The 56,353-nt window shown below is 68.4% G+C and carries 56 protein-coding genes (2 of these 56 only partly in view); 40 read left to right on the top strand and 16 right to left on the bottom strand.

All coding sequences use genetic code 11. From position 1 onward, the window contains the following. Nucleotides 1–997, bottom strand: partial view of a glycerophosphodiester phosphodiesterase gene (locus JOD27_RS25875; protein ID WP_204764853.1) — the 5' portion only. The gene continues 89 nt to the left of window position 1, outside the view; 997 of the gene's 1,086 nt are visible here — the first part of the coding sequence; the start codon lies at nt 995–997; its stop codon lies beyond the left edge, outside the window. A gap of 78 nt (nt 998–1,075) precedes the next feature. Beyond that, nucleotides 1,076–2,623 (bottom strand): Na+/H+ antiporter, encoded by a 1,548-nt coding sequence (locus tag JOD27_RS25870; protein ID WP_204764852.1) that lies wholly within the window; start codon nt 2,621–2,623, stop codon nt 1,076–1,078. A gap of 28 nt (nt 2,624–2,651) precedes the next feature. On the opposite strand from JOD27_RS25870, the gene JOD27_RS25865 reads away from it, so the two are divergent. The 5 genes from JOD27_RS25865 (at nt 2,652) to JOD27_RS25845 (ending at nt 8,059) form a co-directional block, all read left to right on the top strand. Then, entirely contained in the window at nt 2,652–2,912 is a 261-nt protein-coding gene (locus JOD27_RS25865) for a UBP-type zinc finger domain-containing protein (protein ID WP_204764851.1), read from the top strand. 112 nt (nt 2,913–3,024) lie between these two features. Further along, a complete protein-coding gene (locus tag JOD27_RS25860; protein ID WP_204764990.1) occupies nt 3,025–4,914 on the top strand; it encodes a TRAP transporter permease in 1,890 nt (629 codons plus the stop codon). Further along, nucleotides 4,904–5,881, top strand: coding sequence for a TAXI family TRAP transporter solute-binding subunit (locus JOD27_RS25855; protein WP_204764989.1), 978 nt, complete (start codon nt 4,904–4,906; stop codon nt 5,879–5,881). The genes JOD27_RS25860 and JOD27_RS25855 overlap by 11 nt, the downstream gene beginning before the upstream one ends. Before the next feature lie 16 nt (nt 5,882–5,897). Further along, nucleotides 5,898–7,154: a phosphoribosylamine--glycine ligase gene (gene purD / locus JOD27_RS25850; RefSeq protein ID WP_204764850.1), complete on the top strand. Its 1,257-nt coding sequence runs from the start codon at nt 5,898–5,900 to the stop codon at nt 7,152–7,154. Continuing rightward, on the top strand, nt 7,151–8,059 hold the full coding sequence (locus JOD27_RS25845; protein ID WP_204764849.1) for an ADP-ribosylglycohydrolase family protein: 909 nt from the start codon (nt 7,151–7,153) through the stop codon (nt 8,057–8,059). The genes purD and JOD27_RS25845 overlap by 4 nt, the downstream gene beginning before the upstream one ends. Here the strand turns inward: JOD27_RS25845 and JOD27_RS25840 are convergent. Then, the gene (locus JOD27_RS25840) at nt 8,049–8,897 is read right to left on the bottom strand and encodes an AraC family transcriptional regulator (RefSeq protein ID WP_204764848.1); all 849 of its coding nucleotides are present in this window, start codon (nt 8,895–8,897) and stop codon (nt 8,049–8,051) included. The genes JOD27_RS25845 and JOD27_RS25840 overlap by 11 nt on opposite strands. A 315-nt stretch (nt 8,898–9,212) precedes the next feature. On the opposite strand from JOD27_RS25840, the gene JOD27_RS25835 reads away from it, so the two are divergent. The 9 genes from JOD27_RS25835 (at nt 9,213) to JOD27_RS25795 (ending at nt 15,988) form a co-directional block, all read left to right on the top strand. Beyond that, the gene (locus JOD27_RS25835; protein WP_204764847.1) at nt 9,213–9,671 is read left to right on the top strand and encodes a hypothetical protein; all 459 of its coding nucleotides are present in this window, start codon (nt 9,213–9,215) and stop codon (nt 9,669–9,671) included. Further along, entirely contained in the window at nt 9,668–10,255 is a 588-nt protein-coding gene (locus JOD27_RS25830) for a DUF3558 domain-containing protein (RefSeq protein WP_204764846.1), read from the top strand. The genes JOD27_RS25835 and JOD27_RS25830 overlap by 4 nt, the downstream gene beginning before the upstream one ends. A 9-nt stretch (nt 10,256–10,264) precedes the next feature. Then, nucleotides 10,265–11,536 carry a PPE domain-containing protein gene (locus JOD27_RS25825; protein WP_204764845.1) on the top strand — a complete coding sequence of 424 codons (1,272 nt, stop codon included), beginning with the start codon at nt 10,265–10,267 and terminating at the stop codon, nt 11,534–11,536. 22 nt (nt 11,537–11,558) lie between these two features. Further along, entirely contained in the window at nt 11,559–12,296 is a 738-nt protein-coding gene (locus tag JOD27_RS25820) for an ESX secretion-associated protein EspG (protein WP_307830318.1), read from the top strand. A 98-nt stretch (nt 12,297–12,394) separates the two neighbouring features. After that, on the top strand, nt 12,395–12,700 hold the full coding sequence (locus JOD27_RS25815; RefSeq protein ID WP_204764844.1) for a hypothetical protein: 306 nt from the start codon (nt 12,395–12,397) through the stop codon (nt 12,698–12,700). Nucleotide 12,701: 1 nt separating this feature from the next. Beyond that, a complete protein-coding gene (locus JOD27_RS25810) occupies nt 12,702–13,868 on the top strand; it encodes a transglycosylase SLT domain-containing protein (protein WP_372441732.1) in 1,167 nt (388 codons plus the stop codon). Nucleotides 13,869–13,889: 21 nt separating this feature from the next. Then, nucleotides 13,890–15,020 (top strand): pyridoxal phosphate-dependent aminotransferase, encoded by a 1,131-nt coding sequence (locus JOD27_RS25805; protein WP_204764843.1) that lies wholly within the window; start codon nt 13,890–13,892, stop codon nt 15,018–15,020. Between the two features lie 54 nt (nt 15,021–15,074). Next, nucleotides 15,075–15,224, top strand: coding sequence for a hypothetical protein (locus JOD27_RS25800; RefSeq protein WP_166049133.1), 150 nt, complete (start codon nt 15,075–15,077; stop codon nt 15,222–15,224). Between the two features lie 38 nt (nt 15,225–15,262). Next, nucleotides 15,263–15,988, top strand: coding sequence for a potassium channel family protein (locus JOD27_RS25795; protein WP_204764842.1), 726 nt, complete (start codon nt 15,263–15,265; stop codon nt 15,986–15,988). Here the strand turns inward: JOD27_RS25795 and JOD27_RS25790 are convergent. Together JOD27_RS25790 and JOD27_RS25785 are read right to left on the bottom strand one after the other, a co-directional pair. Next, nucleotides 15,932–16,528 (bottom strand): HAD-IA family hydrolase, encoded by a 597-nt coding sequence (locus tag JOD27_RS25790; protein WP_204764841.1) that lies wholly within the window; start codon nt 16,526–16,528, stop codon nt 15,932–15,934. The two genes, JOD27_RS25795 and JOD27_RS25790, sit on opposite strands and share 57 nt — an antisense overlap. Nucleotide 16,529: 1 nt before the next feature. Then, on the bottom strand, nt 16,530–17,471 hold the full coding sequence (locus JOD27_RS25785) for a threonine aldolase family protein (RefSeq protein WP_239568930.1): 942 nt from the start codon (nt 17,469–17,471) through the stop codon (nt 16,530–16,532). A gap of 183 nt (nt 17,472–17,654) precedes the next feature. Between JOD27_RS25785 and JOD27_RS25780 the strand changes: the two genes are divergently transcribed. From JOD27_RS25780 to JOD27_RS25750, 7 genes are read left to right on the top strand one after another with little or no spacing between them, the layout of a single operon-like run. Further along, nucleotides 17,655–18,173, top strand: a complete 519-nt coding sequence (locus tag JOD27_RS25780) for a SigE family RNA polymerase sigma factor (protein WP_204764840.1) — start codon at nt 17,655–17,657, stop codon at nt 18,171–18,173. A 23-nt stretch (nt 18,174–18,196) separates the two neighbouring features. Further along, a complete protein-coding gene (locus JOD27_RS25775; RefSeq protein ID WP_204764839.1) occupies nt 18,197–18,883 on the top strand; it encodes a hypothetical protein in 687 nt (228 codons plus the stop codon). 27 nt (nt 18,884–18,910) lie between these two features. After that, the gene (locus JOD27_RS25770; RefSeq protein ID WP_204764838.1) at nt 18,911–19,495 is read left to right on the top strand and encodes a TetR/AcrR family transcriptional regulator; all 585 of its coding nucleotides are present in this window, start codon (nt 18,911–18,913) and stop codon (nt 19,493–19,495) included. 57 nt (nt 19,496–19,552) lie between these two features. Beyond that, nucleotides 19,553–20,086: an RNA polymerase sigma factor gene (locus JOD27_RS25765; RefSeq protein WP_204764837.1), complete on the top strand. Its 534-nt coding sequence runs from the start codon at nt 19,553–19,555 to the stop codon at nt 20,084–20,086. Beyond that, entirely contained in the window at nt 20,083–20,832 is a 750-nt protein-coding gene (locus JOD27_RS25760) for a hypothetical protein (protein WP_204764836.1), read from the top strand. Before JOD27_RS25765 ends, JOD27_RS25760 begins: the two co-directional genes overlap by 4 nt. Nucleotides 20,833–20,858: 26 nt before the next feature. Then, a complete protein-coding gene (gene purB, locus JOD27_RS25755; protein WP_204764835.1) occupies nt 20,859–22,277 on the top strand; it encodes an adenylosuccinate lyase in 1,419 nt (472 codons plus the stop codon). After that, nucleotides 22,274–23,065 carry an MOSC domain-containing protein gene (locus tag JOD27_RS25750; RefSeq protein ID WP_204764834.1) on the top strand — a complete coding sequence of 264 codons (792 nt, stop codon included), beginning with the start codon at nt 22,274–22,276 and terminating at the stop codon, nt 23,063–23,065. The genes purB and JOD27_RS25750 overlap by 4 nt, the downstream gene beginning before the upstream one ends. On the opposite strand, the gene JOD27_RS25745 is transcribed toward JOD27_RS25750, so the two are convergent. After that, entirely contained in the window at nt 23,062–23,490 is a 429-nt protein-coding gene (locus JOD27_RS25745) for a hypothetical protein (protein ID WP_204764833.1), read from the bottom strand. The two genes, JOD27_RS25750 and JOD27_RS25745, sit on opposite strands and share 4 nt — an antisense overlap. Before the next feature lie 91 nt (nt 23,491–23,581). Between JOD27_RS25745 and JOD27_RS25740 the strand changes: the two genes are divergently transcribed. Both JOD27_RS25740 and JOD27_RS25735 read left to right on the top strand, forming a co-directional pair. Next, entirely contained in the window at nt 23,582–24,457 is an 876-nt protein-coding gene (locus tag JOD27_RS25740; protein WP_204764832.1) for a phosphoribosylaminoimidazolesuccinocarboxamide synthase, read from the top strand. 50 nt (nt 24,458–24,507) lie between these two features. Next, nucleotides 24,508–25,158 carry a polysaccharide deacetylase family protein gene (locus tag JOD27_RS25735; protein ID WP_204764831.1) on the top strand — a complete coding sequence of 217 codons (651 nt, stop codon included), beginning with the start codon at nt 24,508–24,510 and terminating at the stop codon, nt 25,156–25,158. On the opposite strand, the gene JOD27_RS25730 is transcribed toward JOD27_RS25735, so the two are convergent. Continuing rightward, complete coding sequence (locus tag JOD27_RS25730; protein ID WP_204764830.1) at nt 25,121–25,744, bottom strand: MBL fold metallo-hydrolase; 624 nt, start codon at nt 25,742–25,744, stop codon at nt 25,121–25,123. The genes JOD27_RS25735 and JOD27_RS25730 overlap by 38 nt on opposite strands. Nucleotides 25,745–25,810: 66 nt before the next feature. Here JOD27_RS25730 and JOD27_RS25725 point away from each other — a divergent pair, with 66 nt between their 5' ends. Beyond that, nucleotides 25,811–26,944: a trypsin-like serine peptidase gene (locus tag JOD27_RS25725; protein ID WP_204764829.1), complete on the top strand. Its 1,134-nt coding sequence runs from the start codon at nt 25,811–25,813 to the stop codon at nt 26,942–26,944. Here the strand turns inward: JOD27_RS25725 and JOD27_RS25720 are convergent. Then, nucleotides 26,928–27,908 carry an NAD-dependent epimerase/dehydratase family protein gene (locus tag JOD27_RS25720; protein ID WP_204764828.1) on the bottom strand — a complete coding sequence of 327 codons (981 nt, stop codon included), beginning with the start codon at nt 27,906–27,908 and terminating at the stop codon, nt 26,928–26,930. The two genes, JOD27_RS25725 and JOD27_RS25720, sit on opposite strands and share 17 nt — an antisense overlap. A gap of 326 nt (nt 27,909–28,234) precedes the next feature. On the opposite strand from JOD27_RS25720, the gene purS reads away from it, so the two are divergent. From purS to purL, 3 genes are read left to right on the top strand one after another with little or no spacing between them, the layout of a single operon-like run. Next, nucleotides 28,235–28,474, top strand: coding sequence for a phosphoribosylformylglycinamidine synthase subunit PurS (gene purS / locus JOD27_RS25715; protein ID WP_030465889.1), 240 nt, complete (start codon nt 28,235–28,237; stop codon nt 28,472–28,474). Then, nucleotides 28,471–29,142, top strand: coding sequence for a phosphoribosylformylglycinamidine synthase subunit PurQ (gene purQ, locus JOD27_RS25710; RefSeq protein ID WP_204764827.1), 672 nt, complete (start codon nt 28,471–28,473; stop codon nt 29,140–29,142). The genes purS and purQ overlap by 4 nt, the downstream gene beginning before the upstream one ends. Then, nucleotides 29,139–31,391, top strand: coding sequence for a phosphoribosylformylglycinamidine synthase subunit PurL (gene purL / locus JOD27_RS25705; protein ID WP_204764826.1), 2,253 nt, complete (start codon nt 29,139–29,141; stop codon nt 31,389–31,391). Before purQ ends, purL begins: the two co-directional genes overlap by 4 nt. Nucleotides 31,392–31,454: 63 nt before the next feature. Here the strand turns inward: purL and JOD27_RS25700 are convergent, their stop codons facing one another. Together JOD27_RS25700 and JOD27_RS25695 are read right to left on the bottom strand one after the other, a co-directional pair. Then, a complete protein-coding gene (locus JOD27_RS25700; RefSeq protein WP_204764825.1) occupies nt 31,455–32,246 on the bottom strand; it encodes a lysozyme in 792 nt (263 codons plus the stop codon). 42 nt (nt 32,247–32,288) lie between these two features. Continuing rightward, entirely contained in the window at nt 32,289–33,128 is an 840-nt protein-coding gene (locus JOD27_RS25695; RefSeq protein WP_204764824.1) for an aldo/keto reductase, read from the bottom strand. A gap of 78 nt (nt 33,129–33,206) precedes the next feature. Between JOD27_RS25695 and JOD27_RS25690 the strand changes: the two genes are divergently transcribed. Beyond that, nucleotides 33,207–34,100 (top strand): LysR family transcriptional regulator, encoded by an 894-nt coding sequence (locus JOD27_RS25690; protein ID WP_204764823.1) that lies wholly within the window; start codon nt 33,207–33,209, stop codon nt 34,098–34,100. An 890-nt stretch (nt 34,101–34,990) separates the two neighbouring features. On the opposite strand, the gene JOD27_RS25680 is transcribed toward JOD27_RS25690, so the two are convergent. After that, nucleotides 34,991–35,914 carry a hypothetical protein gene (locus JOD27_RS25680; protein WP_307830317.1) on the bottom strand — a complete coding sequence of 308 codons (924 nt, stop codon included), beginning with the start codon at nt 35,912–35,914 and terminating at the stop codon, nt 34,991–34,993. 71 nt (nt 35,915–35,985) lie between these two features. Here JOD27_RS25680 and JOD27_RS25675 point away from each other — a divergent pair, with 71 nt between their 5' ends. Together JOD27_RS25675 and JOD27_RS25670 are read left to right on the top strand one after the other, a co-directional pair. Beyond that, entirely contained in the window at nt 35,986–36,798 is an 813-nt protein-coding gene (locus tag JOD27_RS25675; RefSeq protein ID WP_204764822.1) for an SAM-dependent methyltransferase, read from the top strand. A gap of 60 nt (nt 36,799–36,858) precedes the next feature. Then, a complete protein-coding gene (locus JOD27_RS25670; RefSeq protein WP_204764821.1) occupies nt 36,859–39,024 on the top strand; it encodes a putative bifunctional diguanylate cyclase/phosphodiesterase in 2,166 nt (721 codons plus the stop codon). Here JOD27_RS25670 and JOD27_RS25665 read toward each other — a convergent pair. Beyond that, nucleotides 39,021–41,669: a glycoside hydrolase family 2 protein gene (locus JOD27_RS25665; RefSeq protein ID WP_204764820.1), complete on the bottom strand. Its 2,649-nt coding sequence runs from the start codon at nt 41,667–41,669 to the stop codon at nt 39,021–39,023. The genes JOD27_RS25670 and JOD27_RS25665 overlap by 4 nt on opposite strands. Nucleotides 41,670–41,819: 150 nt before the next feature. Between JOD27_RS25665 and JOD27_RS25660 the strand changes: the two genes are divergently transcribed. The 5 genes from JOD27_RS25660 (at nt 41,820) to JOD27_RS25640 (ending at nt 46,665) form a co-directional block, all read left to right on the top strand. Continuing rightward, entirely contained in the window at nt 41,820–42,419 is a 600-nt protein-coding gene (locus JOD27_RS25660; protein ID WP_204764819.1) for a DUF3558 domain-containing protein, read from the top strand. A gap of 114 nt (nt 42,420–42,533) precedes the next feature. After that, nucleotides 42,534–42,911 (top strand): WXG100 family type VII secretion target, encoded by a 378-nt coding sequence (locus JOD27_RS25655; RefSeq protein WP_204764818.1) that lies wholly within the window; start codon nt 42,534–42,536, stop codon nt 42,909–42,911. Between the two features lie 15 nt (nt 42,912–42,926). Further along, nucleotides 42,927–44,162, top strand: coding sequence for a PPE domain-containing protein (locus JOD27_RS25650; RefSeq protein WP_204764817.1), 1,236 nt, complete (start codon nt 42,927–42,929; stop codon nt 44,160–44,162). Continuing rightward, on the top strand, nt 44,159–44,965 hold the full coding sequence (locus tag JOD27_RS25645) for an ESX secretion-associated protein EspG (protein ID WP_204764816.1): 807 nt from the start codon (nt 44,159–44,161) through the stop codon (nt 44,963–44,965). Before JOD27_RS25650 ends, JOD27_RS25645 begins: the two co-directional genes overlap by 4 nt. A 56-nt stretch (nt 44,966–45,021) precedes the next feature. After that, a complete protein-coding gene (locus tag JOD27_RS25640) occupies nt 45,022–46,665 on the top strand; it encodes a glycosyl hydrolase family 28-related protein (protein ID WP_204764815.1) in 1,644 nt (547 codons plus the stop codon). Here the strand turns inward: JOD27_RS25640 and JOD27_RS25635 are convergent. Both JOD27_RS25635 and JOD27_RS25630 read right to left on the bottom strand, forming a co-directional pair. Then, on the bottom strand, nt 46,660–48,348 hold the full coding sequence (locus tag JOD27_RS25635; RefSeq protein ID WP_204764814.1) for a hypothetical protein: 1,689 nt from the start codon (nt 48,346–48,348) through the stop codon (nt 46,660–46,662). The genes JOD27_RS25640 and JOD27_RS25635 overlap by 6 nt on opposite strands. Then, a complete protein-coding gene (locus JOD27_RS25630) occupies nt 48,345–49,901 on the bottom strand; it encodes a type VII secretion protein EccC (protein WP_204764813.1) in 1,557 nt (518 codons plus the stop codon). The genes JOD27_RS25635 and JOD27_RS25630 overlap by 4 nt, the downstream gene beginning before the upstream one ends. A 91-nt stretch (nt 49,902–49,992) precedes the next feature. Here JOD27_RS25630 and JOD27_RS25625 point away from each other — a divergent pair, with 91 nt between their 5' ends. Then, nucleotides 49,993–50,340 carry a sterol carrier family protein gene (locus tag JOD27_RS25625; RefSeq protein WP_239568911.1) on the top strand — a complete coding sequence of 116 codons (348 nt, stop codon included), beginning with the start codon at nt 49,993–49,995 and terminating at the stop codon, nt 50,338–50,340. Between the two features lie 258 nt (nt 50,341–50,598). Here the strand turns inward: JOD27_RS25625 and JOD27_RS25620 are convergent, their stop codons facing one another. Both JOD27_RS25620 and JOD27_RS25615 read right to left on the bottom strand, forming a co-directional pair. Next, nucleotides 50,599–52,572 (bottom strand): alpha/beta hydrolase, encoded by a 1,974-nt coding sequence (locus JOD27_RS25620; RefSeq protein WP_204764811.1) that lies wholly within the window; start codon nt 52,570–52,572, stop codon nt 50,599–50,601. Next, nucleotides 52,569–52,892 (bottom strand): DUF2563 family protein, encoded by a 324-nt coding sequence (locus JOD27_RS25615; RefSeq protein WP_204764810.1) that lies wholly within the window; start codon nt 52,890–52,892, stop codon nt 52,569–52,571. The genes JOD27_RS25620 and JOD27_RS25615 overlap by 4 nt, the downstream gene beginning before the upstream one ends. Before the next feature lie 94 nt (nt 52,893–52,986). Here JOD27_RS25615 and JOD27_RS25610 point away from each other — a divergent pair, with 94 nt between their 5' ends. From JOD27_RS25610 to purM, 4 genes are all read left to right on the top strand, one after another. Then, complete coding sequence (locus JOD27_RS25610; RefSeq protein WP_239568742.1) at nt 52,987–53,733, top strand: maleylpyruvate isomerase N-terminal domain-containing protein; 747 nt, start codon at nt 52,987–52,989, stop codon at nt 53,731–53,733. Then, nucleotides 53,733–54,071 carry a hypothetical protein gene (locus tag JOD27_RS25605; protein WP_204764809.1) on the top strand — a complete coding sequence of 113 codons (339 nt, stop codon included), beginning with the start codon at nt 53,733–53,735 and terminating at the stop codon, nt 54,069–54,071. The genes JOD27_RS25610 and JOD27_RS25605 overlap by 1 nt, the downstream gene beginning before the upstream one ends. A 189-nt stretch (nt 54,072–54,260) precedes the next feature. Continuing rightward, nucleotides 54,261–55,766, top strand: a complete 1,506-nt coding sequence (gene purF / locus JOD27_RS25600) for an amidophosphoribosyltransferase (RefSeq protein ID WP_204764808.1) — start codon at nt 54,261–54,263, stop codon at nt 55,764–55,766. A gap of 29 nt (nt 55,767–55,795) precedes the next feature. Beyond that, nucleotides 55,796–56,353: the 5' portion of a phosphoribosylformylglycinamidine cyclo-ligase gene (purM, locus tag JOD27_RS25595; RefSeq protein WP_204764807.1), read on the top strand. It continues 504 nt past the right edge of the window; the window shows 558 of its 1,062 coding nt (coding positions 1–558); the start codon lies at nt 55,796–55,798; its stop codon lies beyond the right edge, outside the window.

The raw sequence follows: 56,353 nt of genomic DNA, 5'->3' as shown, positions 1-56,353 counted from the left end.
CGAAGGCCCGGCCGTACGCGGCCGGGTCGGTCGAGGACCGGAAGTCGGCCGGCAGGAACGAGTTCTCGTTGCGGAACGTCCAGGCGTGCACGATCAGGCCGACCTTGTGCGCGTCCTTGACCACTGTCGTCGGCGCCTTGAGGAAGCCGTTGGCGTCGCGCGGGATGATCAGGTCCTTGGTCACGCCGACGCCGTCCGCGTACGACCTGACCTCGCGCAGCCCGGCCGGGGTCACCAGGTCGGCGTAGGTGCGCTTGTCACCGGCCACGACGAAGTCGTACGGCGCGCCGGAACCGTTGACGAGCTGCACCAGCGGCACGCGCAGCGACCTGTTCAGCTCCTTGAGGTTCGCGACCTCGAACGACTGCACGAACACCTTGGCGTTGCGGCGGTTGAGGCCGTTGCGGTTGAGCACGTCGACGAGCTTCGGCTCCAGCGCGAGACCGATCGACGAGAAGTACGTCGGGTGCTTGGTCTCGGGGTAGATGCCGATCTCGCGGTGCAGCTCGCGGGACAGGCGCTTGGTGAGGTCGATGACCTCCTGCAGCGTCGGCACCTCGAAGCGGCCGTCGTAGAGCGTGTTGCGCGGGCGGATCGCCGGGATGCGCTCCTTGGCGCGCAACGTCTTCAGCTCGGCCAGCGTGAAGTCCTCCGTGAACCAGCCGGTGATCGACGTGCCGTCGATGACCTTGGTCTTCTGCCGGTCCTTGAACTGCGTCCTGGTGCTGACGTCGGTCGTGCCGCCGATCTCGTTCTCGTGCCGGGCGACCAGCTGACCATCCTTTGTGGACACCAGATCCGGCTCGACGTAGTCGGCGCCCATGCGCGCGGCGAGCTCGTAGGACGCCAGCGTGTGTTCCGGCCGGTACGCCGACGCACCGCGGTGCCCGATGACGATGGGCCCCTTGTCGTCGTGAGCCGACGCGGAGGGCAGGGATGCCACCACCGCGCCCGCGAAGACGAGGACGGCGGCGGCAAGACCACGGGCCCGGATCATTCTGGGCAACATCGTTCGACCTCCCCATTTCGGTTGAGAGCGCACCCAAGCATCGCAACACGAAATGCAGGTGAACGGTTACTCACGGGAAAGTGCGGCTTCTTCCAAGTCCAGTTCCCGCAGCACGCGGAACAGCACCTCGTCGTCGATCTCGCCGGCGTCCCTGGCCTTGATGAACTCGTCACGCTCCGCGCTCAGCATCATCCTGCGCAGCCTGCGGTATGCGGCGGCCGGGCTCTCCTCCTCCTGACGCCCGAGCCGTTCCCACGCGGCGTTGCCCCGGTGCTCGGCGAGCGCCCGCAGCTGGTCGCGGACGTGGTCGGGCACGTCCGCGATCTCCTCGTCCAGCCTGGTCACCGCCGCCTGCGCGGCCCGGTGCTGGATCTGGGCCTCCGCCAGCGCGTCCTTGCGCGCGTCGTCACCCTCGAAGCCGATCTTGTTGATCACCCACGGCAAGGTCGTGCCCTGCAACAGCAACGTGGCGACGGTGACCACGAACGCGCAGAACAGGATGATGTCCCGGCCCGGCACCTCCGGCGGGATCGCGGCCGCCGCGGCGAGCGTGACGACGCCGCGCATACCCGCCCACGCGATCACCGTGACCTGGCCCAGATGCGGCCACCGCTCTCGTTCACGCAAGCGCTTGGACAGGTACATCGGCACGTAGGAGGCCGGGTACATCCAGACGAACCGCGCGAGGACCGTGGCCAGCAGGACGGCTCCCGCGCCGAGCAGCAGGCCGGCGTTCAGGTCGACGTTGCTGATGATCGCCGACACCTGCAGGCCGATGAGCGCGAAGACGAACGACTCCAGCAGCACGTCCACCGACCGCCACACCGCCGCGTCCTGCAGCCGGGTCGAGTAGGTGCCGCGCGGCGAGTGGTGGCCGACGTAGAGGCCCGCGACGACGACCGCGAGCACACCCGAGACGTGGGCGGCCTCTTCCGCGAGCAGGTAGGCCCCGAACGGCACGAGCAGTCCCAGCGCGCTCTCCAGCACGCCCTCGCAGAGCCGCTTGCGCAGGAACCTCACCACCACGCCCACGACCAGGCCGATCGCGATGCCACCAGCCGTGACGAGCAGGAACAGCCCAACGCCCTTGGCGGGATGCATGGCCGCTCCCGCCGCGGCCGCCACCGCGACCTTGAACGCCGTCAGCGCCGTGGCGTCGTTGATCAGGCTCTCGCCGACGAGCAACGTCATCGCCCGGCGTTGCAGGCCGAGCTTCCGACCGATCGCGACGGCGGCGACGGCGTCCGGCGGAGCCACCACCGCGCCGAGCACGAGCGCGGCGGCGAACGGCAGGTCGGGAAAGACGAGCTTCGCGGTGACGCCGACGACGAACGTCGTGAACAGCACCAGCCCGATCGCGAGCAGGCCGATGGGCCGCAGGTTCGCGCGGATGTTCAGGTACGAGCTGTCGAGCGCGGCGCTGTAGAGCAGCGGCGGCAGGACCAGCACCAGGATCAGGTGCGGATCGAGCTCGAACTCCGGCACACCTGGGATGAACGAGACCACGAGCCCGACCGCGACCAGCACCAGCGGCGCCGACCAGTTCAGCCGGCGGGCGATGGACGTGACGACCAGCGCCCCGAGTAACAGCAGCAGAAGTTCAGGCCCGTGCATGCGCTCATTCTGCGTAAAGATGGATGCCATGACCTGTTCGCACGTGGGAGCGCTGCCCCAGTCGGTGACGCCGGAGTCGACAGAGGGCTGCGTCGACTGTCTCGCTCTGGGTGAGCACAACTGGGCTCACCTGCGGATGTGCCTTTCCTGCGGGCACGTGGCGTGCTGCGACTCGAGCCCCGGCAAGCACGCGACGAAGCACTACGCCGCGTCCCAGCATCCGGTCATGCGCTCGTTCGAGCCGGGCGAGGACTGGCGCTGGTGCTATGTGGATAGTGCCGTCGTCTGAGTCTTTGCAATCCCTTTGGATTGATCGTCTGACGTTGTGATCGGGCCCACAGTACGGTGCGATCGTGGCCAACCCGGACCTCGCCCGCATCGTCGCGGAGCACGACGAGGAGATGCCGTCGCGCGCGCTCTCACCCAGGTGGGAGCGGGCGCTGTGGATCGCCGGCCTGCTGATCGCCCTGTTGGTGCTCAAGCAGGTGTTCTTCCCGTTCGCCAAGGGAAGCCAGTACTACCTGGTGATCTTCCTGGCGGTGACGCTGCCGCTGGTGTTCCTGTCGTACGGCCGCGGGCACTCCCCGAAGATCGTCGACTGGGTGCTGGCGGCGCTGGCCTTCGTGGTCGGCGCGTATCCGCTGTTCGGAGGCTTCGACGAGTTCCTGAACCGGCAGGGGCAGCTCTCGTCGTTGGACGTGGCGGCAGGTGCCGTGCTGCTCGTTCTCATCCTGGAGGCATGTAGGCGCACGACCGGATGGGTGCTGCCGGTGGTGTGCCTGGCGTTCATCGCCTACGCCTACTACGGCGGGTTCCTGCCGCCGTCGTGGTCGATAGCGCACTCCGGTGTCGACTTCTCCCAGATCATCAACGGGTTCTTCAACGACGCCAGCGGGTTCTACGGGACGCCGCTGGACGTCGCGGCGACCTACATCGTGCTGTTCACGATCTACGGCGCCGTCCTGAACGCCTCCGGTGCCGGGAAGTTCTTCGTCGACATCAGCTTCGCGGCCTTCCGCAAGTCACGGACGGCGCCCGGTCGGACCGCGGCGACCGCCGGGTTCCTGCTGGGCACCGTGTCCGGGTCGGGCACCGCGACGACCGTGTCGCTGGGCGCGGTGACGTGGCCGATGCTGAAGAAGGCCGGATACCCCAGGGAGAACGCGGGCGGGTTGCTCGCGGCGTCCGGTATCGGGGCGATCCTGTCGCCGCCGACGCTGGGTGCCGCCGCGTTCATCATCGCGGAGTACCTGCAGGTGTCGTACCTGTCGGTGCTGATCTGGGCGATCATCCCGACGTTGCTCTACTACCTGGGCATCGCGCTCGCCGTGGAGGCCGACGCGCGGCGGTTCGGGGCGAAGCCGGTCGACGTCGACGCGCCGCGGTTCTGGGACGTGCTGAAGCTCGGCTGGTACCACTTCCTGTCGCTCGGGATCATCATCGTCTTCCTGGCGCTCGACATCCCCGTCTACAAGGCCGTCGTGTACGCGACGGGAGTAGCGGCGCTGTTCGCGTTGATCAACCACCGGCGCGACTGGTTCCGGTTGGTGGCCGACGCGCTGTCGACCGGTGTGCGCTCGGCGTTGCCGGTGATCGCCGTGTGCGCGGCGGCGGGCGTGATCACGTCGACGATCACCAAGACCGGTCTGGGGCAAGCGCTTGCGGGGTCGTTGGTGGACCTGGCTTCAGCGCTGTCCTCGTCCGAGACGGTGGTCCTGATGCTGACGGCGGTGTTCGCGGCCGTCGCGGTGTCGGTGCTCGGTCTGGCCGTGCCGGTGACGGCGTCGTTCATCATCTCGTGGGTCGTCATCGGGCCGGCGTTGATCACGCTGGGCGTGGAGCCGGCCGAGACCGCGATGTTCATCTTCTACTACGCGGTGCTGTCCGAGGTGACACCGCCGACGGCGCTGGCGGCGGTCGCCGCCGCGGCGCTGACCGGCGGCGACGTCATGAAGACGATGTGGCAGACGTGGAAGTACACGCTGCCCGCGTTCCTCGTGCCGCTCGCGTTCGTGCTGACTGATTCCGGTGCCGCGCTGTTGTTGCGCGGGCCGTTGCTGAACTCGGTGTGGGCCTTCGGTGCGTCGGCGCTCGGCGTGGCCGCTCTCGCCGTGCTGACGGGCGGCTGGCTGTTCGGTCCTGCCCGCTGGCCGGAGCGCCTGCTGTGCGTTCCGGCCGCGGTGTTCCTGCTCTACCTGCAGCCGTTGACGATCGCCATCGGGGCCGGGTTCCTCGTGGTGGCCGTGGCGGTCCACCTGGTTACTCGTGGGAGGGTTCGTGATGCTGCGTAGGTACGCGATCGGCGCGATCGCTTTGGCGCTCGTGGTTTCCGGGTGTGGCGGCAAGCGCACGCCCACGACGCCGGACGCGTCGGGTGGTGGCGCGTCGTGTGAGGCGTCCGACGGCCGGATCACCATCGCGACCGGCAACTCCGGTGGCGTCTACTTCGTGGTCGGTGGCGGCCTCGCCAAGCTGATCTCCGACAACACGAAGCTGAAGGCGTCCGCCGCCGAGACCGGTGCGTCCGTGCAGAACATCCAGCAGCTCGTCGGCGGCACGTACGACATCGCGTTCTCCCTCGCCGACACGGCGGCGGACGCGGTGAACGGCACCGGGGCGTTCAACGGCAAGAAGGAGAAGATCGCGGCGCTGTCGCGGATCTACCCGAACTACACGCAGGTTCTCGTCCGCGCGGACTCCGGGATCAACTCGATCGCGGACATGAAGGGCAAGCGGATCTCGACCGGCTCGCCGAAGTCCGGCACCGAGGTGATCGCCGGCCGGTTGCTGAAGTCGGCGGGGCTCAACATCGACAGTGATGTGTCTGCCCAGCGGTTGGACCTGACCAAGACCGCGGACGGGATGAAGGACGGCAGCATCGACGGCCTCATCTGGTCGGGCGGCCTGCCGACCCCGCAGATCACCGACATCACGACGTCGATGAAGGACCGGGTGAAGTTCGTCGACATCACTCCGCTGCTGCCGGAGATGAAGAAGATCAGCCCGGTGTACGACACGGGGACGATCCCGGCTGCGACGTACGGAGCCTCCGAGGTCAGGACGATCGTCGTACCGAACCTGCTGCTCGTGCGCGAGGACTTCGCGGCCAACAACGCGTGCGCCGTGACCAAGCTGATCTTCGACAAGAAGGCTGACCTGGAGAAGGTGCACCCGGCCGTGAAGGACATCTCCCGCGACAAGGCCGCGGCGTCCGACCCCGTCCCGCTGCACCCTGGAGCGAAGCAGGCGCTCGGCTGAACTACGCTGGGGCATCGTGCGCGTCCTGGTCATCGGGTCTGGAGCCCGTGAGCATGCCCTTGTCCTCGCGTTGTCACGCGACCCGCAACTGACTGCTTTGGCGTGCGCGCCTGGCAACGCAGGCATCGCGGGACACGCCGAGATCTACGGCGTGGACGTCGCAGACGCTTCGGCGGTCGCCACCCTCGCGAAGGAGTGGAAGGCCGACCTCGTCGTCATCGGCCCCGAACAACCCCTGGTGGTCGGGGCCGCTGACGCCGTCCGAGCTGCGGGAATCCCCTGTTTCGGGCCGTCCCGTGCGGCTGCCCGCATCGAGGGCTCCAAGGCGTTCGCGAAGGACGTCATGAACGCGGCGGGCGTGCCGACCGCGCACAGCGAGGTCGTGGACAACCCGGCCCGCCTGGACGCGGCTCTCGGGCGCTTCGGGCCGACGTGGGTCGTGAAGGACGACGGCCTGGCCGCCGGCAAGGGCGTCGTCGTGACCTCCGACCTGGCTGCCGCTCGGGCGCACGCTATGACGTTGCTCGACGGCGGGCACCCGGTGCTGCTGGAGTCCTTCCTGGACGGTCCCGAGGTGTCGCTGTTCTGCGTCACCGACGGTGTCTCCGTCGTGCCGCTGATCCCCGCGCAGGACTTCAAGCGCGTGGGTGACGGAGACCACGGTCCAAACACAGGCGGCATGGGTGCTTACGCTCCGCTGCCGTGGGCGCCTTCCGGGCTGGTCGAAGAGATCGTCTCGCGGTGCGTGCAGCCCGTGGTCGACGAGCTGCGGGCGCGCGAGACGCCGTTCGTCGGTCTGCTGTACGCGGGCCTGGCGCTGACGTCGTCCGGCGTGCAGGTGATCGAGTTCAACTGCCGCTTCGGCGACCCGGAGACCCAGTCGGTGCTCGCGCTGCTGAAGTCGCCGCTCTCTTCGTTGTTCCTGGCCGCGGCCACCGGAAAACTGGCCGAGCTGCCCGCTCTGGAGTGGGAGAACGGCTACGCGGTGACCGTGGTCGTGGCCGCGGAGGGCTACCCCGGCCACCCGCGCACGGGTGACGTGATCACCGGCTCCGACGCCGAGGGCGTGCTGCACGCCGGCACGCGCCGCCGCGAGGACGGTGCCGTGGTGTCGGCGGGCGGCCGCGTGCTGTCGGTCGTGGGCACCGGCAAGTCGCTGTCGAAGGCCCGTGAGCGCGCCTACAAGAAGATCGCGGACATCCACCTCACCGGCTCGCACCACCGTTCGGACATCGCCCTGAAGGCGGTCGACGGCAAGATCTCGGTGCCGTGAGCCTGCTCGGCTGTGTTCTCGGCGGGGCCGTCGGTGACGGCCTGGGCGCGCCGATCGAGTTCTCGTCGATCGACGTGATCCGCCGTCAGTACGGCCCTGACGGTGTCGTCGACCTGCCTCAGCTGGAGATCACCGACGACACCCAGATGGTTCTGTTCACTTTGGAGGGTCTGCTGCTCGCGCGGCAGCACGGCATCAACCCGGTGCTGGCCGTGCGCGCGGCCTACGGCCGTTGGCTGCACACGCAGGGCGGCCCTCTGGTTGCTTCCGACGGCTGGTTGATGGCGGACCAGCGTCTGCACTCGCGGCGGGCGCCGGGCCACACGTGCATCAACGCCTTGAAGCACAACGAGAAGAACAACTCGAAGGGCTGCGGCGGCGTGATGCGCGCCGCCCCCGTCGCCGTGTGGTCCCGCGACGTGCGCGAGGTGTTCACGTTGGCGGCGGAGACGGCGCGACTGACCCACCACCACCCGAGCGGCTACCTGTCGGCAGGCGTCCTGGCGGTGATCGTGCAGGCGTTGCTGGGCGGCACCGACCTGCCGTCGGCGATCGCCGTGGCCCGCGCGGAACTGGTCCGCTGGGAAGGCCACGAGGAACAGACCACGTTGCTGGACAAGGTGGTAGGCCTCGGCCCGCTGACCCCGGAAGAGATCGAATCCGAACTGGGCGGCGGCTGGGTGGGCGAAGAGGCCCTGGCCATCGGCCTGCACGCGGCCCTGGTGGCGCCCGACTTCCCGACCGCCGTCCGCATCGCCGTCAATCACTCTGGCGACAGCGACTCGACGGGTTCGATCTGCGGCAACATCCTGGGCGCCCGCGACGGCGTTGCCGTGATCCCCGACTCGTGGCTTTCCGTGCTGGAACTGCGAGACGTGATCGAACGCCTGTCCCTCAGCTGGTGACGGGAACCCACAACTCGGCCGCGGCCGTGTCCCCGTCGATCCGCGCGCGCAACATCGACGGCCCCTCAACACTCCGGTAGCTGTTGGACGGGAACCACTGCGTGTACACGTCCCGCCACATGTGCTGAATCGTCTCGGGGTAGGGCCCTTCGGCGCTGAACACCGCCCACGTGCCCTTCGGCACGGTGATCACCTCCATGTCCGCCGGCGCCTCCTTGCTGGTCACGACGCCGTGGAAGTAGTCGAGCTGATCCCCCTCCTCGTTGCCCTCCTGGTTGCCGGTGAGCGCGACCAGCCCGTCCGGCTCCCCGTCGGCGAGCTGTTTCAGCCGCTCCAGCGCCGGCATCCCGATGCCCTTGACGAACTCCACGATCGCGGGGTTCATCCCAAGGTGCACCAACGGCACCTTCGTCCCCCGCCCGACAACTCGGAACGCGTCCTTCTCGACGATGCGGTACTCCATGCTCGTACTCCCCTCGACCATCAGCTTGAACCTGAGAATCTGCTGCGACTGCAACGACTTCCTGCCGACCCGGGCCTCCTGCGGCCCGATCCCGTGCATGGCCTTGAACGCCCGCGCAAAGGCCTCGTTGGACCCGTAACCCCACCTGACGGCGATGTCCAACAACGACTCCTGTCCACTGAGTACCTCACTCGCGGCCTTCGTGAGCCGCCTGCGCCGCACGTACTCGCTCAACGGAATCCCGGCGAGCGCACTGAACAACCGGCGCAGGTGGTACTCGCTGGTGCCCGCGATCCGCGCGAGCTGCCTGACGTCGACCTCTGTGGCGAGGTCGTCCTCGATGCGGGCCATGGCCTGGTTGAGTCGCTCCAACACGTTCCCAACGCTATGGGTGCTCGAGGTGTCTTACCCGACTTCCTGTGCCCTATCCGATCGCCTTGCGAACCTCGTCCGCCGTCCGCCTCGGCTCCTTGGGCGCCCGGTCACCGTTCGCGGTGAGCCGCACCTGTGCGCGCTGAAGACGTCGCGGACGTTCGACGATCGCCACTTGCTGCCAGCGAAAACGGAACTCAGAGTGACGTGGAACGAACCAGGGGTGGTCTTCGTCCAACCACAGGTACGTCTTACGCGGGCGTTGGTAGCCTGCGAAGCGGGACCGAACCGTTACCAACCGTACGGGGGTAGAACGTCGTGACACAGGAGAACGCGGGGGCGGATGCCGTTCTCGGTGCCGCTGCGGGACTGGCTGGTGGCGCGGTAGCTGGTGCGGTGGCCACGTTCAAGGCCGCTTCATCGTTCATGGACAGACTCACTTCTGCGCCGTCGACTCAGAAGTTCGAGGTCAACAAGGACAACATCCTCAAGGCCGGCAAGATCATCCAGGATCAGGCCAGTGTGCTGAGCCGTGCGCTGGAGCACGCGACCGAAGACCTGAAAATCAAGGCTGACGCGCGTGCCGAAGGCAAGGTCGGCGCCGACATCGCCGCTGCTTGGAACAGCCGCCTGGTTGGTGGCAAGGACACGTACGCCGGGCGGGTCGACAGCTATGTGGCAAGCCTGGACGCTTTGGCGACGCAATTGCGCGAGGCGGCCAAGCAGTACGGCTTCACAGAAGAAGAGATCACTACGACGTTCGGAAAGCAGAAGTGAGCAGGAATCGGATCGCCTTCGCTTCGGCAGCAGTTTTGCTGGTCGCTCTTTCGGCGTGCGGTAGTGACGTGCCTGGCAAGCCCACCCCTACGGGGTCTCCTATTTCGAGTTCGGAGTCATCGGGAGATCTTCCCAAGCGCCCAGCGGAGCTGAAGCTCGACGGTGTCGATGCCTGCAAGCTGCTCACCGAGAGTCAGATGTCTGAGATCAAGGTCGCCACGACTGTCCCGGACCAGTTTGACTCGGTCGACGACAAGAAGCAGGCCGGCTGCTTCTACGAAAACGGGAACAGCTACAGCTACATCGTTCTCCCGGCGACGAACAAGGGAATCAAATACTGGCTCGACGGTACCGGAAACGTGACGGCCAAGTTGGTCGACGTGTCCGGGTACGGCGCGGCTGAAATCACTTTCACCGGCGTCGAGAAGGTTGACTGCGCGGTTGCTGTCGATGTCGCGGAAAGTCAGCAGCTGTACGTGAGCTACAAGCCTCGCGTGAAGAAGGACGAGTCGCAGCAGCAGATGTGCGCCAACGCGAAAGCGGCCGCTGCTCTTGCGCTCGAGACTCTAAAGACGCGGAAGTGAGGGGGAGACATGTCGGGGTATCAGGACCTGAACGACTGGAACTTTCCCGGTTGGTCCAACGAGGAGTTGGCGGCTGAGGTCAAGCAGCTCAACAGCGGTCAGCTCGCCCACAAGTTCGCCGAGGCCTCCAACGCGTTGCGTAACCTGTCGAACAGTCTCGAGCGGGTCGACGAGGAGTTGCGCACCCAGCTGAAGGCACTCGGCATCGACTGGCAGGGCGCCGCCGGCGACCAGGCCCAGGAGAAGACGTCGGTCACGGCTGAAGGTCTCAGCAACGCGAACCAGACCACGGTGCAGAACTCGGATGCGATGGCTCGGCAGGGTGAGAGCACCAGCACCGCCCGCTACAGCACGCCTCCCGAGCAGGACCTGCGCCGCGACTCCGAGAAGAACTGGGTCGACAAGGGCGCGAGCCTCATCGGCATCGAGACCGACCACGCCGCCGAGGTCGAGGCCACGAACCGCGCCCGGCAGCAGGCCATCGACAGCCTGAACGGCTACGTGCGCAACAGCCAGGGCTCGTTGGACGGCTTCCGCGCTCCCGACAAGGCGCCGGACATCGTGGTCACGAGCGGTGCGGTCACCACGCCCGTCGGACCTCCCGTGAGCCCGCCCCACGCCGGCACCCCGACCATCCCCGGCGGCCCGGCATTCACCGGCACCCCAGGTACCCCAGGCTCGCCAGGCGTCCCGGTCGGCCCGACCCCCAGCATCCCCGGCAACTCGACGGGCATCCTTCCCGGTCCGGGCACCCCCAACCCGATCGCAGCCGGCACGGGCCTGCCGAAGCCGTTCCCCAGCACCCTGCCCGTAGGCATCGCCGCGGCAGGCGCGGCGGCGACGGGCCTCGCAGGTGCGTCGACCACGGCACGCGGTGCCCAGGTGGTCGGCGGCGGCCGCGGCCCGAGCCAAGCACCGAAGACGCCCATCGCCCCCACCGGCCCGAAGGGAGCGCCGAGCACGATCGGAGCGGGCAAGGGCGGTCCTGGCGCGCCTGGTGGTCCTGGCGCGGCGGGCAAGGGCCCTGGCGGCACGATGACGCCCGGTGGCGCCACTGGTGTCGGTCCCGAGGGCAACCGTCCTGGGGCCGCGGCGGGCAAGGGTGGGCCGGCCGGCAAGGGGTCCGGGTCGCTCATGTCGCCCGCGGCCGGTGCGGCCAAGGGTGAGGGCGAGGAGGACGGCGAGCACGTGCGCAAGTACGGTGTCGACTCCGATGATGTGTTCGGCGACGAACGCATGGTGGTGCAGTCCGTCATCGGCGAAGACCCGAAGGACCAGTAATCCCTTGAGCTCACCAGGTTCTGTGGTTTTGTCCACAGTGGAGTTCGCCGTGGTCTGGGAGGCGCAGCGCCTCCCGGCCGCGCACGTCGCGCTGGACACGCGGATTCCCTCCATCACCCACACCGAGAAGGCCGAGGTGGTGAAGCGGGCCTGGGAGTCGTTGGAGGCGCGCGGCCTGGCCGGGAACGGCCGGGTCGTGCCCGAGCTGGCGGACGGGTTCGCCTTGCTGGCCAACGCGACCACCTCGATCGACCTGTGGATCTGGGCCGATCGGCAGATCAGCGGGCTCGCTGCCGCCATCGGGGACGAGGCGATCCTCGCCGTGCAGGATCGGGACGAGATGTGGTTGATCGAGGCTCGTGGCACGGCGCTGGCCGAGGCCGCGGTGTCGGTGGCCGGGGAGATGCCCGCCGGGTTCGGGCGGTCGATCAGCCTGCCCTACGACGAGCTCGTGACGGCCGCCAAGGACGTCGGGCTGGACGCGCAGCGGTTGATCACCACGTTGGAGCGGCAGGGGATGCGGCTCGGTGACGCGCAGGAGCTCGCCGGGATGCTCGACGGCATCTCGACCCGCGGGCAGTTCGGTGTGCAGCGCAACGGGCGGCGGGCCAAGCGGGTGGTTTCGTTCCACGACACGCACAACGGGCGGTACCTGCGGCAGCTCAAGCCGAGCAGTGACGGGCGGCAGTGGTGCACGATCACGCCTGTCGACAACCATCGGCTCGCGGGGGCCGTGTGGGACCTTCTGCAAGAGGTGTGAGCGGAACGGCAAAGCCGGCGCCTGCGTCCTAACAATCACCCGGCCGTGCGAAGCAATTCGTTCTAAGGTCGGCGGGGACACGTTTAGGGGGTAGGCGCATGGCTGTGGCCAAGTTCAACAGCGAAGCCATGGAACAGTGCCGCACGACGGTGAGCAGTCAGGCCGGGCAATTCGGTGCGATCGGCGACGGCTTTTCCAATCAGTACGGCAATCCGGACATTTTCGGGAAACTCGGCGCTTCCGGTGCGATCTCGGGCGCGGTGACCGCGATGGACCAGGCGGGCAGCCAGGAGTTCGAGGCTGCCGAGAAGGTGCTGCGCAAGGTGGAGACCGCGCTCGACGCGATCCAGACGAACGTCGCGGACACCGAGGAAGCCAACAAGAACGCGATGAGGGCGGTGTGACGTGAGCGCGATGGACGAGGTCGCGGCACTGCCCGGCGGGGCCGAGCTGGCCGCGCTCGCTGACAAGATCGAGACCGCGCAACCGCAGGCCGTGCGCGACATCGCGAACCGCTGGAAGCAGGCGGCGGGCAAGTGCGGTGACCAGACGAACGCCTTGCAGAGGTCGGTCAGCCAGCTCGACGGCGCCTGGGAGGGCAAGTCGGCGGACGGCTTCGTCGCCTACATGGGCAACCTCATGAAGTGCGGCACCTCGATGACCGACGCCCTCAACGGTGCCGCGGCCGACCTGGAGGCGGCCGCGAACGCGTTGGAGTCCGCCAAGACCTCGATGACGAGCATCTGCGAGAACCTGCTGAGCCGGGCCCGGCAGGCACGCCAGCAGCTGCACGGCCAGCCGCAGGAGGACGTCGACAGTGTCATCCGCGGCTACTGCGCGGAGGCCACGAGCGACGCGAAGCCCGTCATCGCCCAGGCGGAGAACGCCGTGAACGCCGCGGCGGGCACCCTCAAGGGCCGTCCCGGCTCGCTGTCGCCGAAGTTCTCGTCCATTGAGGACCCGAACACGCAGTCGTTCACGCCCGCGCCCGGCAAGCCGATCGAGTGGGCGCCGACCCCGCCGCCCGACGAGTCCACCAAAACGTCCTCTTCGGACTCGCCACCCCAACAGCAGCAGCAACAACAACCGGCACCTTCCCAGCACCAAGGCGGTGGCGGCGGCGGAGGTGGCGGTGGCGGCGAATCAGGTGGTGGTGGAGGCGGCGGTGGCGGCCTCGGCCCCAGCGGCGGCCCGCCCTCGGGCAGCCCTCCTCCCGGCAACGTCGAGGAGTGGATCCGCGAGGCCATCAAGATCCTGCAGGCCAACGGCATCCCGGTCACCGACGACAACATCGACGAGATCTGGAAGATCATCGAGAAGGAGTCGAGCGGCAACCCTCACGCCATCAACCTCTGGGACTCGAACGCCCAGGCGGGCCACCCGTCGAAGGGTCTGATGCAGTGCATCGACTCGACGTTCAACGCCCACAAGCTGCCCGGCCACGACGACATCTGGAACCCGGTCGACAACATCATCGCCGGTGTCCGGTACACGTTCTCGCGCTACGGCGGCTTCGAGGGACACCCCGGTCTCAAGGCGATGGCGCACGGCGGCGGCTACCAGGGCTACTGACCAGCGGGTTAGCCTGGCGGCATGCTGACCGTGGCCGCCCGCGCCGACGTACCGCCGTTCCACGTCATGGACGTGCTTTCCGCTGCCGCGCAAAGGCAGCGGACGCACGGTGACGTGATCTCGCTGGCCGCCGGGCAGCCGTCCAGCCCGGCGCCGCGACCGGTGCGCGACGCGGCCACCGAAGCCCTGAACCGGCATGCGCTCGGCTACACCGAGCAGCTCGGGATTCCCGAGCTCCGATCGGCCATCGCCGGGCACTACCAGCGCCAGTACGACCTGGACGTGACGGCCGACGACGTGGTGGTCACGACCGGGTCGTCCGGCGCGTTCACGCTCGCGTTCCTCGCCGCCTTCGACGCGGGTGACCGGGTCGCCCTCGCGCGACCCGGATATCCGGCCTACCGCAACATCCTGAAAGCGCTGGGGTGCGAGGTCGTCGAATTGCCGTGCGGGCCGGAGACGCGGTTCCAGCCCACCGTGGAAATGCTCGACGAAAGCCTCAAGGGCGTGATCGTCGCCAGCCCGGCCAATCCCACCGGGACCGTGGTGGACGTGGGCCCGATCGCCACGTGGTGCGAGACCAACGGCGTGCAGCTGGTCAGCGACGAGATCTACCACGGCATCAGCTACGGCGAACCGCTGCACTGTGCCTGGGAGACGTCGAGGGAAGCGATCGTCGTCAACTCGTTCTCGAAGGCCTTCGCGATGACGGGCTGGCGGCTCGGCTGGATGCTGCTGCCGGAACGGCTCCGCCGGGCCGTGGACTGCCTGACCGGCAACTTCACCCTCTGCCCGCCCGCGCTGGCCCAGTACGCCGCGGTCGAGGCGTTCCACCCCGACGCGTACGCCGAAACGGCGGAACACCTCAAGCGGTACAAGACCAACCGCGACCTCCTTCTCGAAGGCCTCACGAACCTCGGCATCGACAAGCTCGCACCGGCCGACGGCGCGTTCTACGTGTACGCCGACATCAGGCACCTGACGGACGACTCGATGGGCTTCTGCCGCAGGTTCCTCGACGACACCGGCGTCGCGATCGTGCCCGGCATCGACTTCGACCCGGTCGACGGCCACCACTTCGTCCGGATGTCCTTCGCGGGCGCCACCCAGGACATCGAGGAGGCCCTGCGCCGCCTGAAGGCCTGGCTGTAGATCGCAACAAAGCGGGCCTGCCGAACGTTCACAGAACGGAGAAGGGGAGGACCCATGTGGGCGATCATCGGGTGGCTGGTGGCGATCTGGATCGTGCTGGCCGTCGTCGGAGCCGTCGTGAAAGGACTTTTCTGGCTCGCCGTGATTGGAGGGCTACTCCTCGCAGGCACCGCGGCTTACGGTGCGATCAAATCCAAGCGGTGAGACTGGCCTGACCGGGACGAACCGCTCACCATGAAGCGGTGTTGCAATCCAGCGAGGCCCGCCTCGAGCGGTGGGAGCGAAAGGTCGAGTGGCCGCTGACGGCTCTCGCCGTGCTGTTCCTCGTCGCGTACGCGTGGCAGGTGTTCGACGACCACGGGAGCATGCACGTCACTCTCGAGATCGTGTTGTGGCTGGTCTGGGCGGTGTTCGCGGCCGAGTACCTCGTCCGGCTGACGCTCGCCGACAACAAGATCTGGTTCCTCAAAACGCACCTCTTCGATCTTGCGGCCGTCGTGCTGCCGATGGTGCGGCAATTGCGCGTCCTCCGGTTGATCACGGTCATCACGCTGCTGAACAAGAAGTTCCAGCACAAAATCCGGCAACGCGTGAGCATTTACGTCGCGGGCGTGACGATCATCGTCGTGTTCTGCGCGAGCCTCGCGGTGCTGGACGCGGAAAGGCACGCGGAAAACGCCAGCATCACCACGTTCGGCGACGCCCTGTGGTGGACGCTCACCACCATGTCGACGGTCGGCTACGGCGACCGGTTCCCCGTCACCGGGGACGGACGCCTCGTGGCGGGGCTACTCATGATCGGCGGCATCGCGCTGCTCGGTGTCATCACCGGCACGATCGCCAGCTGGCTCGTGGAGAAGCTGCGCGGCGTCGAGGAAGCCGAGCTCGAGACCGCGCAGGAGCTGCGGAGCCTACGCGCCGAGATCGCCGAACTCCGCGCGGAGCTCAAGGCGCGCAGCAGCAGCTGACGTCCACAACCGCGCGTCCCAGCCCGCGGTCAGGGCACCTTCCACGTTGGTCGCGCGGTCGTCGAAGAAGATCACGTCGGACGAGCCGATCACGGACTCGACGTGCCGCCAGATCGCGGCGTCCGGCTTCGCGTACCCGAGGTCACCGGAGAAGACCAGGTGCTGGAAGTGCTTGGCCCACGGCACCTTCTCGGCCAGCCGCGCGAACGTCGTCGGCGCGTTCGACAGCAACGCGAGCGGCACGCCCAGCGAGTCCAGGTCGTCGATCAGCGCCACGGTTTCCGCCACCGGCTCGTCGAGCCAGCCCGCGTTGTCCATCGCGGTCATCTCGCGCACGACCGCGTCGTCGAACGACAGCCCGAGCGACGACCCGATCAACGACCAGTAGTCCGCGTCCGACCCACCGCGGTCGTAGGCGTCGCGGTCCCAGTACGCGGCCTCGAAGCGCGGAAGCGGCACCCCGAGCCGCTCCGCCATCGCGGGCAGCGCCGGGTTCCGCCGGCTGATGACCTCGCCGAAGTCGAACACGATCCAGCGCATCTCAGGCGTCCTCTCGCAGCCGGCGCAGCACCTCGGCGATGTCGGACGAGTCCACGTCGCCGTGCGTCACGAACCTGACCTTGCCCGACATCGGACTGGCGAAAACCCCGACATCGCGCAACGACGTCAGCGTCTTCTCGGGGTCGGGCACGGATGCCAGCACGATGTTCGTGGCGGGCTCAGGGACGTCCCAGCCCAGCGACCGCAGCCCGGCGGCCAGCGCGGAAGCGTTCGCGTGATCGTCTGCGAGCCGGGAGACCCGGTCCAGCGCGACCAGACCGGCGGCTGCCAGCACGCCACCCTGCCGGACCCCGCCACCGAGCATCTTCCGCACGCGCCGCGCCTCGACCACGAAGGACGACGACCCGGCCACGACCGACCCGACCGGAGCCCCGAGCCCCTTCGACAGACAGACCTGCACGGTGTCCGCCCCGACCGTCAGCGCGGCGGGCGGCACCCCGAGAGCGACCGACGCGTTCCACAGCCGGGCTCCGTCCAGGTGCACGGCCAGCCCGACGGACCGAGCCGCGGACACCAGCAGCGCGTGCTCATCGGGTGGCGTCAACGTGCCGCCCGAAGCGTTGTGCGTGTTCTCCAGGCACAGCAACGTCGTACGAAGCCCGTAGTAAGGAGACTCGCCACCACCGGCGGCGGTGACGGCCTCGGCGGACATGACCGGGAGCCCGTGCGGCATCCCGCCCGCCAGCCACGCGGCGGTCCCGAGCTCGGCGTCCAGCACGTGCGCGCCGAGCGGAGCGAGGAACCGGTCACCACGCCGCAGGTGCAGGAACAACGCGATCAGGTTGCCCATGGATCCGGACGGAACCCAGAGCGCGGCCTCGACGCCGAGCAGGTCGGCGACCCGCTCCTCCAGCGCCGCCATGGTCGGGTCGTGGTCCAGCACGTCGTCGCCGACCTCGGCCGTCGCCATCGCGCGGCGCATCTCCTCGTCGGGCTGGGTGACGGTGTCCGAGCGCAGGTCGATGGGGGTCACGAACCCGATCACATCACATCCGGTGAACGACCGAGGGGGTGATGTAGCTCTCGGCGGTGGATCGTGCAACCGTTGTTGCCTCAGATTCCGTCCGGTAAGTGCAACTTGAGGAACGAGCGGAGAGCAGTCCGCGTGGATCAGCGCGACGAGCAGGAGTTCGCGGAGTACTTCGTGGCTCGCCGTGAGGCCGTGCGCCGAACGGCATACCTGCTGTGCGGCGACTGGCACCGCGCTGACGACTTCGCGCAGACGGCGTTCGTGGCGGTGCACAGGAGGTGGCGGAAGATCCGGGACAAGCAGGCTCTCGACGCCTACGTCCGGCGCACGCTCGTGCGCGCGGTGATCGACGAGTCGCGCCGTCCGTGGCGGCGCGAGAAGTTCACCGACGAGCTGCCGGAGTCGCCGGCGTCCGATCACGAGATCGGCGACGCGGTGGCGACGCGCGAGGCGTTGATGAAGGGCCTGCGCAGAGTCCCTCCGCGGCAACGAGCGGTGCTCGTGCTGCGGTTCCTCGAAGGTCTCGACGTAACGGCCACGGCAGAAGTTCTGAAGTGCTCGGAAGGAACTGTGAAGAGTCAGACCGCACGCGGGCTGACCGCGTTGCGGGAAGCTCTCGGTGACGCCATCGACGACCTGCGACCGGCGTCGTGAACAGCAGCGAGAGGAGGACGTAGATGGACGAGCAGAAGCTCGCGGACCTGTTTCGCGACGCGGCACACGACGCGCCACCGGCGTCCTTCGACGCGAGCGACGTCCGCATCGCTTCGCGACGCGCCACGCTGCGAAGGCGCAACTCGATCGCCGCCGGCACTACCCTGGTCGTGGTGCTCGGTTTCGGCGGTGTCGTCGCGGGTATGAACTGGATCGGCCAGGACAAGAGCAGTTCGAGCGTGCTGGGTTCTGGGCAGGCGGACGACAACAAGGCACAATCGCCGCAGACCGGATCAGCGACGGCGCTGGAAGCCCAGCCGCCCCAGAGTGACTTCCCTGGCGACCCGTCTACGCAGGGGGACGGGTCCACGCCGGGAAGCACTGGTCTTTCGACCAGTGATCGCGCAGTGCAGGGCTGCGCAGGTGTGGACCGAGAGCTCGCCGACGCCCTCGCCGGAGAGCTTTCGGTCTCACCGGAGCAGGCACAGCCGCCGACGGTCACCTGTTCACCCGACTCGCGCTCGGCCGCGTTCAAGATCGACGGGCTGACGATCACCGCGATCGTCACGCCGCGGCCGTTCGAGGCACCCGCCGGCGCGGAGAAGGTCAGGACCGCCAAGGGGCAGGACCTCTACGTGTTCACCCAGGGCGACGGCCAGCTGAAAAGCCAGGCCAGGCGCTTCGCGGACGCACTGGCGCCGAGGTTCTGATCACTCGCCCAGTACTCTGGCGCGACTATGACGGCAGCAACCCCCAAGGGTGAGCGCAGGCGGCAAGCGCTCGTCGAGGCCGCGTCCGAACTGCTCGTGGAGGGCGGCTTCGACGCGGTCAGGCACCGCGCGGTCGCCGAACGCGCAGGTCTGCCGCTCGCGTCGACCACGTACTACTTCGACTCGCTGGACGAGCTGATCACCGCGGCGGTCGAGTTCCACGGCAGGGCCGAGCTCGCGAGCTGCCGGGAACGGCTGGCGGGGCTGTCGGAGCAGCTGAGCGACGACGACGTGCTGGTCGAGCTGATCCTCGACCTGCTGGTCGGCAAGGACGTGACCGACACCGAGACGATGCTGCTGCGCTACGAACGCCTCGTCGCGACCGGCAGGCGGCCGTACCTGCGGCCGTTGATGCGCGTGCTGTCCACGGAGCTGCACGAGCTGATCGCCGACATCTTCGCCCGCTCCGGCCGTGACATCGCCCCCGACCGGGTCGAGGAGCTCATCGCGCTGGTGGACGGGTCGATGGTGAACGCGTTCATCGAACTCAAGCCGGATCCGCGCGGAGTGGCGGCCAGGATGCTCCGAACGGCTCTTTCGCGTCAGGGCTGATGCAACCTCGCGTTCCTCTGACGCGTTCCCCAGGTTGAGGACGCGAGAGGGGATCGCATGCGCAAGGCCGATGAGCAGGGCTTTCGCGAATTCGCGGCAGCCAATGCCGCGTCTTTGCGACGCACCGCCTACCTGTTCTGTGGTGACTGGCACACGGCTGAAGACCTGATGCAGTCGAGCCTGATGAAGATGTACATGGCCTGGAAGCGCATCAAGGAGCTCGACAACCTGATCGCGTACGCCCGCAAGGTGCTGCTGCGCACGTGGTTGGACGAGAAGCGCAGGCCGTGGCGCAGAGCCGAGCAGCGCGACGGGGAGCTGCCCGACACCGCGGACGCGACGGTCGATCCCGACAACACCAGCGCGAAGCTGTGGGCGCGCGAGCTGGTGCACACCGCGTTGCTGCAGGTGCCGCCGAGGCAACGAGCGGTGCTCGTCCTGCGTTATTTCGAAGACCTGTCGGTCGCCGAGGTGGCGGTGGCCATGGGATGCACCGAGGGAACGGTCAAAAGCCAGACGGCACGCGGTCTCGCGACACTGCGCGCCATCGTGGAGAAGCTCGACAGCAGTTCGGGGAGGGTCGCGTCGTGAGTGAGCAGGAGATCCGCGAGGGAATGCTGCTGGCCGTCTGGGACGAGCCGCCGCTCGACTTCGACCCCGACACTCTGATCAGGCGGGTCGAACAGAAAAAAAGTCGACGGCGAGCGCTGGTCGGTGTGGGCGTGGCTACGGCGGTGATCGCCGTGGCGTCGTTCGCCCTGCCGGGCTTGCTGCCGCGCGACCGGGACAGCCAGCTCGGCTCCGACGGTCAGACGAGCGCGTCGGCGACACCGAGCGAGTCGGCGGAGATCAGGGTGCAGCGCATCGGCGACAAGCTCGCGGAGAAGCTCGCGCTGACCGAGCCGACCCTCAAGGAGGTCTACTCGGACCTCAAGGTGGGCCGGTCGGGCCCGTCCGGGACGCAGGTCGTGCCGGGGAATCCAGGCGACTGGGCTTACTGGGGCTACGTGTACCTGACCGACCCCATCGGACCGACCGCGCTGCGGGTGGAAGCCACCAGGTTCGGGTTCTCCGTGCAGAGCTTCTGTGCGAGCGCGGTCCTGTGCCGGGACGTGCCGCAGAAGGACGGATCGGTCGTCACCGAGGCCGAGTTCACCGACGGAAGCCCGGAAATCGCACGAGCGGAGACGGTGCGCAAGTACCCGAGCGGGCTCGTCGTCAAGGTCTCCAGCTTCGCCTACAACCCGGCGACGGGCAGCGGCGTGCGCCAGACCGTGCCGGTGCACGTGGGAGTGCTCACATCGCTGGTCACCGACCCGAGCGTCAACTGGGAGTGAGGGCCGAGTGCACTAGCCTTGGCGGGGTGAGCAAGCCGAGCATCGCCAACGTCCTCGCAGATCGCTACGCCTCCACGTCGCTCGCGACGCTCTGGTCGGCCGAGCACAAGATCGTGCTGGAGCGCCAGCTGTGGCTCGCCGTGCTGCGGGCCCAGGCTGCCGCGGGCATCGACGTGCCGGAGACCGCCATCGCCGACTACGAGCGCGTGATGGAGCAGGTCGACCTGGAGTCGATCGCGGCACGTGAGCGGGTCACGCGGCACGACGTGAAGGCGCGCATCGAGGAGTTCAACGCGCTGGCGGGCCACGAGCAGGTCCACAAGGGCATGACCTCGCGCGACCTGACCGAGAACGTCGAGCAGCTGCAGGTCCTGCGGTCGCTGGAGCTGATCAGGTCCAAGGTCGCCGCGGTGCTCGGACGCCTCGCGCGGCTCGCCGCCGAGCACTCCGACCTGGTCATGGCCGGTCGCTCGCACAACGTGGCGGCGCAGGCCACGACGCTGGGCAAGCGCTTCGCCACCGGGGCGGACGAGCTGCTGGTCGCGTTCTCCCGGCTCGACGAGCTGATCGCGCGGTACCCGTTGCGCGGCATCAAGGGCCCGGTCGGCACCGCCCAGGACATGCTCGACCTGCTCGGCACGCCGGAGAAGCTCGCGGAGCTGGAGCGCACCGTCGCGGGCCACCTCGGCTTCGAGCGCGTGCTGACGTCGGTCGGCCAGGTGTACCCGCGCTCGCTCGACTTCGACGTGGTGTCCACGCTCGTGCAGCTCGCTGCGGCGCCGTCGTCGCTGGCGAAGACCATCCGCCTGATGGCCGGTCTCGAACTGGTGACCGAGGGCTTCAAGCCAGGCCAGGTCGGTTCGAGCGCGATGCCGCACAAGATGAACACCCGCTCGTGCGAGCGCGTGAACGGCTTCGCGGTGATCCTGCGCGGCTACCTCTCGATGGTCGGCGAGCTCGCGGGCGACCAGTGGAACGAGGGCGACGTGTCGTGCTCGGTGGTACGCCGGGTCGCGCTGCCGGACGCGTTCTTCGCGTTCGACGGGCTGCTGGAGACGTTCCTGACGGTGCTCGACGAGTTCGGCGCCTACCCGGCCGTGGTCGCGCGTGAGCTGGACCGGTACCTGCCGTTCCTCGGCACGACCAAGGTGCTGATGGCGGCCGTGCGCGCGGGCGTGGGCCGGGAGACCGCGCACGAGGCCATCAAGGAGAACGCGGTGGCCGTCGCGCTGGCGATGCGCGAGGAGGGGCTCGCGCAGAACGACCTGCTGGACCGCCTGGCCGCCGACGAGCGCCTGCCGCTGGACCGCGCCGCGCTGGACGCGCTGCTAGCCGACCGCCTGTCGTTCACCGGCGTGGCGTCGGCGCAGGTCGCGTCCGTCGTCGAGCAGGTCGCCGCGATCGTCGACAAGTACCCGGCGTACGAGCCGGAGCCGATTCTGTGATCGTCTCCGGTCTGCACGTCTATCCGATCAAGGGGTGCGGCGGGTACTCCGTCGCGTCCTCGGCCGTCGACCTCACGGGGTTGCGCGGCGACCGGATGATGATGCTCGTCGACGACGAGGGTGTCTTCCTGTCGCAGCGGAAGGTGCCCGCGATGGCCGCGCTGCGTCCGTCGCTTGTGGACTCCTCGCTGGCGATCGGCGGGGAGTCGTTCCCAGTTGTCGTCGACGGGCCACGGGTTCCGGTGACCGTGCACACGTGGCAGGGCTTCGGCGTGGACCAGGGCGATGCCCCGGCCGCGTACTTCTCCGACGCTCTCGGGAAGTCGGTGCGGCTCGTGCGCACGCCGCCGGACCTGCGCAGGGAGACGACCGGGGAGACCAAGGGGCTCGTCGGGTACGCCGACGGCAACGCGTTGCTGATGATCTCACTGTCCTCGTTGGACGGTCTGAACGAGCGCATCCTGGAACGCGGCGGCGATCCTGTGCCGATGAACCGGTTCCGCCCCAACGTGGTCGTGTCCGGGTCACCGGAGCCGCACGCGGAGGACCGGGTGCGGCGCGCGGTGATCAGCGACGTGGAACTGGCCTACGCCAAGGACTGCGTGCGGTGCGCGGTGCCGATGGTCGACCAGGAGACGGGCGTCAAGGCCGGCCCGGAACCGATCCGCTCGCTCGCGACCTACCGGCGTGATCCCGACGGCGGCGTGACCTTCGGGATGAAGGCCCAGGTCGTGCGCACCGGCTCCATCGCGGTCGGCGACGAGGTCGACGTCCTGGAGTGGTCCTAGACCTTCTGCCAGCGCAGCCGGTCGGCGCGGTTGCTGTCCTTGCGGCAGACCAGCGGCTCGCCGCGCGGGCTGATACCGAGCGCGCCCTCGGGGTGGCAGAACGCGCCCTCCCGGACGAACAGGCCCTGCTGCGGGGGTTCCGTGGTCGTCGTGGGCCGCGCGGGCGGCGGCGCCTGCACGGGCGGCGGCTTCGGCTGCGTCGTCGTGGTGGTCGTGGTGGTCGTCGAAGTCGTGGTCTTGACCGTGATGTCGGCGACGTCCGGGGTCGGCACGATGCTGACCGACTGGGTGGTGCTGGCGGTCTGCGAGCCCGGTGACGTGGACGAGACAGGGCTGGAGTCGATGCTCCACCCGGCCACGCCCAGCACGACGAGCAGTCCCACGGCGGCCAATGCCGGGATCCACAGAGCCTTTCGGGTGAGCACGGGGTGCACCTTAAGGCTCTTCGCCCTTGATCTGTAGAGGTGAAGGGGTGTGCATCGGTTTTCAGGAACACCGCCACGTAGGCTGACCAGCGTGCCTACGCTCGCTGACTACCAGCACGTCGCCCGCGGCAAGGTTCGCGATCTGTACGAAGTCGACGACGAGCTGCTGCTGTTCGTCGCGTCCGACCGCATTTCGGCCTACGACCACATCCTGAGCACGGAGATCCCGGACAAGGGCCGGGTGCTCACCGCGATGAGCGTGTTCTGGTTCGAGCGGCTCACCCCGAACCACCTGGTCGCCTACGACGACCCGCGCATCCCCGCCGAGGTCCGCGGCCGCGCGTTGCTGGTGCGCAAGCTGCAGATGATCGACGTCGAGTGCGTGGCGCGCGGGTACCTGACGGGCTCCGGCATGGCCGACTACCAGGCCACCGGCGCGGTGTGCGGGATCGAGCTGCCTGCCGGGCTGGTCGAGGCGTCCGAGCTGGATCCGCCGATCTTCACGCCCGCGTCGAAGGCCGAGATCGGCGCGCACGACGAGAACGTGTCGTTCGACGTCATCGCCGCGAAGCACGGCGAGGAACTGGCGTCGAAGCTGCGTGACCGCACGATCGAGCTGTACAGCGAGGCGCGCGCGTACGCGTTGACCAGGGGCCTGATCCTGGCGGACACCAAGTTCGAGTTCGGGCTCGACGCTTCCGGCGAGCTGGTGCTGGCCGACGAGGTGTTCACGCCGGACTCGTCGCGGTACTGGCCGGCCGAGGGCTACGAGCCCGGTCGCGTGCAGCCGTCGTTCGACAAGCAGTACGTGCGTGACTGGCTGACGTCGGACGCGTCCGGCTGGGACCGGAAGTCGGACACGCCGCCGCCTCCGCTGCCCGCGGAGGTCGTCGAGGCCACCCGCAACCGGTACGTCGAGGCGTACGAGCGGCTTACTGGCCGGTCTTTCGCCGACTGGCTCGCGTGAGTTAGCTCCGCTTTCACGCGGATGTCACCACGGCGTGGCGCACTCGGAACGTGCACTCACAGCTCGTGGTCTCACTGTCCGGCATCGGTCCGCAGACCCTCGACCGGTGCGCTGATCTGGCCGCGGCCCTCGAGCCGCGGCGGGTGCCGTTGTCGCTGCTCGTGGTCCCCCGCGAGCTCGGCGGGGCGCAGGAATGGGTGCGTGCCAGGGCGGCGGCGGGCGACGCCGTCGTGCTGCACGGCCTCGGCCAACGCCGGTTGCCCGCCCACGAGGCGGGGCTGCTGCTCACGGGTGCCCGTGCGCAGATGGAAGCCGTCGGGCTCCATGCCGACACGTTCGCGCCCCGGCGTTGCGTGGCGTCGCCGGGGACGTTGATCGCGCTGGCCAAGCACCGGTTCACCCGCTGCGCCGACGCCCACGCCGTCCGCGACCTCGGCACCGGGCTCGCGACGCTGGGCCGCCTGCACGCGCTGACAGAACGCAGCAGCTTCGGGGAGCTGCGGGCGCTGGCGCTGGTCTACTCCGCGGCACGGTCCGCGCGGCGCGGTGGCCTGACCCGCATCACCGTGGACGCCCGCGACCTGCACCGGCCGGGCGCACGGCAGGCCGTGCTCGACGCCGTGGACATCGCGCTCGCCCACGACGCCGCGCCGACCACGTACGTCAGACTGCCGTCTCCTCGCCAGGCGTCAGCGGCCTGACCTCGGTGCCCTCCGGCTTGAGCATGTCGAACATCCGGTAGGCGTTCTCCGGCATCGACAGCAGCTTCTCGTGGATGGGCACCGCCGTGCGCGGCTTGATCGCGCGCATGAAGTCGACGGCCTCGCCGAGCCGCAGCCACGGCGCTCCGGTCGGCAGGCCGAGCACGTCGATGTCCTCGTCCGGCACGAACAGCGAGTCGCCGGGGTGGTAGAACGCGCCGTCACCGACCACGTAGGCGGTGTTCGGCACGATCGGGATGTCCTCGTGGATCATCGCGTGCCGCCCGCCGACGACCTTGACCGTCGTGTCGCCGACCTTCAGCACGTCACCCGGCTGGGCGACGGTCGGGCTGTCGACGCTGGGTGCCGACCCCTCGTCGACGATCAGTTGCGCCCGCGGGTTGGCGGCGAGGAGCTTCGGCAGCCTCTCGACGTCCAGGTGGTCGTAGTGCTGATGCGTGATCAGCACCGCGTCCAGGTCTTTCACGTCCTCGAACCCGCTGGAGAACGTGCCGGGGTCGATCAGGATGCGCGTCGACCCGGTGTCGAGAAGCACGCACGCGTGACCGAAATGGACAACTCGCATGGATTCCTCCATTACCGACGTTCGGCGGGCTGACACGGTCAGGTGACGTCGGAAGTATCAAAGGGCATGAGGAAAACCCTGCAACTCCTCACGGCACTGGCGCTCGCCCTGCCGATGACGTCCTTTGTCCCTGCTACCACCACCTCTACTCCTGCTCAGGCTTTGGCGCCTCAGTCGCCTCAGTCGCAGGAGATCGGCACCGAGGAATCGCTCTCGGTCCGCGTGGGTGGCAACAACCGTTCAACCACGATCGAACGTCCTGGATCCGGTTACGTCAAGATCCATTTCGCCGACCTGCGGATTCTGCCCGGCGACGTGCTCACGGTGTCGAACCCTGACGGCACCGAGAAGTACACCTACACGCGGGATCTGAAGGCCTCCCAGACCGCCACGATCGACAAGGCCGGCTTCTGGGCCATGTCGATCACCGGCGAGAAGGCCGTCGTGTCGCTGCAGAACCCGCTCAGCCGGGTCCGGATCGACAAGATCACCCGCGGCTACACCGAGGCCGAGATGTCCTCGCAGCCGTCCGTGCAGAGCATCTGCGGCACGAACGACTACAAGGACGCGGTCTGCTACCAGTCGAGCAACCCGACCGAGTGGGGCAAGACCGCGTCCGTCGCGAAGCTGCTGAAGAACGGCAGCTCGCTGTGTACGGCGTGGCGGGTCGGCCCCAACAACCGCATGCTGACCAACAACCACTGCTTCACCAGCACCACCGGCATCGAGGTGTGGTTCAACTACCAGTGCCCGACCTGCGGCGGCACCAGTTCGGCCACCGTCATGAAGGTGCTGGCGGACACGGTGCTGAAGACCGACTCCGGCCTCGACTACACCCTCTTCAACGTCAAGAACTTCGAGACCATCACCTCGTTCGGTTACCTCGAACTGGACGCGCGCGTCCCGGCCGTGGGTGAGGAGATGTACATCGTCGGCCACCCGGCTGGGAAGCTGAAGAAGTTGTCGTTGCGCGACAACAACAACGGCGGCGGATACTGCGTCGTGCGCGCGGTGCGCGTGAACGGCAACGTGTCGCAGTCCGACATCAGCTACATGTGCGACACCGAAGGCGGTTCGTCCGGCTCGCCGGTGCTGTCGAGGCGCACGCACAAGGTGATCGGGCTCCACCACTTCGGCGGCTGCCCGAACCAGGGCGTGCGCATCGACCTCGTCGCCGCGCAGATCAGCTCACTGCTGTAAGGATTTCCTGTTCCTCTTCCGGTGTGAGGCCGGCCTTGCGAGGCCGGTCCAGCCCGAGGCCGCGCTCGTACTCCAGCGAGTCGAGCGCGGTCTCGGCCAGCGGCCTCGTCCGCAGCCCGTTCGCCAGCGCGTTGCTGACGTCGCGGGCGACCATCCTGGCCCACTCCCGCGGCAACCACAGCGGCAGCGACCGAGGCCCGGACCAGGGGTTGATCTCCAGCTGCTTCAGCACGCTCTCCGGCACGCTCACGATCTGCGTGCCCGGCGCCGCCGTGGCCCCGGCGATCTCCCCGATCGCCATCTGGAACGGCATGACCGGCCCGGTCGAGTCGTAGGTGCCCGTGACGCGTTCCTCGGTCGCGAACACGATCCACTGCGCGAGATCCCGCACGTCGATGTGCTGGAGTCCGAGGTCCGGGCTGTCCGGCACGACCACCCTGCCGCCCTTGCTGAACCGCGCGGGCCAGTACCCGAACCTGTCGCTGGGGTCGTCCGGCCCGCTGATCAGCCCGGCCCTGACGATGAACTCCCGCCCGGCCACGGCATCCCTGACCGCGTTCTCGCTCGCCACCTTGACGCCGCCGTACCGCTCCGGCGTGAACTCGGCCTCCGGGTCGTCCTCGAGCGCAGGCAGCAGCTCGTCGCTGCCCGTCGAGTGGTCCGCGTAGACCGAGATGCTGGAGACGAACGTCCAGTGCGGCGTCGTCGGCCCGAACGCCTCCAACGCGTCCCGCACCCAGTTCACCGAGTACTTCGCCACGTCGATCACCGCGTCGAACTGCTCCCCGGCGAGCTGGTCGAACGCGCCGGGTTTGTTTCTGTCGACCGAGATCAGGCGCGCACCTTCAGGCACAGCGCCCGAGGCACCGCGGGCGGCGCACACGACGTCGTGGCCGCGGCGGACGGCCTCCGCCGTGACGGCCTTGCTGAGGAACACGGTTCCGCCGAGCACCAGGATCTTCATGATCCCCAGCTTCCGTCCGATCCGGCGGAAGTGCCAGGGGACTCCGCTGTCGGCGAAATACGGCCTTGGAATGAGTCCAAGGCTCGGTCGTTCGGCCCCGATCGGCTGGACCTGCCGAACTGTTGTTCGGGCCCGACCGATGGGCGGTTTCGTGAGTCTGCACGCCTTCGTCGACGAGTCTCGGCGAAACTGCACGTACCTGCTGGCTGCTTCCCGATGGTGAGTTGCTGAAGATGTGCCGCCGACCACGTGTCGAGTTGATGAACCCCCAGGTCAGGTAGGGTCTCGGAGTACCGCCAGCCCCTCAAACCCGGGAGCAGTCTGTCGTGGCCCGAGTCGTCGTCGACGTCATGCCGAAGCCCGAAATTCTCGACCCCCAAGGACAGGCGGTGGCGAACGCGCTGCCGCGTCTCGGCTTCGACGGCATCACCGCCGTCCGCCAGGGCAAGCACTTCGAGCTGGAGGTCGCCGACGACGTCGACGACGCCACGCTCGCCAAGATCGCGGAGACCTTCCTCGCCAACCCCGTCATCGAGGACTGGACCGTGCGCAGGGTCGAGGCATGAGGGTCGGTGTCATCACCTTCCCCGGCACGCTCGACGACGTCGACGCGCAGCGGGCCGTCAGGTACGCCGACGGGGAGCCCGTGCCGTTGTGGCACGGCGATCACGACCTCAAGGGCGTCGACGCGGTCATCGTGCCCGGTGGGTTCTCGTACGGCGATTACCTGCGTTGTGGTGCCATCGCGCGGTTCGCGCCGGTCATGCAGGAAGTGATCGAGGCCGCGAACAAGGGGATGCCGGTGCTGGGCATCTGCAACGGTTTCCAGATCCTCGCCGAGGCGCACCTGCTGCCGGGCGCTCTCACCCGCAACCACAAGCTGCACTTCGTGTGCCGCGACCAGTGGCTGTCGGTCGAGAACAACACCACGGCGTGGACCACCAGGTACGACGCGAAAGCCGAGATCCTGATTCCGCTGAAGTCCGGTGAGGGCGGCTACCAGGCCGACGAGGACACGCTGAAGGAGCTCGAGGACGACAACCGGGTCGTCTTCCGGTACGTCGGCGAGAACCCGAACGGCAGCCGCAACAACATCGCGGGCATCACCAACGCCAGGGGCAACGTCGTCGGCCTCATGCCGCACCCCGAGCACGCCATCGACGCGCTCACCGGCCCGACCGACGACGGACTGGGCATGTTCCTGTCCCTGCTCGACACGGTGGTGAAGGCATGATCGACACCGTCAAGAACGCGGAAGCGACGCCCGACCAGGAGCAGCCCTACAAGGAGCTGGGCCTGAAGGACGACGAGTACGCGCGCATCAGGGAAATTCTCGGCAGGCGCCCGACGGACGCCGAGCTCGCGATGTACTCGGTCATGTGGAGCGAGCACTGCTCCTACAAGTCGTCCAAGGTGCACCTGAAATACTTCGGCGAGACAACCACGGACGAGATGCGCTCGAAGATGCTCGCGGGCATCGGCGAGAACGCGGGCGTCGTCGACGTCGGTGACGGCTGGGCGGTGACGTTCAAGGTCGAGAGCCACAACCACCCGTCGTACGTCGAGCCCTACCAGGGCGCGGCGACGGGCGTCGGCGGCATCGTGCGCGACATCCTCGCCATGGGCGCCCGTCCGCTCGCGGTCATGGACCCGCTGCGGTTCGGCGCCCCGGACGCCGCGGACACCAAGCGCGTCCTGCCCGGCATCGTCGCGGGTGTCGGCGGCTACGGGAACTGCCTCGGCCTGCCCAACATCGGCGGCGAGGTCGTGTTCGACGAGTCCTATCAGGGCAACCCGCTGGTCAACGCCCTGTGCGTCGGCGCGATGCGGGTCGAGGACCTGCACCTCGCGCACGCCAGTGGCACCGGCAACAAGGTCATCCTCTACGGCGCGCGCACCGGCCTCGACGGCATCGGTGGCGTCAGCGTGCTGGCCAGCGAGACGTTCGACGACGGCGCCGGCAAGCGCAAGAAGCTGCCGAGCGTCCAGGTGGGCGACCCGTTCACCGAGAAGGTGCTGATCGAGTGCTCGCTCGAGCTCTTCGAGAAGGGTCTCGTCATCGGCATCCAGGACCTGGGCGGCGCCGGCCTGTCCTGCGCGACGAGCGAGCTGGCGTCCGCTGGTGACGGTGGCATGCACGTCTACCTGGACCGCGTTCCGCTGCGGGCCACGGGAATGACCCCGGCGGAGATCCTCTCCAGCGAGTCCCAGGAACGCATGTGCGCGGTCGTCGAGCCGGGCAACGTCGAGGCGTTCCTCGAGGTCTGCCGGAAGTGGGACGTCATCGCCACCGAGATCGGTGAGGTGACCGACGGCGACCGCCTGGTGATCACCTACCACGACGAGGTCGTCGTGGACGTGCCGCCGCGGACCGTCGCCCACGAGGGCCCGGTCTACCACCGGCCGATCGAACGCCCGGCCGACCAGGACGAGCTGCAGGCGAACACCCCGGACAGCCTCGAAAGGCCGGACGACCTGCTGGAACTGATCAAGATCATGGCGGCCAGCCCCAACCTGGCCTCCAAGAAGTGGGTCACCCAGCAATACGACCGGTACGTGCGCGGCAACACGGTCCTCGCGCAGCCCAGCGACGGCGGCATGATCCGTATCGACGAGGAGACGCACCGCGGCGTCGCTCTCTCGACGGACTGCAACGGCCGCTACACCAAGCTCGACCCGTACGAGGGTGCGAAGCTCGCGCTCGCGGAGGCCTACCGCAACGTCGCGGCCACCGGTGCCACGCCGGTCGCCGTCACGAACTGCCTCAACTTCGGCTCGCCGGAGGACCCCGGTGTCATGTGGCAGTTCGAGCAGGCCGTGAAGGGCCTCGCGGACGGCTGCGCGGAGCTCGGCATCCCGGTGACCGGCGGCAACGTCAGCTTCTACAACCAGACCGGCACGACGGCGATCCTGCCGACGCCGGTCGTGGGTGTGCTGGGCGTGATCGACGACGTGCGGCGCCGCATCCCCACCGGGATCGGGGCCGAGGCCGGCGAGACGCTGCTGCTGCTCGGTGAGACGAAGGCCGAGTTCGGTGGGTCGGAGTGGGCGCACCACGTCCACGGCCACCTCGGCGGTCTGCCGCCGAAGGCCGATCTCGGGCGCGAGAAGCTGCTCGGCCAGATCCTCGTCGCGGGTTCACGGGACGGCATGGTCTCCGCCGCGCACGACCTCTCCGAGGGCGGTCTGGCCCAGGCTCTGGTCGAGACGTGTCTGATCGGTGAGACGGGTGCGCGGGTCTTCCTCGAAGGCGACCTGTTCACGGCGCTGTTCAGCGAGTCCGCCGGACGCGTGCTGGTCGCCGTGCCGCGGACCGAGGAGCAGCGCTTCACCGACATGTGCACGGCCCGCGCTCTGCCGTGGCGCAAGGTCGGTGTCGTCGACCCGGAGTCGAACGCGCTGGAGATCCAGGGTCTTGGTGAGCTGTCGCTCGACGAGCTCCGCGAGGCCTGGGAGGGCACTCTGCCGGCCCTGTTCGACTGACGTTTCGAGAGTACGCGGGGAGCTTTCGTACTCTCCTGGAGTACGGGAGGGCCCCGCGTACCGTCAGGAAGCGGCGATGCGCCGCAGCTGCTCGAACTTGCCGTTGAACAGGTTCTGGTCGCCGGGGAAGAGCCCGGCCGCCTGCCACTGCCAGATGGTGTGGAAGTCGAAGCCCTGCGGCAGAGGGCCCAGCCTCGAGTTGTACTGCGCGATCCACAACGGGTTGGTGTTGCCGAACTTCACCGAACCGCCGACGCACCTGTTCCACCAGTTCGTGGACGTGTAGATCATCGGATACCGCTTGGTACGCGCGAAAACCGTGTCGCTGAAGGCCTTCACCCATGTCGTCATCGCGGCCTGGTCCATCTTGTAGCAGGTGTCGCCGTACGGGTTGTACTCCATGTCCAGCGCCGGTGGCAGCGTCTTCCCGTCCGGTGACCAGCCGCCGCCGTTGCGCACGAAGAAGTTCGCCTGCTTGACTCCGTCGGAACGGTCCGGCAGCGCGAAGTGGTACGCGCCCCGGATCATGCCGACGTCGTAGGAACCGTTGTACTGCTGGGTGAACTTCGGGTTCCGGTAGGTGGTGCCCTCGGTCGCTTTGACGTACGCGAACCGGGCTCCTTTGCGCCAAGAGGACTGCCAGTCGACGTCGCCCTGGTGACTGCTGACGTCCATGCCGGGCACTTTGCCGTCTGTCGGCGGGTCTCCCGCTGTTCGCAGATGGACGGTGCGTTCGTGTTTGAGGATCTGAGAACCCGCGAAGTGGTCCGCGGAGCCCTCCGGCAAGGGCGCCGCGGACGCGGGGGCCGGCGACATGCCGGCGACGATCGCCACGATGCTGATCAAGGTCCGCATGGATTAGATCGTGCGACCATTTGTCCTGATCTGCCACCGGCATCACCCGTCCAGGCGGGCCAGCTCTTCCCTGGTCAACTCCAGGTGGGTGGCCGCGGCGGAGTCGCGGATGCTCGCCGGTCGAGAAGCACCCGGAATGGGGACTACCACTTCGGACTTCGCGAGCATCCACGAGAGGCAGACCTGGTGCGCGCTCACGCCGTGCGCGTCACCGACCTCCTTGAACGGACCGCCAAGCGAACCCGCCTTGCCGATGCCGCCGAACGGGCTCCACGGCAGGAACGCGATGCCGAGCTTCGCGCACAGCTCCAGCTCGGGCTCGCTCGACCGGAACGACGGCGAGAACTGGTTCTGCACGGCCGCGAGCCGGCCGTCGAGGATGTCGTTGGCCTGCACGATCTCGTCGGGGTTGAAGTTCGAGACGCCCGCATACCGGATCTTGCCGTTGTCCAGCAGTTCCTTCAGCGCGCCGACCGACTCGGCGATCGGCGTCTTCGGGTCCGGCCGGTGGAACTGGTACAGGAAGATCTGGTCGACCCCGAGCCGCCGCAACGATCCGTCGACGGCCTTGCGCAGGTACTCGGGACTCCCGTCGAGGCCCCAGCCACCGCCCGGCAGGCGGGTGTGACCGCCCTTCGTCGCGACGAACACCTCCTCCGACCTGCCCCGCAACGCCTCGGCGATGAGCTCCTCGTTGTGGCCGAAGTCGCGGTCGTCGAGCGAGTAGGCGTCGGCGGTGTCGATGAACGTCACGCCCGCGTCGAGCGCGGCGTGAATGGTCTCGATCCCCTGCGCGCGGTCCGGCCTGCCCTGGATGGAGACGGGCATGCCGCCCAGACCGATGGCACTGACTTCCACATCTCCGATACGGCGCTTCTGCATGAACCCCACTCTGGACCACCTGAATTAAGCTGTCCAACGCAAAGAAGTGATCCCATTGAACGATGCGGGTGATGAATCGTGGAACTCAGACAGCTGGAGTACTTCCTCGCGCTCGCCGACGAATGCCATTTCACGAGGGCCGCGCGCCGGATGCACGTCTCGCAGTCGGGTCTGTCGGCGTCGATCCGCGCGCTGGAGGTCGAGCTCGGCGCGCCGCTGTTCCTGCGCACCACCCGCCAGGTCGAGCTGACCCAGGCCGGACGGGCGCTGCTGCCGGAGGCCCGGCGTGCGCTCGGCAGCATCGAGTCGGCCAGGGACGCCGTCGCCGCCGTGCAGGGACTGTTGCGCGGCACGTTGTCCGTCGGCAGCCTGCAGTGCCTGCACGTGGTGCACCTGCCTGCGGTGTTGTCGCGGTTCCACGAGCTCCACCCCGGCGTGGAGATCAGGATGCGGCAAGCCGGCAACGCCGAGCTCGTCGAGGAGGTCCGCGCCGGCCGGCTCGACCTCGCGTTCGTCACGCGCCAGCCGAAGATCGCCGACGACCTGAGGGTGTCCACTTTGGCCGCTGAGCCGCTGGTTCTCGCGTGCGCGCCGGGAAGTCCGTTCGCCACCAGGGAATCCGTCGAACTGTCCGAACTGGCCGGTCAGCCGTTCGTCGACTTCAACCTGGGCTGGGGCACGCGCGAGGAGGTCGACCGCACGCTCACCGCGGCCGGGGTCGAGCGGCACGTCGCCGTCGAGGTCAACGACGTGCACTCACTGCTGGACTTCGTCGGGTTCGGGCTCGGTGTCGCGCTGGTCCCGCAGTCCTTCGCCGTCAAGACCGACAGCGCGTGCTTCGTCGGCCTTCGCGGGGACCTTCCCGTTGCCGAGACCGTTGCCGTCACTCCGAACACCGTCAGCACCGCCGCGAGCGTTCTGCTCGACATGGTCGCGGAGGCCAAGTCCGGCCGCCTCCGTGCTGCCGGTTAGCTGCCAGCCGGCCGCCGGCCTGCGGAACTCGGTCTTCGGCTCGACCTTCAGCTCGCCGATCTGGCGTGCGGGGGGTTGGTCGGACGGGTGGAAGAAATTCCCGACCGAGGCGTCGGACAGCTCGACCTCCTGGGCGAACTCGACTTCCTGGAAGGAGATACCGCCCTCGAAGCTGCCTCCGGAGAGCTCCAGCCTCCCCAGGAACTGCGCACCGGAGAACAGCGCCGGCTTGAGCACGTGGATCTTGCGGAATCTCGTGATGCCGTAGAACCGCGCACGCCGTGCGGTCAGCCAGTTGACACGCCGGCCATCCAACGAGAAGTACTCGAGGCTCGCACCCGTCAGGTCGAGGTCGTAGTGCACGTCCTCGTCGAGGTCGCCCCACGACAACGTGTCCTTGATCAGCCGCTGCGCGGTCAACCGCACCTGGTGCTCCAGCCGAGTCTCCTGTGACACGTCGTCGGCGGAAGGGGACCGGTTCGGATCGTCGGCCTGATCCTGGTAGGCGGGATGGTCGAACGGTCGCCGCAGGTAGGCGCACAGCACGTCGAGCACGGTCTGCCGGTAGCGCGGAGTGGACTTCGCGAGCCACGCCAGCGCGTGCATCGCACCCACCCGCACCTGGTCCGCCTCGTTGCCGAGCAGCTCGACCGAGCGCGCGAACCGTTCGTCGGCGACCTTCTCGCTCTCCAGGCTGTGCCGCGCCTCCTCGGTCTTGCGCCGCCTGTCGTTGAGCCACAACGCGTACAGCGCGACCACCGCGCCGCCCGCGACACCCGCGGTCTTCACCACCTCGACCGGCGGAGCGTGCACCAGCACCAGTGCCACGCCCGTGACCACCGTCGTGAGGAGTGCGGCGAGTACCGCCATCAACCAGGGTGCACGCACGCTCAGTTCCTCCACGCCTCTGGCAGCTCGGGCTCCACGGCGAACGTACAGCCGTCGGCCTTCACGTCCGCCCACTCAGATCCGGCGAACTTGGTCTCGCCCAGGAACCTCGATTCGGTGAACACCGCGAGCCCGCGCGCGGAGAACCGGCTGAACCACGCCTTGCCGCGGAACTCGGTGTGGTGCATGTAGAGGCGGCCGGCCACCTTCGCCTCGGTGAGGTACACGTTGCCGTGGATCACCATGTGGTGGAACGCGTTGGACTCGTTCAGGTGCGCGACTCGCAGAATCAGGTCGCCGACGTGCCGGTACGACAGGTCCATGTAGTGCAGATGGGCTTTCGTGAGGTTGAGGTCGTAGCGGACCGGGTCCTTCTCCTCGGCGCGCGGCAGGAGGTCTTCGATCAACCGTTGGGAGGTCAGCCTGACCTCCAGCTCGATCTCGCCGAGCTCCGCGTCGAAGTCCTCCGGGTCGTCGGAGTACTTGAACGGACGGCGCAGGTAGGCGCAGAGGATGTCCAGCACGGTCTGCGTGTACTCGGTCCGCGACTTCGCGAGGCCGGCGAGCGCGTGCATCGCGCCCACGCGGACCTGGGCCGTGTCGTGTCCCAGCAGCTCCACGGCGCGCGCGAACCGTTCGTCGGCCACTCGGGACCTGTCGTGGTCGATGCGCTGGCTCTCGAGCTCCTGGCGGGCCTCCTCGACGCGCCGCCGCCGGTCGTTGAGCCACAGGGCGTAGAGCGCCACGATCGCGCCGCCCGCGAGGCCACCCGTTTTGATGGCCTCGTGTTTCGGCGCGCCGGGGTCGAGGAGCAGCAGCAGGCCGCCGACCAGCACAAACGCCCCGACGGACCCGAGGATGGTCGGCAGTAGCAAACTTTTCCGGCGGCGGTGCTTGCGTTCGCCGTTGCCCCACAGGAACCTCACGAGGTCGGCATTCTGCCAAGTAGGCGGTGCATGATGGGTGGGAACTGACCCAACGCGAACGGGGTGAGCGGGTGGAGCGGCCGAACTGGGCGCCTGGGGACATCGATCTGGAGCGGCCGAGCGTCGCCCGCGTGTACGACTACTGGCTGGGTGGCGCGCACAACTTCGCCGCCGACCGCGCGGTCGGGCAGAAGGCGTTGGAGTTCATGCCTGAGCTGCGCGACGTCATCCTCAACCACCGCGCCTTCTTGCGCAGGGCCGTCCGCTACCTGCTGGGTCGCGGCGTCCGGCAGTTCCTCGACCTCGGCTCCGGCATCCCGACGGTGGGCAACGTGCACGAGATCGCCCAGACCGCCGATCCGTCCGCGAAGGTCGTCTACGTCGACATGGACCCGGTCGCCGTCGCGCACAGCCGGTCGCTGCTGAGTGGCAACGATCGGGTGAACGTGCTGCAGGCCGACGTGCGCGACCCGGCATCGGTCCTCTCCTCGCCTGAGGTGAACGACCTGCTCGACTTCGAGCAGCCGACCGCGGTGCTGATGATCGCGTTGATGCACTTCGTCTCCGACGACGAGAACCCGATCGGGATCATCGGCGGGTACCGCGACCGTCTCGCTCCCGGCAGCTTCCTGGCCATCTCCCACGCGGGGTACGAGCCGGACGAGGAGACCGGGTCCTACCGGGCCGCACGGGCGATGTACGACCGCAACGTCACGCCGATGACCTATCGCAACAAGGTCGAGTTCACGAAGTTGTTCGAGGGGTTCGAGCTGGTCGAACCCGGCGCGGTGCGGCTGCCCCTGTGGAATCCGGAGTCCCCTGACGACCTGGACGGGTCCGGACGGCCGTTTCCCGGCTTCGGCGCGGTAGGCCGGAAGGTGTAGAGGTGACTCCATACGGCGACCGCCCGTATGCTGCGCGTTCGTGGCGTTAGGGCCGAGCAGATGACCGAACGGGTTGACCACCGGGTGCGTGACGACCGCTCTCCTTTGGACCCGGCCGTTTTGGCCGGTGCCGAGTCGTTCGCGCGCAGCTGGGCGACGGCGGTGATCGGTTCCAGCTATGTCCCGATGACGAGGTCCGAGGTCGCCCAGCACCTCCAGGACCTGACCGAGATGCTCGTCGAGGCGCTGTTCGCGAGCCCGTTCCGCACGGCACCGGGCTACGAGATCGGCTCACGGCTCGTCGACGCGCATTTCACCGGCACCGACACGTTGGGCCGCACCATCCAGCTCCTCGGCGACGACCTGCTGGCCGAGCTGGGCTCCGCCGGTGACGATCGCCTTCGGTCCCGCCTGGCGGCCCTCCAGGGCGCGTTGGCCGCCGGATACGCCCGCGCCCTGCGGGAACGCACGCTCGCCGAGCAGGAGGCGATCAGGGCGGCCGTCCTGGACGCCCGCGACCAGGCCGAGGCGATGCTGCGGGCGTCGGAGGCCCGGTTCCGCGCGATGTTCACCGAGGCCGCGATCGGTATCGGCATCGCCGACATCGAGGGCCGGATACTCGACGTCAACCAGGCCCTGCAGGACATGCTCGGCTTCAGCGTCGAGGAGATGCGCCAGTACAACGTGCGCGACCTCATGCACCCGGAGGACGCGGGCAGCGTGTGGCGGCTCTACGACCAGCTCATCGCGGGCGAGTGCGACCACTACCGGGCGGAGAAGCGCTTCCACCGCGCCGACGGTGAGCAGGTGTGGACGCACCTGACGCTGTCGCTGGTCCGCGACGACCACGGCGAGCCGCAGTACCAGGTGGCGATGATCGAGGACGTCACCGATCGCCACCTGCTGCAGAACCGGCTGCGCTACCAGGCCCTGCACGACCCGCTGACCGGCCTGCCGAACCGGGCGCTGTTCCTCGAACGCCTTGGCCGCGTGTTCAACAACCGCGGCAAGCACCTGCGGGCGGGCCTCTGCTACCTCGACCTGGACGGCTTCAAGGTCATCAACGACTCCCTCGGCCACGACACAGGCGACCAGCTCCTGGTCGAGGTCGGCCGCCGCCTCGACCACTCGGTGTCCGGCGAGGGCAAGCTGGTCGCGCGCATGGGCGGCGACGAGTTCGTGATCCTGGTCGAGGGCTCGACCGGCGAGCAGGACATCGTCGACGTGGCTGACCGCGTGCTGACCGAGCTGGAGGCGCCGATCCGCATCGCGGGCCACGAGCTGTCGGTCTCGGCCTCCATCGGCATCGTCGAACGGGAGCTGTCCGGCACGACGTCGGCGGACCTGATGCGCGACGCGGACATCACGCTGTACTGGGCGAAGGCCGACGGCAAGGCGCGCTGGGCGTTGTACGACCCGGAGCGCAACGCCCGCGAGGTCGCTCGCTTCACGCTCTCGGCCACGATGCCGCGAGCCCTGGAACGCGGCGAGTTCTACGTCGAGTACCAGCCGCTGGTGCGCCTGGAGGACTCCACGGTCGTCGGCGTCGAGGCGCTGGTGCGCTGGCAGCACCCGGAGTTCGGCCGGCTCGCGCCGGACCGGTTCATCGAGCTGGCCGAGGAGACCGGCCTCATCGTCCCGTTAGGACGGTGGGTTCTCCACAAGGCCTGCGAGGAGGCGCGGCGCTGGCTGGTCGAGTTCGGCGACGCGGCACCGTTCGTGTCGGTGAACCTCGCCGTGCGCCAGTCCCGCGACCCCGAGCTGGTCCGCGACGTGAAGCGGATCCTCGACGAGTGCGCGCTGCCGCCGCATCACCTGCAGCTGGAGCTGACCGAGTCGGCGATCATGGGTACCGCCGACGAGCCGCTGGAAGCGCTGCGGGCGTTGTGCGACATGGGTGTGCGCATCGCGATCGACGACTTCGGCACCGGGTACTCGAACCTGGCCTACCTGAAGCACCTGCCCGTGCACGAGCTGAAGATCGCCGGCTCGTTCATGGAGGGGCTGCGGGCCGAGACCGAGGAAGACCCGGTCGACTCGCAGATCGTCGCGACCCTGGTCCAGCTGGCGCACGCGTTGTCGTTGGGCGTCACGGCCGAGGGGGTGGAGACGCCTGCTCAGGCCGCCCGGCTGTTGAGGCTCGGATGTGACACGGGCCAGGGCTGGTTCTTCGCCCGCCCTGGCCCGCCTGAGGACATCGACAGCTTGTTGCGCGGAGACCTCTAGCTGATCGACCTCTTGCTCACGTTGTGGCCGGAGACCTCGACCACCGGCTGCGTGCCGCCGAGGTCGGACGCCCGGTACTCGGCCCGGATCGTCTGCGTCTCACCGGGGAACAGCGTGATGTAGTTGTCGGTCCACTCGGCCGGCAGCACCTCGGGCCCGCCCTGGCCCTTGCGCAGCGACGCGCGCAGGAAGAACGCCACGGACGTGCCGGTGTTCTTGATGGTCACGTGCGTGGCCTGCCTGCCGTCCGTGCCCGGCGTGGTGCTGGTGGAGACCGACACCTGGCCCGCCTTCAGCGAGCTCAGCGACTTCAGGTCCGTGTACTGGGCCTGCGGCGTGTAGTACCAGTCGCCGCCGTTGTAGTTCAGCGTGTCCGCCTTGGTGGACAGCCAGTACACGTTGCGGTCGACCTCGTTGCCGGAGGAGTCCTTGAGCAGCAACCGCACGAAGTACGCGGTGGACAGCCCTGACGGCTGCGGCAGGGTGCCGACCCGCACGGATCCGTTGGCCTTGGCCGGAACCGGACGTGTCTCGTTCGCCTTCTGCGTGCCGTCGGAGTTGAAGACGGTCACCTGCAGGCTGAGACCTTCCTTGGCCTCCAGGCCCATGTTCACGACGGCGAGCGACTTGTCGTCGTAGGAGTACTGCGCGTGCAACGCCTTGTTGGCCGTCTTGGCGCCGAAGTACGAGCCCGCGGTCGCGAGGTTGTAGTTGTAGAGGTGCCAGTAGAGCTTGGGCCACGGGTCGTTCTGCATCCAGTAGATGACGCCCTGCGCCTGGTTGGCGCCGGTGTCGGAGAAGTCGCGGCCGAACGCCTCGAACTGCGCGCGGTTCGTCTCGTACTGCTGCAGCTGCGCCTTGCGCACGAAGTCGTCCACAGTGGACGGCTTGCTGTAGCGGTTGTCGAGCGCCGTGCCCCAGAAGCCGGGCTTGCTGAAGTTACCCGACGGCGACAGGTGGTACTGCGAGGCGTTGTAGTCGGTCAGCTTGCTGATCTCGGCAGGGCTCAGGAACTTCTTCAGCTCGTCCATCTCCGGGATCGCGAGGCCAGGACCGATCTCCGACGCGAAGCCCGCGCTGCCGCCCTTCTGGTTGTTGTACCAGTAGACCGGCGGCTCCCACCAGTACGGACCGTCCATCTTCATGCCGGAGTCGCCGAGCTTCGGGGAGCTGCGCCGCGCCGCCGCGGTGACGATCGGCGTCTGCCAGTCGGCACGCTTCAACGCGTCCAGGTAGATCGTCTCGACGGCGGCCGCCGGTGCCTCGTCCGAGCCGATCAGGAACGTGAAGACGCTGGGGTGGTTGCGGATCCGCTTGGCCTCGCCCTCGGCGGACGCGCCGGCGACCTTCTTGTCCTCCGCGGAGAACCCGCTGGTGTTCTGCCACTTCGAGCAGCACTCCCAGCCGGTCATGATCAGGATGCCCATGCGGTCGGCCATGTCGTAGATCTCGTCGTTCTCCGGCTTGCCCTCGAGCCGGATCGTGTTGAGACCCATGGACTTCGTCAGCATCATCTCGTCGGCGATCTTCCGCACGTTCGTGCGCAGGAAGAGATCCGACGCCCAGCCGCCACCGCGGATCAGGATCGGCTTGCCGTTGATCTGGTACTGGATGTTGCCGCTGATCATCTTCGAGGTGACCTCGCGGATGCCGAACGTCGTCTTCTGCTCGTCCGACTTCGCGCCCGCCACGGTGGCCGACGCGGTCGCGTCGTAGAGCGGCTGCGCGCCCATCTGGTACGGCCACCAGATCTGCGGGTTGCTGACGTTGAGCGCGAACGTGACGGTCTTGGTCTCGTTCGCGGCGAGGCTCACGTTCTGGCTGTAGTTCTGGCCCGCGGCGCTGCCGGCGACGGTCGTGGTGACGGCGCTGCCGGTGTTGTTGCTCGCGTCGACCTTCACGGTGACCGTGGCGCTGTTCAGGTTCGGCAGCGGCAGGTCGGTCAGGACGTGCAGGCCGCGCAACGAGACCGGGCCGCTCTGCACGAGGTCGACGTCGCGGTGCAGGCCCTGGTTGCGGTCGGGCGGTAGCTGGGACCAGTCGATGAAGTGGATCACCAGGTCCTTGGCGGGGTCGGACGGCGACGCCTTGATCGCGAGGGCGTTGTCGCCCTTCTTGAGCAGGCTGGTCACGTTGAACTCGTAGTGCGTGTAGGCGCCGATGACCGTGTCCGTGCCGGCGACCTTCTTGCCGTTCAGCCACACCTCGCCGCGGGAGATCACACCGCCGTTGAGCTTGAGGAACGTGTTGACGCCCGGCTGCGGGTCCGCCTGGAAGACCTTGCGGTACCACCACGGCACCTGGAAGTCGCCGCGGACGGCCTTCTTGAGGTTGTCCGAGTAGTTGACGTCCCCGTACTTGTTGTTGGCGATCAGTCCGGCCATCACGGTCGACCGCGCGGGCACGGTCATCCATCCGGTGTCGGAGTAGGCCGGTGAGGAGATCACGTCACCGGTCTGGGTCGCCTTCGTGCTGCTCTGCAGGCGCCAGTCGGGGACGGTGGAGGTCGTTCCTGGGTCGGCGGCCACCTTCAGCGCCGCTCCCGTGCCGGGCACAGGGCCCGCGTTGGCTGAGGTGCCTGGCACGAGCAGGGCCAGGCCCATCGCGGCCACGACCAGTGTCGGTAGTGGTCGGTTGCGCAGCATGTCGCTCCTCGACGCATCGGGGCGGCGGCGCTTCGGGGTTTCGTAAAGAAGGTTTCCTTTTTGTGAGGTCACCGGCAATGGGCCTTCCGGGTGACGCGCACCACACCAATCGGCACACTCCGTGCGCCATGATCCGCTACCTTGGCCCGCATGCGTCGACTTGCCGTCCCGTTGTTGCTGGCAGTGGTCCTGACCGGGTGTTCTTCGCAGGAAGCAGGGAAGCCGTCCGCGGGAGACCAGGCGAGCGGGGCGCCGACGACCGGAACTTCAGCCGCCGCCGCACCGGTGAACAGACCCAAGGCCGTCGACCTCAAGACGCTCGACCCGTGCACGCTGATCACGCCGGAGACGAAGACCGCCCTCAGCATCCGCACCGTTGAGCCGGGCAGCCCGGCGCCTGCGTACGGCGAGGGCAGCAAGGCCTGCGGCGCGAGCTTCGAGGACCGCAAGTACGTCTGGGGCCTGGACACAATTCTCAACGGCGGACCCGACGTGCTGAAGAAGAACGCCGGCGAGGCCAAGGTCGCCGAGGTCCCGGTCGCCGGCTACCCCGGTTACCAGACCAAACAGGAAACCGTGGGCGGTAAGCCCGGATCGTGCCGCCTCTACCTCGACGTGCACGACGGGCAGATGCTGCTGGTGACGATGATCCTGCCGTTCGCCGCCGGTCCGGAATCCACGTTGGACGGAGCGTGTGAGCGGGGCAAGACGCTGGCCACCGCCGTCGCCACGACGCTCGCGGCGAAGTGAGTAGAACTACTCCGCTTTTACCGGGAACCGGTCACCGGCGTCATGCATCAGAGCTAAAGTCGTTCCAAATGCACACGCGGCCCACTCTGGGGGCCGTACTGAGGAGGGTGTGCCGTGCATCTCGCGGACGTGGATGGTGGGGGGACGTCGTCGCTGCCCCCGGAGTTCGGTCAGCGCAAGCTGAAGGTGGACCCATCCGCCATTCCAGAGGCCAGGAAGGCTTTCGAGCGCGCGCTGGACGAGTTCGAGCTCAAGATCGAGCGCGAACTCGACAAGCTGCCCCCTGCGGAGTGGGCGGGCGACCCGGTCAGCAGTGAGACCGCGAAGGCCTTCAAGGAGCAGACCACCGACAAGGCGTTGACGGCGCTGGCTCAGTACAAGAAGCAGCTCATGGGCGTCGTCGACCAGCTCAAGATGATCGAAGAGCAGTACCGCCAGGTCGAGGGCGACAACACGGCCATGTGGGGCAAGCACAACCGGGACCTGGGCTGAGAGGGGGACTGACCGATGACTGACCACCGTTTCCAGGGGTACGGCCACCCCGAGCTGTACAAGATGATCAACTCCGGCCCGGGCGTCTCCGCCTCCATCCCGGTCGAGCAGGGCTGGAAGACCATCGCCACCTCGCTCGCCCAGATCGACGAGGACCTGCAGACCGCGCTGACCAAGATGGGCGCCGGCTGGGAGTCCGACGCCGCCGAGACCGCGGGTGCCGCGCTGTCGCCGCTGGCCCAGTGGGCCGGCTACGCCAACCAGGGCGCGACCACGATGGAGAGCTCCGCGCGCCTGCAGGGCGAGTTCATCGCCGACGCCCGCAAGAAGATGCCCGAGGTGGTCCCGGTCACCACTGAGAAGCCCGGTGTCCTCGACATCGGGGTCGGTGTGCTCACTGGCCCCATCGGCATGGCGCACGTCGTCGGCCAGCAGGTGGACCACGAGCGGCAGGAAGCCGCCGCGGACAACGCCGCCGCGCAGGCCGTCAAGGTCATGGAGGACTACCAGTCGGACAGCCGCTGGAACTCCTCGACGCTCGGTGAGTTCCCGACGCCGCCGCAGGTCGTGATCGACACGCCGCCTCCCGGCCCCTCGGGCACGGCCAACACGCACGTCGGCTACTCCTCGACCGGCTCGTACTCGCCGTCCGGCAACACGGGCACGACCAACCCGTCGTGGACGGCGCCGTCGACCCAGCAGCACGTGTCGCAGACCTGGACTCCGCCCGGTGGCGGCGACACCACGCACACGTCGTGGACGCAGCCTCCGACGCAGCCGCCGGTCCACACCCCGCCCCCGACGAACATCCCGACGCCGACTCCGGACCCGCGTCCGACGCCGACGCCCGGACCTGGCCCGGTGTTCACCCGGCCGAGCACCGGCGCGCCCGGTGGTGGCCTGCGCGGTGGTGGCACCGGTGGCGTTCGCGGTGGTCAGCTCGGTGGCGGCAAGTCGTTCGGCCCGATGTCGGGCTCGCTCGGCTCGTCCGGTCAGGGCTCGGGGAAGGCCGGCATGATGCCCGGCATGGGCTCCGGTCCGGAGGGTGCGCGCGCCGGTGCCATGGGTGGCGGCGCCGCGGGCAAGGGCGGTGCTGCCGGTGCGGGTGGTGCCGGTGGGGCGCACGGCCAGAAGGGCGAAGGCGAGGACGACCTCGAGCACAAGGCGGCCGACTACCTGGTCGAGACCGACGACGTGTTCGGTGACGAGCGCCTGGTCGCGCCGCCGGTCATCGGCGGCATCTCCGAGTGAGCCTGTTCGGCGGTCCGGCGGAGAGGGAGCCGATCACTCTCTCCGCCGAAGAGTTCGACGTGGTGTGGGAACGCATGAACGTCGGCCCGATGCCGCTCGTCCTGAAGGTTCCCTCTCCCGGTAAGACGCGGGACGAGCGCGTCCAGCTCGAGAACCGCGTCTACCAGCAGCTGGATGCCCGCCGCCTGGGCAACTCGCGCGGTCTTTCGTCCGAACTGGACGGACTGCTGCGCATGTTCGTCAAGCCGGAGCGGGAGGCGGACGGCCGTCTCTGGCTCGGCCACAGCCTGCGCGTTCTCGCCGTGGCGAACGGCGACTGGGGCGCGCTCGCGACATTGCGGGACGACCAGCTGACGTTCCAGCCGTGGGCGGGCTCCGGGCTCGCCTCGGCTGTGCTGTCCGTGCTGCCCTCGCACCCCGCCGGAACAGGTCTTTCGGTGACGCTGCCCAGCGAGGACATCGAGAAGGCGATCGCGAAGACCGACGGTTCGCCGAAGTCGATGGAGGCCGCGTTCAGGGGCGTCGGCCTGCGCGAGGACGACGCCAAGGCGCTGGTGAAGATGTTCACCGGGCTGGTGCACACCGGGAACTTCGGGGCAGCGGCGCGCGACAAGTACGGCAAGCGCTGCCGGCCCGAGCGTGTGATCGCGTTCTTCGACACCGAAGAGGGTCGCTACCTGCAGCAACGTCGTTCCTCCAACGGTCAGCCGCCGTGGAGCACGTTCACGCCGACCGACGCCCGCCGGATGATGCACCAGGTGGACGAGCTGATCTCCGAAGCGGTTCGTTCCGCCGACGGCTGATGTCTGGTTTGATCTGACCACCGCCGCCGTGGCCAAGACCCCTTGGAGACGGCGAAATGAACATCGACAGACGGCGATTCCTGCTGGCTACAGGGGTCGCGCTGGTCGGAACGCCAGCGATGACGGGGACGGCGATCGCCGGGTCCTCGTCATCGCTCTGGCAGGAGTTCGTGGCGAACCCCGGAAGCCACCCGCAGATCCCGAACATCGCGTACGCCGGCTACCGGACGGGTGAGCGGCCTCCTCGCCGGCCCGTGCTGGCGAACGTGGTGTTCTTCGGCGCACGCGGGGACGGGTCCGCGGACGCCTCGGTCGCGATCAACAAGGCGATCGAGTTCGTCGGCAAGCTGGGTGGTGGCACGGTCTTCGTCCCACCCGGCCGCTACCGGATCGACGACATCATCCGCATCGGCTACGACAACGTGGTGCTGCGTGGCGCCGGCAGCGCGAAGACGACGTTCCACGCGACCCGGTCGCTGGAGGAGATCGTCGGCATCAACCGCAGCCGCTACGGCTCGGAGAACTCGGCGTGGAGCTGGTCCGGTGGCCTGGTGTGGGTGTGCCACCGCGACCGCTACCAGCCGCTGGTCGACGCGATCAAGGCACGCAATTGGCCGTTCGAGGGCTGGACCGGCAACGAGCTCGAGCTCGGCGAGAACCTCGCGACCATCACCGGTTCCGCCACGCGTGGTTCGTTCGTCGTGACCGTCGAAAGTGGACGGAGACTGCGCGCCGGTCAGCGTGTGCTGCTGCGGCTGGACGACGACAACTACTCGTTGCCCAAGCACATGTGTGGCGATGTCCCCGGCACGGCCACGTACAAGTGGGACGACAAGGACAAGCTGCTGTCGTACTTCCCGTTCCTGTGGCCGGTGCGCGTGGAATGGGTGCGCGGCAACAGGGTCAAGCTCGCGCAGCCGTTGCCGCTGGAGATCCGTCCCGAGTGGAAGCCGCGCCTGACCACCATGGCACCCATTGTCACGGGTGCGGGCGTCGAGGGCATCAAGATCGAGATGTTCAAGGTGCCGACGCCGAAGCACCTGCAGGACAAGGGGTACAACGGTCTCGCATTCCAGTGCGCGTGGGACTGCTGGGCCGACGACGTGCACGTGCAGGACGTCGACAACGGGTTCCTCCTGGTGTCCTCCAAGGGAATCTCGTTGCTGAACACACGTGTTTCCGGCCGTGGCCACCACCACGCCTACGCGACGCGCGAGCAGTCCCACGACAACCTGACCGACGCGTTCGTGATCGAGGCTCCTTCCGAACCCTCGCAGCCGGGCGCGGGCAACCACGGCCTGAACGTCGAGGGCCTGTCCTGCGGCAACGTCTGGACGCGCGGCCGCATGGACCACGACGTCTTCGACACCCACCGCGGTCTGCCGTTCGGCAACGTCCGCACCGAGATCACGATCAACAACGTCGGCGCGCACGGCGGCAGCGCCAACGCGGGACCGTTGTACGGCGCCAGGTTCACGCACTGGAACGTCACGGTCACGAACCAGCGTGCCGGCAACGTCCGCATCGACCAGGTCGCGCCGTGCAGCGCCACCGTCGCGATCTCCGAGGTCCGCGACTTCGGCCAGATCGACAAGCCGGACTTCACCGGCGCGTTGAACTCCCGCCTGGAGCTGTACGGCAGCACCGACGTGACGCCACGCAACCTCTATGACGCACAACGGAAGTTGCGGCGCTCATGAGGTAGCCGCGTACATCGTGACCGGCAGCGACCGCGCGACGGAGTGGAGATCGGTGGGGAGCACGAAGCTCTCCACCGACCTGCTGATGCGGCGTTCCCAGCCTTTCTCGGTGAGTTCGAGCCGGTAGGACGTGTGGAGCTGGGGCAGGTCGCTGGGCGGTGTCGCGTCGGACAGCAGCAGGTGCTGGCCGTAGGTGCGTCCCACCTGGGTGAGCGTCTGCAGCGTCTTGAAGAACGCGGGCCGCGCTTCCGTCAGGCCGTGCACGCCATCCACGCAGACGAGCAGTCGCGGCGGCGCCTTGCCGTCCACCAGCATGCCGACACGTCGTTCCAGGTCTTCCACAAGATCGTGCGGCTGCACGTGCGGTGCGTGCTCAAGGCCCGCGAACACGCCCGTGCCGTGGAAGTCGACGAGGACGAGCTGGAGGTCGTCCGGCGAGTGCCACAGCATCTGGCCGAGAATCAGCGCTTTGAGCGCGTCCGCACGTCGTTCGGGAGGCGCCACGACCTCGCCGTGCGGACCCATCCCGTCCTCCGTGAGACCGGCCTTGATGTCGATCTCGACCGGTTGGCCGTGTTCGTCGACGCCGACAGCTGTCCGGTAGCGCAGCTTGATCGGACGCGGCCGCCACGTGTGCGTCCTGTCGAACCTCAGCATGTCGTGCAGCGTGAAGAAGTCCGGTGGTGGCTCGGCCCGGTGCATCAGGTTCGGCAGCTCGCCGGCCAGCTGGTCGAGGTTCGCCGGCGTGACGCAGTCGTCGATCCGCACCCGCGTCGTCTCGTTCGCGGAGTCCAGCAGCAGCTGCATCCCGGACCTGCCGACGTCCTCCGCGATGGTGGCGAGGGCCGTGCCGAGCTCCGTCGACTCGATGTCGGAGAAGCCGTTGACGCAGATGAGGAGCTGCGGCAGGACCTGGCCCAGGGCGCGGTGGTCGAAGATCGTCCAGGTGTTGCCGACGATCTCCAGCCTGCGTTCCGACTCGGCCAGGAGCGTCTCGGCGAGCCAGGCGGGATCCCTTGCCACGTCCCGATGATGTGCCTGGACGTGCGGTGCCTGGTCCAGCCCGGCGAACACCCCGGAGTCGCCGGCGTCGACGAAGATCGCCTGGAACAGCTTGGGCGAGTGCGTGGTCATGAGTCCCAGCAACAGACTCCGGAACGCCTCCCGCTCGGTGACGGCGAGGTGTGATCCGGTGCGCCACTTCCCGTCGGCGAAGTGGGTGAGCTCGACGACGACCGGTCTGCCGTCGCTGTCCGTGCCGATCGGGACCTTCCACCACCTGCCCTTCCACGTGAGGGCCTTCGTGAACTCGCGGACTCCGTGCAGCGCCAGGAAGTCCACGACCTCGACGTGCAGGCGGACGCGGTCGGGAAGGTCGCCGAGCGCGCGGGCGGTGATGATCACCCGGACGTCGCGAGCCGTGGTGATGATCCACCGCACGGCGTCGGCGAGCCCCGGATCGCTTTCCGTGCAGAGCTTCCAGTCGTCGACCAGCAGCGTCGCGCCCGGCTCTCCACCGCGTTCGAACCAGGTCAGCAGGTTCTGGCGGCGGCGTTCGTCGGACGGGTCGAAGCTGACGGCCGCCACCGGCGACTCACCGCGGCCGATGCGATAGATGCCCGGCGCCGCCGGGATTCGCGGTGTGGTGAGGTGCGGCGGGCCGACGAGAGCGAGGTGGTTCACGGGAGCGCGATTTGTGTGTGGAGCCGGTGTGGCACGGACAGTCCGTGGCCCGGCTTGTCCGGCACGCGCGCGGCCTGGCGGGCGTCGACGAGCGACGTCGCCGGGTCGTCGAGCCGGAACTCGATGCCGAACCCCAGACTGTTCTTGATGAACGGCGGCACCTGGTCCCACGACCGGGCCGTGACGACGATGTGGCGCCGGGGGTCGAGCGGCTCACCGGGACCGTCGAGCAGTTGGTAGCGCGCCAGGTCGTCGCCGAGGACGGTGGCCAGCGTGCGCAGCGTCGTGCTCTTGCCGGTGCCCGGCCTGCCGACGATGGCGCCGTGGCGGAACTCGTCGGTGAAGTGAGGGGCGAGGACGTCGCGACGTTGCTCGAAGGGCCTGTCCACCAGGCCGATGGCACCGGGAGGCAGCATTTCCAGCGTGAGGTCGACGTGGCTCTGGTGCAGCGGAGGCAGCACGACCTGGTGCGCGGGCGGCGCAGAGCCGATCAACGCGTGCGGCAGCACTTCCGCCCACTCGGCGAGGTCGTGCGGCGGTGTCGCCGACGGCCACTCGGGGATCGTGAACGGCAGCTGCGCCGGAAACGCGTCACCGGAGTAGAGCAGGTGGATGCCGAGGACGCGCCCGGCACGGGTGAGCGACATCAGGACCTCCCCGAAGCGGGGATGCCGTTCGATCAGCACCTCGGCGCTGTCCACGCAGATCAGCAGAGCGGCCAACGGTTCCAGGTCCTCGCCCGCGTCGAGTTTCTCCTGGTAGTCGGTGAAGTTGCGGCACCCGCTCGTCGAGTGCACGAGCTCTTGCCGCCGGTTGATCTCGCCCGTCAGACCGCTCTCGAACCGCTCGAGCAGCTCGTCCTCCGTCTCGTCCGTCAGCAGGAACGAGACGTGCGGCGCGTGGCTCAGACCGTCGAAGACGCCCGTGTTCTTCATGTCGAAGAGCCCGAGGTTCAGGTCCTCCGGCGAGTGCGTGACCATCAGCCCCAGCAACGCGCTCAGCAGCTTCTGACCGCGCTCTGGCCCCAGATAGGTGCCCATCAACCCGTCGCCGCCGATGCTGATGTCCAGGTACACCGGCCATCCGCGCGCGTCGACACCGACAGCGGTCTTGAGGTCGTGCTGCTGGTACTTGTTGCTCAAATCGGCCTCGATGCCGTGCAGCGCGAGGAAGTCAGTGGCCTCACCGTGCAGCTGCCGCCGCAACCGGTCCGGCAGATCGCTCCACTTCCGAGCCGTGACAACGACCTGTACTCCCCGCGCCGGTCCGAAGGCAGCGATCCACTCGACGACCCGGTCGAGCCCGGGGTCCTGCTCGAAGCACAGCCCCCAGTCGTCCACCAGCAACACCGCACCGGACGGCGCACCGCGTTCGAACCAGTCCAGCAGGCTCCGGCACCCCGGCTGGTCGGAGGGGTCGAACGTCGCCGACACGGGCAACGGGTCGGCCCCGCGCCCGATCCGGTAGACGGCCATGTCCGGCGCGGCCGCGAGAGCCGCCGTCAACCGCTCCCTGGTCGCCTGCCAGGGACCGACGACGGCGAAGTTCCTCATCACCGTCCAGATATACCAACAGCCGGGGGGCCGCCGCTGCCGCTTCGCTAATGTGGGCGACGTGCCAGCCAAAGCCGTCGACCCCGCCGAGATGCGAGCCGCGGTGCAGGCCGTTCTCCCCTGGCTGCGAGGCGAAGCCGACCAGCCGGATCGCCCCGCGCTGGCCGCCGCGGTCCGCCTGAGCCTGCGCACCCTGGAACAGATCGCGCCGGGCCGCAGCGTCGAGGTCCGCGTCCCCCCGTTCGCCGCCGTGCAGTGCGTCGAGGGCCCGCGCCACACCCGAGGCACGCCCCCGAACGTGATCGAGACCGACCCCCGCACGTGGCTGGAACTGGCAACCGGCGCGCTGCCGTGGGCCGAGGCCCTGGCCGGCGCTCGGGTCACCGCGTCGGGGACCCGAGCCGACCTCTCCGAACTGCTGCCGGTCGTGCGTTTCTAGTGGTGTGGCGCGGCTTGGTTGTGCTCCGTTGAGTCGGGCAGGGGCGGTCTGGTGCTCGTCTCCGAAACCCGGATGGTCGCGCTCTCATGCACGTCGCTGCCGAGATGGCGGTAGAGAAATGCCGACGCAAACGTTTGCTGATCACCCCGACTGCTGCCAACAGTGCATTGGCAGCCATGAGAGCGCGATCTTCATGATCGAAGCGCGGCTGCCTGCCGGCATCACTGCCACATCCCAAGAGATAGCTGCGACACGCTACTAGAACCAGGATCCGATCGTGTTGTCGTAAACCGACTTCGCACCGTCGACGACGTCCCGGCCGGCCTCCACCGCGTTGCCCACCGTGTCGACCACGACATCGCCGGCGTCGCTCGCGACCTCCTTGGTGGTGTCCCAGGCGTGGCCCGCCGCGTCGCCCCAGTTGCCCTTCGAGACGTCGTCGACGACCTGACCACCACCGCGCCAGACGTCCTCGCCCATGTCCACGACTTCCTTGCCGGTGTTGACACCCCAGTCGATGACAGGACCGGCCACCGGAAGGTTCGAACCGGGCACCTCACGTGGTGTCGGAGCGTCCTGCCAACGCTGCGCGCTGACGTCACCGCCGTGGCCGGTGGCGATCTTCGCGAGGTTGTCGAGCGACTCGGAACCCTTGTCGTAGTAGGACGAGTGGGCGTGCCCGATGCCGGCCTCGCCGGACGTGCCGAACGTCTTCGCCCCGAACGACGAGTCGTACGGACCGGTCGACGACCCGTCCTTGGTGAACCAGTCGCCACTCGTCGCCTGGATGACCGGGTCGTGCTCCGTGCCACCGACGTAGACGTGTCCGGGGCCGGCCGACAGTTGGTCCACATTGGACGCGCCGACGCCGGGCGAGCCGACGAACGCGATGTCGTCGGCCTTCAGGCCGTTGTCCATGGCTGAGTAGCCGACGACGGTACTGCCGTAGCTGTGGCCGATCACCGTGACGTGGGCGTTGGGGTTGGCGGTGCGGTAGCCCTCGACGTCCTTCGCCAGGATCGCGCCACCCTCCTTCGCCTGCGCCGGGTCGTTGACCTGGCCGGGCAGGAACTCCGGCGCGTCGTAGCCGAGCCACTGGATCGCGGCGCCGTCCGCGCCCATCTTGTCGCTCAGGTTCGCTGCCTGGTCGAGGCCGAAGCTGCTGAGCTTGGACGTGGTGCCGGGCACGCACACCGCGACGTTCTTGGCCGTGTCCGGGTTGCCGAACGCGACGGCGATCGCACCTTCCTTGGCACCAGGGCCGTCCGGACTCCACGCGAGGACATACGCTGGCTTGCCGATGTCCCTGGCCTTGGCGTCGGCCTCGTTCAACGCGCCGGCGGCATCTGTCGCGTTCTTGGCGCGGCGGGAGGCTTGGTCGTACTGCGACATCAGCTGTGAGCCCTGCGGGTCGTTGCGCAGTGCCCGCTGGCCTTCCGCCGACTTGGGGTCGACGCCCAGCTCGGCGGCGCGGTCGGCGAGCCTCTGCTCCAGCTCCGTCTTCTGCTGGTTGAACCGCGTCACGTCCTGCTTGATCCGTTCGCGGTTCGCCTTGTCCAGTACGTCTGCCGGGAGACCGCGGAGCTGGCCGAGCTCCTGGTACTTGGTCTTGAGCAGCGCGTCCTTCTCCGCCGGGCTGAGCTTGTTCCACCACTCGGCGACGGCCTTCGGGTCGGTGCCCGGCGGCGGCACCGGAGGCAGCGCGCCACCAGCACCTGCGCGTTGGGCGGCCCTGTCCCAGCCGCAGTCGGTCCGTGCGGACTGCTCGAAGCCGGGCGGAATCTTGGTGAGAGCGCCCGCGTAGGAGCGCAGGACGTTCTCGTAGCCGGACTTCACCTTGTTCAACGAGTCGTTGACCTGGTTGGCGAGCGTCCTGGTCTGCTCCTCGTCCATGCCTGGCGGACGGCTGCGCCACACGTTGATCGCCTGGTCGGCCGCCGTGCGCATCTGGCCGTAGGCGCGCGACGCGGCCTGCACGATGTCGACTCCGGCGCCGAGACGCTCGCTCGCTGCTTTGGCGGCGCTGGCGGACAGCTCGGCGCGGGCCGTGAACTTCGTCGCCGTGGCGCCGGTCCAGTTGCTGACCGCGGTCCTGCCGCCCTTGGCGACCGACTCGCCGGCGCGACCGACCGCGCTGATCGCCCCGGTGATCGGGTCGGCGGCAGCGGCGATCCGACCGGCGTCCCCGGCGGCGAGCTTGCCGTACAGGCTTTCCGGATCCGTGTAGCTCACTTGCCGCCCCCAAGTCCCTGCAAGATCTTCGTCAGAGCCGACGCGTGGTCCTCGTCCGTGCGCTGGTACGCGTCGGCGTTCGACACCAGACCTTCGGCGGCGTCGGTGAACCAGGCGGAGCCGCGCTGGAGGTCCTGGGAGTGGGTGCCGACGAACTTCGAGAGCGCGTCCGCGAACTCCGCGGCCGCGTCCACCTCGCCGAGCGCGCCGGCGTCGAGCTTGAGCATCGAGATCATCTCCGCCGCCTCGCGCACCGCGTCGGAGCCGTTGCCGAACTCCTTGGACGCGCTGCGCAGCAGTTCTGGCTCAACGCCGAACATCGCCACCCCCTGTTGGTCTTTGATCCATGCGACGCAGAAGCATCATGGCCGGTTCCCCCCTCACGCGTGGAGCGTTTCGGGCACGATGTCGGCCATGGTGCAGACAGGGTGGACGGCTCAGCGGTGGACCGCTGTGTTCATCGAACAAGCAGAGATGTTCCGCAAGGCAGTGGCGGACGCGGACCCGGCCGCCGAGGTGCCGACGCGTCCGGGGTGGACCGTCCAGGACCTGGTCGTGCACCTCGCACGGTTCCTGGAGACGTCCACCGCCTACCTGCGCACCGGCAGCCGCAACCCGATGAGTCCTCCCTCCCCTCCGGTCGGCCTCTCGCCGCTCGAGTACCTGGACCTGCAGCTGACGGCAGCTGGAGAGATCCTCACCGCAGTACCGGGCAACCGGCCCGTGTGGACGTTCTCACCTGCCGCTCCGGATCTGGCGTGGGTGTGGCACCGCCGGATCGCGCACGAGACGGTGCTGCGCAGGTTCGACGCACAGGCGACCGTCCGGCAGATCGTCGCGACCGAGTCCGATCTCTGCGTTGACGGCATCGACGAGGTGCTGACCACGATCGTCGCGGCGAAGCTCGACGGCGACGTGCCCACCATGGCGACCGGCACCGCCGTGGTGCGGCCGACCGACGTGCCGGAGTCGTGGTTGATCTCCCTGGTGGAGGGCGAAGTGCCGGAGGTTCGTGCCGCGGCCCCCGGTGAGGAGGGCGACGCGCAGGTGACCGGCGAGGCGGAACTCGTCTACTTCTGGCTCTGGAACCGCATGAACCTCACGGAGATGACCGGCGACCAGCGCGTGCTGGACGTCCTCCGGGTCGGACGGGGGCACTGATGCGCAAGCTCGCCGCGGTCCTGCTGGGCTGCATCGTGTTGGCCGGATGCGCCTCCGACTGGCAGGAGCAGGTCACGTACAAGGTCGTCGAGGTCTACGACTACAAGATGGCACCGAGTTCGGATCCGGAGAAGCGGATCCGGTTGGAGCTCGTCGGAGACGCGCCGAAGGGCGTGCTGGCGAAGGACTCGCTGTCACCCAAGACCGTGGCGCTCTCCGACATCAGCGGCGATGTGGCAGCGGGGGACCAGGTGGTCTGCACGGCCAAGCAGCACTCCATGGGTGCGGTGCAGACCAACCCGATCCAGACCGAGCTCAGTGGATGCAGGAAGGCCTGAAGCGCGCGTTGGTGCAACCAGGTGGTGGCGCGATCGGGGCACTTCAGACCAACTTGATCGAGACAGAGCTGTTTCAGTGCCGAAAGGCATGAGTTTGGTCACCCCACCAGGGGTCGGAGGGGGGTACATCACCCGGTGCTCCACTTACACTCGGGAAGTAGCCAGCCCCCGTCGTGAGGGAGCCACTCGGTGGTCGCCGACCATTCCCAGCCCGAACAGGAACCTCGTGAGGAGTGCGGCGTCTTCGGCGTCTGGGCTCCTGGCGAGGACGTCTCGAAACTCACCTACTACGGGCTCTACGCCCTGCAGCACCGCGGCCAGGAGGCCGCGGGCATCTCGGTCGGTGACGGCTCGCAGGTCGTCGTCTTCAAGGACCTCGGGCTCGTCAGCCAGGTGTTCGACGAGCAGGTGCTGCAGAGCCTGAAGGGCCACGTGGCCGTCGGCCACTGCCGTTACTCCACCACCGGGTCCACGACCTGGGAGAACGCGCAGCCCACCTTCCGCACGACGGCTGCCGGGTCGGGGCTCAGCCTCGGTCACAACGGCAACCTGGTGAACACCGCCGAGCTGCTCGACAAGGCCAAGGAGCTCGGCATCATCGAGCGCAACGGCGCTACGACCGACTCGGACATCCTTTGCGGTCTGCTCGCCTACGCGGCGGCCGACAAGGGGATCGAGCAGGCCGCGCTGGAGCTCCTGCCGACCGTCAAGGGCGCCTACTGCCTGACGTTCTCCGACGAGTCCACGCTCTACGCGGCGCGTGACCCGCACGGTGTGCGTCCGCTGGTGCTTGGGCGTCTCGAACGCGGTTGGGTCGTGGCGAGTGAGACCGCGGCGCTGGACATCGTGGGCGCGAGCTTCGTGCGCGAGGTCGAGCCCGGTGAGCTCATCGCGATCGACGGTGACGGCCTCAGGTCGTCGCGGTTCGCGAACCCCGAGCCCAAGGGCTGCATCTTCGAGTACGTCTACCTGGCGCGGCCGGACACGTCGATCTCGGGGCGTTCCGTGCACGCGACGCGGGTCGAGATCGGTCGTCGCCTGGCCAAGGAGCACCCGGTCGAGGCCGACCTGGTGATCCCGGTGCCGGAGTCCGGCACGCCGGCCGCGATCGGATATGCGCAGGCCAGCGGCATTTCGTACGGGTCGGGCCTGGTCAAGAACGCCTACGTCGGCCGGACGTTCATCCAGCCGTCGCAGACCATCCGGCAGCTGGGCATCCGGCTGAAGCTGAACCCGCTGCGGGACGTCATCCGCGGCAAGCGGCTGGTCGTCGTGGACGACTCGATCGTGCGTGGCAACACGCAGCGTGCGCTCGTCCGCATGCTGCGCGAGGCCGGTGCTGTCGAGGTGCACGTGCGCATCGCGGCGCCGCCGGTCAAGTGGCCGTGCTTCTACGGCATCGACTTCGCCTCGCGGGCTGAGCTCATCGCGAACGGGCTGGACGACGACGGCATCCGTCGGTCGATCGGGGCCGACACGCTCGGGTACGTGTCGCTCGAGCAGCTGGTCGCCGCGACCGAGCAGCCCAAGACGCGGCTGTGCGCGGCCTGCTTCGACGGGGAGTACCCGATCGAACTGCCGCAGGACGCGCTCATCGGCAAGCACCTGCTCGAGGGCCTCAAGGGGGTGTCGGGCTCGGCCGCTCCCGTTCTGCCGAACGGCTATGGTGCCGAGGACGCACTCCGTCGTCCCTGAGCTGACAGATCCAAGTGGAAGAAGTTGACGTGACCGACAGCGCCAAGGCCACCTACGCCGCCGCCGGAGTCAGTATCGCCGCAGGTGACGAGGCGGTGGAGAAGCTCAAGCCGTGGGCGGCCAAGGCGCACCGGCCAGAGGTGCTCGGTGGCATCGGCGGGTTCGCCGGGCTGTTCCAGCTCAAGCTCGACCGCTGGAAGGAGCCGGTCCTCGCGTCCTCGACGGACGGCGTCGGCACCAAGATCGCGATCGCTCAGGCGCTCGACAAGCACGACACGATCGGCATCGACCTGGTCGCCATGATCGTCGACGACCTCGTCGTGTGTGGTGCCGAGCCGCTGTTCGTGCAGGACTACATCGCTGTCGGCAAGGTCGTGCCCGACAAGATCGCGGCGCTGGTCAAGGGCATCGCCGAGGGCTGTGTCCAGGCCGGGTGTGCGCTGCTCGGCGGCGAGACGGCCGAGCACCCCGGCCTGATGGGCGACGACGACTACGACATCTCCGGCACCGGCGTCGGCGTGGTCGAGCACTCCAAGCTGCTCGGCCCCGACCGGGTCCGCGACGGCGACGTCGTGATCGCGATGGGC

Origin of the sequence: Lentzea nigeriaca (assembly GCF_016907955.1) — a bacterium.
GTDB classification, from domain to species: Bacteria; Actinomycetota; Actinomycetes; order Mycobacteriales; family Pseudonocardiaceae; genus Lentzea; species Lentzea nigeriaca.
Note: the sequence above shows the minus strand (reverse complement) of the source record. Positions and strands in the feature narration are given on the sequence as shown.

What these genes read in the sequence shown, in the direction of transcription:
- JOD27_RS25785 (WP_239568930.1), bottom strand. Translation starts at nt 17,471, where the DNA reads ATGCGCCGCGCGATGGCGACGGCCGAGGTCGGCGACGACGTGCTGGAC.
- JOD27_RS25625 (WP_239568911.1), top strand. Translation starts at nt 49,993, where the DNA reads ATGCGAGCCGCGGTGCAGGCCGTTCTCCCCTGGCTGCGAGGCGAAGCC.
- JOD27_RS25630 (WP_204764813.1), bottom strand. Translation starts at nt 49,901, where the DNA reads ATGAGGAACTTCGCCGTCGTCGGTCCCTGGCAGGCGACCAGGGAGCGG.
- JOD27_RS25660 (WP_204764819.1), top strand. Translation starts at nt 41,820, where the DNA reads ATGCGTCGACTTGCCGTCCCGTTGTTGCTGGCAGTGGTCCTGACCGGG.
- JOD27_RS25815 (WP_204764844.1), top strand. Translation starts at nt 12,395, where the DNA reads ATGGCTGTGGCCAAGTTCAACAGCGAAGCCATGGAACAGTGCCGCACG.
- JOD27_RS25870 (WP_204764852.1), bottom strand. Translation starts at nt 2,623, where the DNA reads ATGCACGGGCCTGAACTTCTGCTGCTGTTACTCGGGGCGCTGGTCGTC.
- JOD27_RS25775 (WP_204764839.1), top strand. Translation starts at nt 18,197, where the DNA reads ATGGACGAGCAGAAGCTCGCGGACCTGTTTCGCGACGCGGCACACGAC.
- JOD27_RS25720 (WP_204764828.1), bottom strand. Translation starts at nt 27,908, where the DNA reads ATGAAGATCCTGGTGCTCGGCGGAACCGTGTTCCTCAGCAAGGCCGTC.
- JOD27_RS25730 (WP_204764830.1), bottom strand. Translation starts at nt 25,744, where the DNA reads ATGCGAGTTGTCCATTTCGGTCACGCGTGCGTGCTTCTCGACACCGGG.
- JOD27_RS25670 (WP_204764821.1), top strand. Translation starts at nt 36,859, where the DNA reads ATGACCGAACGGGTTGACCACCGGGTGCGTGACGACCGCTCTCCTTTG.
- JOD27_RS25860 (WP_204764990.1), top strand. Translation starts at nt 3,025, where the DNA reads ATGCCGTCGCGCGCGCTCTCACCCAGGTGGGAGCGGGCGCTGTGGATC.
- JOD27_RS25700 (WP_204764825.1), bottom strand. Translation starts at nt 32,246, where the DNA reads ATGCGGACCTTGATCAGCATCGTGGCGATCGTCGCCGGCATGTCGCCG.
- JOD27_RS25650 (WP_204764817.1), top strand. Translation starts at nt 42,927, where the DNA reads ATGACTGACCACCGTTTCCAGGGGTACGGCCACCCCGAGCTGTACAAG.
- JOD27_RS25805 (WP_204764843.1), top strand. Translation starts at nt 13,890, where the DNA reads ATGCTGACCGTGGCCGCCCGCGCCGACGTACCGCCGTTCCACGTCATG.
- JOD27_RS25770 (WP_204764838.1), top strand. Translation starts at nt 18,911, where the DNA reads ATGACGGCAGCAACCCCCAAGGGTGAGCGCAGGCGGCAAGCGCTCGTC.
- JOD27_RS25825 (WP_204764845.1), top strand. Translation starts at nt 10,265, where the DNA reads ATGTCGGGGTATCAGGACCTGAACGACTGGAACTTTCCCGGTTGGTCC.
- JOD27_RS25605 (WP_204764809.1), top strand. Translation starts at nt 53,733, where the DNA reads ATGCGCAAGCTCGCCGCGGTCCTGCTGGGCTGCATCGTGTTGGCCGGA.
- purL (WP_204764826.1), top strand. Translation starts at nt 29,139, where the DNA reads ATGATCGACACCGTCAAGAACGCGGAAGCGACGCCCGACCAGGAGCAG.
- JOD27_RS25695 (WP_204764824.1), bottom strand. Translation starts at nt 33,128, where the DNA reads ATGCAGAAGCGCCGTATCGGAGATGTGGAAGTCAGTGCCATCGGTCTG.
- JOD27_RS25765 (WP_204764837.1), top strand. Translation starts at nt 19,553, where the DNA reads ATGCGCAAGGCCGATGAGCAGGGCTTTCGCGAATTCGCGGCAGCCAAT.
- JOD27_RS25640 (WP_204764815.1), top strand. Translation starts at nt 45,022, where the DNA reads ATGAACATCGACAGACGGCGATTCCTGCTGGCTACAGGGGTCGCGCTG.
- JOD27_RS25615 (WP_204764810.1), bottom strand. Translation starts at nt 52,892, where the DNA reads ATGTTCGGCGTTGAGCCAGAACTGCTGCGCAGCGCGTCCAAGGAGTTC.
- JOD27_RS25790 (WP_204764841.1), bottom strand. Translation starts at nt 16,528, where the DNA reads ATGCGCTGGATCGTGTTCGACTTCGGCGAGGTCATCAGCCGGCGGAAC.
- JOD27_RS25665 (WP_204764820.1), bottom strand. Translation starts at nt 41,669, where the DNA reads ATGCTGCGCAACCGACCACTACCGACACTGGTCGTGGCCGCGATGGGC.
- JOD27_RS25855 (WP_204764989.1), top strand. Translation starts at nt 4,904, where the DNA reads ATGCTGCGTAGGTACGCGATCGGCGCGATCGCTTTGGCGCTCGTGGTT.
- purQ (WP_204764827.1), top strand. Translation starts at nt 28,471, where the DNA reads ATGAGGGTCGGTGTCATCACCTTCCCCGGCACGCTCGACGACGTCGAC.
- JOD27_RS25610 (WP_239568742.1), top strand. Translation starts at nt 52,987, where the DNA reads ATGGTGCAGACAGGGTGGACGGCTCAGCGGTGGACCGCTGTGTTCATC.
- JOD27_RS25725 (WP_204764829.1), top strand. Translation starts at nt 25,811, where the DNA reads ATGAGGAAAACCCTGCAACTCCTCACGGCACTGGCGCTCGCCCTGCCG.
- JOD27_RS25800 (WP_166049133.1), top strand. Translation starts at nt 15,075, where the DNA reads ATGTGGGCGATCATCGGGTGGCTGGTGGCGATCTGGATCGTGCTGGCC.
- JOD27_RS25865 (WP_204764851.1), top strand. Translation starts at nt 2,652, where the DNA reads ATGACCTGTTCGCACGTGGGAGCGCTGCCCCAGTCGGTGACGCCGGAG.